This window comes from Pseudomonas sp. 25 R 14 (assembly GCF_900004755.1).
Taxonomy (GTDB): Bacteria; Pseudomonadota; Gammaproteobacteria; order Pseudomonadales; family Pseudomonadaceae; genus Aquipseudomonas; species Aquipseudomonas brenneri.
This window is the reverse complement of record NZ_CVTS01000024.1, coordinates 1-57,671: the sequence shown is the minus strand read 5'-3', so window position 1 is coordinate 57,671 and position 57,671 is coordinate 1. Positions and strand designations below refer to the sequence as shown.

The 57,671-nt window shown below is 62.1% G+C and carries 45 protein-coding genes (1 of these 45 running past the window's edge); 17 read left to right on the top strand and 28 right to left on the bottom strand.

The window, feature by feature from the left end:
- Nucleotides 1–242: the final stretch of a chemotaxis protein CheV gene (locus BFQ03_RS04610; RefSeq protein WP_065942574.1), read on the top strand. Its footprint begins 694 nt before the window's first position; the window shows 242 of its 936 coding nt (coding positions 695–936); its start codon lies off the left edge, out of view; its stop codon occupies nt 240–242.
- Nucleotides 243–698: 456 nt separating this feature from the next.
- Nucleotides 699–1,505 carry an MOSC domain-containing protein gene (locus BFQ03_RS04605; RefSeq protein WP_032862772.1) on the top strand — a complete coding sequence of 269 codons (807 nt, stop codon included), beginning with the start codon at nt 699–701 and terminating at the stop codon, nt 1,503–1,505.
- A 63-nt stretch (nt 1,506–1,568) separates the two neighbouring features.
- Here BFQ03_RS04605 and BFQ03_RS04600 read toward each other — a convergent pair whose 3' ends face one another.
- From BFQ03_RS04600 to BFQ03_RS04565, 8 genes are all read right to left on the bottom strand, one after another.
- A complete protein-coding gene (locus BFQ03_RS04600; RefSeq protein ID WP_032862771.1) occupies nt 1,569–1,853 on the bottom strand; it encodes a pyrimidine/purine nucleoside phosphorylase in 285 nt (94 codons plus the stop codon).
- Between the two features lie 48 nt (nt 1,854–1,901).
- Nucleotides 1,902–2,444, bottom strand: coding sequence for a 3'-5' exonuclease (locus BFQ03_RS04595; RefSeq protein WP_032862770.1), 543 nt, complete (start codon nt 2,442–2,444; stop codon nt 1,902–1,904).
- A 70-nt stretch (nt 2,445–2,514) separates the two neighbouring features.
- Nucleotides 2,515–4,449: an acetyl/propionyl/methylcrotonyl-CoA carboxylase subunit alpha gene (locus tag BFQ03_RS04590; protein WP_065942573.1), complete on the bottom strand. Its 1,935-nt coding sequence runs from the start codon at nt 4,447–4,449 to the stop codon at nt 2,515–2,517.
- 65 nt (nt 4,450–4,514) lie between these two features.
- The gene (locus BFQ03_RS04585) at nt 4,515–5,276 is read right to left on the bottom strand and encodes an enoyl-CoA hydratase/isomerase family protein (RefSeq protein WP_032862790.1); all 762 of its coding nucleotides are present in this window, start codon (nt 5,274–5,276) and stop codon (nt 4,515–4,517) included.
- 17 nt (nt 5,277–5,293) lie between these two features.
- Nucleotides 5,294–6,451, bottom strand: coding sequence for a citronellyl-CoA dehydrogenase (atuD, locus tag BFQ03_RS04580; RefSeq protein ID WP_032862768.1), 1,158 nt, complete (start codon nt 6,449–6,451; stop codon nt 5,294–5,296).
- A 20-nt stretch (nt 6,452–6,471) separates the two neighbouring features.
- Nucleotides 6,472–8,088, bottom strand: a complete 1,617-nt coding sequence (gene atuC / locus BFQ03_RS04575) for a geranyl-CoA carboxylase subunit beta (RefSeq protein WP_065942572.1) — start codon at nt 8,086–8,088, stop codon at nt 6,472–6,474.
- A gap of 3 nt (nt 8,089–8,091) precedes the next feature.
- Nucleotides 8,092–8,964: an SDR family oxidoreductase gene (locus tag BFQ03_RS04570; RefSeq protein ID WP_065942571.1), complete on the bottom strand. Its 873-nt coding sequence runs from the start codon at nt 8,962–8,964 to the stop codon at nt 8,092–8,094.
- 12 nt (nt 8,965–8,976) lie between these two features.
- Nucleotides 8,977–10,755 (bottom strand): acyclic terpene utilization AtuA family protein, encoded by a 1,779-nt coding sequence (locus tag BFQ03_RS04565; RefSeq protein WP_065942570.1) that lies wholly within the window; start codon nt 10,753–10,755, stop codon nt 8,977–8,979.
- Nucleotides 10,756–10,912: 157 nt separating this feature from the next.
- On the opposite strand from BFQ03_RS04565, the gene BFQ03_RS04560 reads away from it, so the two are divergent.
- From BFQ03_RS04560 to BFQ03_RS04550, 3 genes are all read left to right on the top strand, one after another.
- Nucleotides 10,913–11,536: a TetR/AcrR family transcriptional regulator gene (locus BFQ03_RS04560; RefSeq protein WP_032862762.1), complete on the top strand. Its 624-nt coding sequence runs from the start codon at nt 10,913–10,915 to the stop codon at nt 11,534–11,536.
- Between the two features lie 97 nt (nt 11,537–11,633).
- Complete coding sequence (locus BFQ03_RS04555) at nt 11,634–12,431, top strand: substrate-binding periplasmic protein (RefSeq protein WP_032862760.1); 798 nt, start codon at nt 11,634–11,636, stop codon at nt 12,429–12,431.
- An 80-nt stretch (nt 12,432–12,511) separates the two neighbouring features.
- Nucleotides 12,512–13,525 carry a GNAT family N-acetyltransferase gene (locus tag BFQ03_RS04550; protein ID WP_032862759.1) on the top strand — a complete coding sequence of 338 codons (1,014 nt, stop codon included), beginning with the start codon at nt 12,512–12,514 and terminating at the stop codon, nt 13,523–13,525.
- A gap of 128 nt (nt 13,526–13,653) precedes the next feature.
- On the opposite strand, the gene BFQ03_RS04545 is transcribed toward BFQ03_RS04550, so the two are convergent.
- Nucleotides 13,654–14,205, bottom strand: a complete 552-nt coding sequence (locus tag BFQ03_RS04545) for an RNA polymerase factor sigma-70 (protein WP_029298131.1) — start codon at nt 14,203–14,205, stop codon at nt 13,654–13,656.
- A gap of 446 nt (nt 14,206–14,651) precedes the next feature.
- On the opposite strand from BFQ03_RS04545, the gene BFQ03_RS04540 reads away from it, so the two are divergent.
- The gene (locus tag BFQ03_RS04540) at nt 14,652–27,596 is read left to right on the top strand and encodes a non-ribosomal peptide synthetase (RefSeq protein WP_065942569.1); all 12,945 of its coding nucleotides are present in this window, start codon (nt 14,652–14,654) and stop codon (nt 27,594–27,596) included.
- Nucleotides 27,597–27,783: 187 nt separating this feature from the next.
- Nucleotides 27,784–30,501, top strand: a complete 2,718-nt coding sequence (locus BFQ03_RS30190) for a hypothetical protein (protein WP_083204796.1) — start codon at nt 27,784–27,786, stop codon at nt 30,499–30,501.
- A 116-nt stretch (nt 30,502–30,617) separates the two neighbouring features.
- On the opposite strand, the gene dsbG is transcribed toward BFQ03_RS30190, so the two are convergent.
- From dsbG to dsbD, 3 genes are read right to left on the bottom strand one after another with little or no spacing between them, the layout of a single operon-like run.
- Nucleotides 30,618–31,379: a thiol:disulfide interchange protein DsbG gene (gene dsbG / locus BFQ03_RS04530; protein ID WP_032862757.1), complete on the bottom strand. Its 762-nt coding sequence runs from the start codon at nt 31,377–31,379 to the stop codon at nt 30,618–30,620.
- A complete protein-coding gene (locus BFQ03_RS04525; RefSeq protein WP_032862756.1) occupies nt 31,355–32,224 on the bottom strand; it encodes a TlpA disulfide reductase family protein in 870 nt (289 codons plus the stop codon). The genes dsbG and BFQ03_RS04525 overlap by 25 nt, the downstream gene beginning before the upstream one ends.
- Nucleotides 32,224–33,954 (bottom strand): protein-disulfide reductase DsbD, encoded by a 1,731-nt coding sequence (gene dsbD, locus BFQ03_RS04520; protein WP_032862755.1) that lies wholly within the window; start codon nt 33,952–33,954, stop codon nt 32,224–32,226. The genes BFQ03_RS04525 and dsbD overlap by 1 nt, the downstream gene beginning before the upstream one ends.
- Nucleotides 33,955–34,125: 171 nt before the next feature.
- On the opposite strand from dsbD, the gene BFQ03_RS04515 reads away from it, so the two are divergent.
- The 5 genes from BFQ03_RS04515 to BFQ03_RS04495 all read left to right on the top strand — a co-directional run bounded on the left by BFQ03_RS04515 (nt 34,126) and on the right by BFQ03_RS04495 (nt 38,893).
- Entirely contained in the window at nt 34,126–34,806 is a 681-nt protein-coding gene (locus BFQ03_RS04515; RefSeq protein WP_032862754.1) for a response regulator, read from the top strand.
- Entirely contained in the window at nt 34,803–36,125 is a 1,323-nt protein-coding gene (locus BFQ03_RS04510) for an ATP-binding protein (RefSeq protein WP_032862753.1), read from the top strand. Before BFQ03_RS04515 ends, BFQ03_RS04510 begins: the two co-directional genes overlap by 4 nt.
- Before the next feature lie 122 nt (nt 36,126–36,247).
- Nucleotides 36,248–37,021: an N-acetylmuramoyl-L-alanine amidase gene (locus tag BFQ03_RS04505; protein WP_032862752.1), complete on the top strand. Its 774-nt coding sequence runs from the start codon at nt 36,248–36,250 to the stop codon at nt 37,019–37,021.
- Nucleotides 37,022–37,176: 155 nt separating this feature from the next.
- Nucleotides 37,177–38,589: an aspartate aminotransferase family protein gene (locus BFQ03_RS04500; RefSeq protein ID WP_032862751.1), complete on the top strand. Its 1,413-nt coding sequence runs from the start codon at nt 37,177–37,179 to the stop codon at nt 38,587–38,589.
- A 79-nt stretch (nt 38,590–38,668) separates the two neighbouring features.
- Nucleotides 38,669–38,893 carry an MbtH family protein gene (locus tag BFQ03_RS04495; protein ID WP_032862749.1) on the top strand — a complete coding sequence of 75 codons (225 nt, stop codon included), beginning with the start codon at nt 38,669–38,671 and terminating at the stop codon, nt 38,891–38,893.
- Between the two features lie 221 nt (nt 38,894–39,114).
- Here the strand turns inward: BFQ03_RS04495 and BFQ03_RS04490 are convergent, their stop codons facing one another.
- The 9 genes from BFQ03_RS04490 to BFQ03_RS04450 all read right to left on the bottom strand — a co-directional run bounded on the left by BFQ03_RS04490 (nt 39,115) and on the right by BFQ03_RS04450 (nt 46,053).
- The gene (locus BFQ03_RS04490) at nt 39,115–40,038 is read right to left on the bottom strand and encodes a metal ABC transporter solute-binding protein, Zn/Mn family (protein WP_065942568.1); all 924 of its coding nucleotides are present in this window, start codon (nt 40,036–40,038) and stop codon (nt 39,115–39,117) included.
- Nucleotides 40,038–40,937: a metal ABC transporter permease gene (locus tag BFQ03_RS04485; protein ID WP_029300631.1), complete on the bottom strand. Its 900-nt coding sequence runs from the start codon at nt 40,935–40,937 to the stop codon at nt 40,038–40,040. The genes BFQ03_RS04490 and BFQ03_RS04485 overlap by 1 nt, the downstream gene beginning before the upstream one ends.
- Nucleotides 40,934–41,680: a metal ABC transporter ATP-binding protein gene (locus tag BFQ03_RS04480; protein ID WP_032862745.1), complete on the bottom strand. Its 747-nt coding sequence runs from the start codon at nt 41,678–41,680 to the stop codon at nt 40,934–40,936. The genes BFQ03_RS04485 and BFQ03_RS04480 overlap by 4 nt, the downstream gene beginning before the upstream one ends.
- Complete coding sequence (locus BFQ03_RS04475) at nt 41,677–42,597, bottom strand: metal ABC transporter substrate-binding protein (RefSeq protein ID WP_065942567.1); 921 nt, start codon at nt 42,595–42,597, stop codon at nt 41,677–41,679. The genes BFQ03_RS04480 and BFQ03_RS04475 overlap by 4 nt, the downstream gene beginning before the upstream one ends.
- Before the next feature lie 34 nt (nt 42,598–42,631).
- On the bottom strand, nt 42,632–43,207 hold the full coding sequence (locus BFQ03_RS04470) for a DUF6162 family protein (RefSeq protein WP_032862742.1): 576 nt from the start codon (nt 43,205–43,207) through the stop codon (nt 42,632–42,634).
- Nucleotides 43,204–43,533 (bottom strand): hypothetical protein, encoded by a 330-nt coding sequence (locus BFQ03_RS04465; RefSeq protein WP_032862741.1) that lies wholly within the window; start codon nt 43,531–43,533, stop codon nt 43,204–43,206. The genes BFQ03_RS04470 and BFQ03_RS04465 overlap by 4 nt, the downstream gene beginning before the upstream one ends.
- Nucleotides 43,530–44,069, bottom strand: coding sequence for a hypothetical protein (locus BFQ03_RS04460; RefSeq protein WP_032862740.1), 540 nt, complete (start codon nt 44,067–44,069; stop codon nt 43,530–43,532). Before BFQ03_RS04460 ends, BFQ03_RS04465 begins: the two co-directional genes overlap by 4 nt.
- Nucleotides 44,066–45,277 carry a PepSY-associated TM helix domain-containing protein gene (locus tag BFQ03_RS04455; protein ID WP_065942566.1) on the bottom strand — a complete coding sequence of 404 codons (1,212 nt, stop codon included), beginning with the start codon at nt 45,275–45,277 and terminating at the stop codon, nt 44,066–44,068. The genes BFQ03_RS04460 and BFQ03_RS04455 overlap by 4 nt, the downstream gene beginning before the upstream one ends.
- A gap of 320 nt (nt 45,278–45,597) precedes the next feature.
- On the bottom strand, nt 45,598–46,053 hold the full coding sequence (locus tag BFQ03_RS04450; RefSeq protein WP_032862736.1) for a VOC family protein: 456 nt from the start codon (nt 46,051–46,053) through the stop codon (nt 45,598–45,600).
- A gap of 225 nt (nt 46,054–46,278) precedes the next feature.
- Here BFQ03_RS04450 and BFQ03_RS04445 point away from each other — a divergent pair, with 225 nt between their 5' ends.
- The gene (locus tag BFQ03_RS04445) at nt 46,279–46,644 is read left to right on the top strand and encodes an antibiotic biosynthesis monooxygenase (RefSeq protein WP_065942565.1); all 366 of its coding nucleotides are present in this window, start codon (nt 46,279–46,281) and stop codon (nt 46,642–46,644) included.
- On the opposite strand, the gene BFQ03_RS04440 is transcribed toward BFQ03_RS04445, so the two are convergent.
- From BFQ03_RS04440 to ssuD, 3 genes are all read right to left on the bottom strand, one after another.
- Nucleotides 46,633–47,736 carry a sigma-54 interaction domain-containing protein gene (locus tag BFQ03_RS04440; RefSeq protein WP_065942564.1) on the bottom strand — a complete coding sequence of 368 codons (1,104 nt, stop codon included), beginning with the start codon at nt 47,734–47,736 and terminating at the stop codon, nt 46,633–46,635. The two genes, BFQ03_RS04445 and BFQ03_RS04440, sit on opposite strands and share 12 nt — an antisense overlap.
- A gap of 9 nt (nt 47,737–47,745) precedes the next feature.
- A complete protein-coding gene (locus BFQ03_RS04435; RefSeq protein WP_032862733.1) occupies nt 47,746–48,933 on the bottom strand; it encodes an acyl-CoA dehydrogenase family protein in 1,188 nt (395 codons plus the stop codon).
- Nucleotides 48,934–49,010: 77 nt separating this feature from the next.
- Entirely contained in the window at nt 49,011–50,147 is a 1,137-nt protein-coding gene (ssuD, locus tag BFQ03_RS04430; RefSeq protein WP_065942563.1) for an FMNH2-dependent alkanesulfonate monooxygenase, read from the bottom strand.
- 254 nt (nt 50,148–50,401) lie between these two features.
- Here ssuD and BFQ03_RS04425 point away from each other — a divergent pair, with 254 nt between their 5' ends.
- From BFQ03_RS04425 to BFQ03_RS04415, 3 genes are all read left to right on the top strand, one after another.
- Nucleotides 50,402–50,671, top strand: coding sequence for a hypothetical protein (locus BFQ03_RS04425; protein WP_032862730.1), 270 nt, complete (start codon nt 50,402–50,404; stop codon nt 50,669–50,671).
- Between the two features lie 221 nt (nt 50,672–50,892).
- Nucleotides 50,893–52,053: a cysteine desulfurase family protein gene (locus BFQ03_RS04420; RefSeq protein WP_032862729.1), complete on the top strand. Its 1,161-nt coding sequence runs from the start codon at nt 50,893–50,895 to the stop codon at nt 52,051–52,053.
- Between the two features lie 37 nt (nt 52,054–52,090).
- Nucleotides 52,091–53,899 (top strand): aminopeptidase P family protein, encoded by a 1,809-nt coding sequence (locus BFQ03_RS04415; RefSeq protein ID WP_065942562.1) that lies wholly within the window; start codon nt 52,091–52,093, stop codon nt 53,897–53,899.
- A gap of 45 nt (nt 53,900–53,944) precedes the next feature.
- Here the strand turns inward: BFQ03_RS04415 and BFQ03_RS04410 are convergent, their stop codons facing one another.
- Both BFQ03_RS04410 and BFQ03_RS04405 read right to left on the bottom strand, forming a co-directional pair.
- Nucleotides 53,945–54,535, bottom strand: coding sequence for a 2-hydroxychromene-2-carboxylate isomerase (locus BFQ03_RS04410; protein WP_032862726.1), 591 nt, complete (start codon nt 54,533–54,535; stop codon nt 53,945–53,947).
- A 36-nt stretch (nt 54,536–54,571) separates the two neighbouring features.
- Nucleotides 54,572–55,303 carry an SDR family oxidoreductase gene (locus BFQ03_RS04405; RefSeq protein WP_065942561.1) on the bottom strand — a complete coding sequence of 244 codons (732 nt, stop codon included), beginning with the start codon at nt 55,301–55,303 and terminating at the stop codon, nt 54,572–54,574.
- Nucleotides 55,304–55,394: 91 nt separating this feature from the next.
- On the opposite strand from BFQ03_RS04405, the gene BFQ03_RS04400 reads away from it, so the two are divergent.
- Nucleotides 55,395–55,955, top strand: coding sequence for a TetR/AcrR family transcriptional regulator (locus BFQ03_RS04400; RefSeq protein WP_065942560.1), 561 nt, complete (start codon nt 55,395–55,397; stop codon nt 55,953–55,955).
- A 4-nt stretch (nt 55,956–55,959) separates the two neighbouring features.
- On the opposite strand, the gene BFQ03_RS04395 is transcribed toward BFQ03_RS04400, so the two are convergent.
- Both BFQ03_RS04395 and rhtA read right to left on the bottom strand, forming a co-directional pair.
- Nucleotides 55,960–56,241, bottom strand: coding sequence for a hypothetical protein (locus tag BFQ03_RS04395; RefSeq protein WP_032862722.1), 282 nt, complete (start codon nt 56,239–56,241; stop codon nt 55,960–55,962).
- A 169-nt stretch (nt 56,242–56,410) separates the two neighbouring features.
- Nucleotides 56,411–57,298 carry a threonine/homoserine exporter RhtA gene (gene rhtA, locus BFQ03_RS04390; protein WP_032862721.1) on the bottom strand — a complete coding sequence of 296 codons (888 nt, stop codon included), beginning with the start codon at nt 57,296–57,298 and terminating at the stop codon, nt 56,411–56,413.
- Nucleotides 57,299–57,671 lie beyond the last annotated feature (373 nt).

Below are 57,671 nucleotides of genomic sequence, written 5' to 3'. Positions count from 1 at the left end.
TGTTGATGATCTTCACCGATGCCGAAATGCCCGAGATGGACGGCTACCGCCTGACTACCGAGATCCGTAACGACCCGCGCCTGCGCGGTCTCTATGTGGTGCTGCACACCTCGTTGTCTGGCAGCTTCAACGACTCGATGGTGAAGAAGGTCGGTTGCGACAACTTCCTCTCCAAGTTCCAGCCCGACAAACTGGTGGATGTGGTGCGCCAGCGCCTGATGCTGGATGAAATCCCGGCCTGATCCCCAGCCCTGTGGGAGCTGGTTTGCCGGCGATGGCCATGAGTATCTACACAACTCTCTAACACTTCTGGGCTCTGGGTTTTGGGCTGGTGCAGGGGACATATCCATGGCCGTGTCGCGGCTACCCCGGCATCCTGCCGGGGTGCCCACTGCGCAATACCTGTCTGCGGCCATCGTGGTTTAACGGGGCGCCTAAGATCAAAATCACAAGCAAAGCGAGGCGGCCTGACAGCCGACCTGATCGTCGAATCGTGCGCGTACCCCTGTGGGAGCGGGCTTGCTCGCGATGGTCGTTAACGATGACGTTGGGTATCTGACACCCCGAGTTGTTCTTGCTGGCGTCATCGCCGGCAAGCCCGCTCCTACAGGTGATGGCGCCTTGAATGCCCGCGGATATTTTGATTCTGCCAGCGGCCTCGTATAGGGTGACGTTTTTGCTCACAGGAACCCAGGCTCATGCTTCGTCTCAGTGCGTTGTATCGGTACCCCTTGAAGTCAGGCAAGGCAGAAACCTTGGCGCATATCGGCCTGGATAAACTCGGGCTGGACGGGGATCGACGCTGGATGTTGGTGGATGAGGCCAGCGGGCGTTTCCTGACCCAGAGGGCGGTGGCGCAGATGAGCCAGCTGTCGGCACTCTGGAGTGCCAGCGGTGGCCTGACCTTGAGCGGTACCGGTCGGCCCACCCTGGAGGTGGCGTTGCCCGGCGCTGACGCCGAGTTGCGTGGCGTCACCATTTGGCGCGACACCTTGCGAGTTCCCGATGCCGGCGATGAAGCTGCACGCTGGGTCAGCGACTTTATCGGCAAACCGACCCGGCTGGTACAGGTGCCCCTGGAGCGTGCGCGCACCACGGCGGCCGGTTATGGCAAGGATGATGATCAGGTCGCGTTCGCCGACGGTTTCCCGTTGTTGCTGATTGGCCAGGCGTCCCTCGACGATCTGTCGCAGCGCATCGGTCGGCCCATGGAAATGCTGCGCTTTCGCCCCAACCTGGTGATTGAAGGCAGCGAGGCCTTTGCCGAGGATGGCTGGAAGCGTATCCGCATTGGCGATGTGGAGTTGCGGGTGGTCAAGTCCTGTTCCCGTTGCATCCTCACCACCATCGACCCGGCAACCGGTGAGCGCAGTGCTGACCGTCAGCCGCTGGCAACCTTGGAAACCTACCGTAAAGAGCCCGATGGCGTGATGTTCGGCCAGAACCTGGTCAATGACGGGGTTGGCCGCCTGGAAATCGGCATGCCGGTGACGATCCTCGAATAACCCAGGCCCCATGAAAAATGCCCGTCTCATCGAGACGGGCATTTTTTTGCGCGAGGGAAAGGCTTAGCCGCGGTATTCGCACAGATAAGCAGTGTCCACGGCCACTTTGAGCTGGAACTTGCTGTCGGCAGGTACGTTGAACTGGCTGCCGGCGGCGAAGGTTTCCCAGGCGTCGCTGCCTGGCAACTTGACGGTCAACGCGCCCGAGACCACGTGCATGATTTCCCGCTGGGCCGTGCCGAATTCGTATTCACCCGGTGCCATGACGCCGATGGTCGCCGGGCCTTCCGGGGTACCGAAAGCGATCGACTTGACGGTGCCGTCGAAGTACTCATTGACTTTGAACATGGGTGGATCCTCGAAAAAAGGGGCAAGAAAGGCCGGCCAGTATGCCTTCTACACGGGCAAAATCAACGGCAGCAAGCGTGCCGTGTTACGCGCATCTTCCAGTGCCCGGTGTTGCTGGCCGTTGAACTGCATGCCCGCCAGTTGCAACGCGCCATTGAGCCCCAGCGGCTTGTCCAGGCGCCGGGCCTTGGCGAAGCGTTGTTTGAGGTTCACATGGCGTGTCTGGCCAAGCACACTGGCCAAGCCATGGCGCTGCCACTCCAACTCCAGTTGCTGGCGATCGTAGTCGCCCCAACTGGCCCAGCCTTCCAGGCGCGAATGATGCTGGCCCAGCCAGCGTTCGAACAGCGGCCAGACCTCGGTCAGCGGCGCAGCGCTGTCGATATTGGCCTGGCTGATGTGCGTCAACTGGCGGCAGAACGGCGTCAACAGTGGGCGGCGCAACGGCCGCACGAAACGCTGGAAGTGATCCAGCTCGCGGCCTTGACGGTTGACCAGGCTCACGCCGATTTCGATGATTTCCATCTCCGACACGGGCCAGCCGCCTTCATCCGTTGTGGCTTCAAGATCAATAATCAGCCAATGAGGCATCGCAGGTTCCCGTACTCATCCCTTTCTGATGGGGATAGAGCGTAGCCAAGCCTGGTAGTTCCGCCCAGGGCTACTCGATCTGCAGCAATACCTGGCGATTGCGCACCTGATCGCCGGCGCTGACGTGAATGGCCTTGACCACACCGTCGATGCCCGCCTTGAGCGGGTGTTCCATTTTCATGGCTTCGAGTACCAGCAACAGCTGGCCTTTGCTCACCCTATCGCCTTCGCGCACCTGCGCCAGAATGATGGCCCCGTCCATCGGCGCCTTGACCGTACCGTTGCTGGTTGGCGCTTCACGACTGGCCACGGTTTGCGTCTGATTGCTCACGCACAGGCTGTTGCCGGCGTGCAACAGCCAGAGCTGGGTGCCTTGCAAGTGATAGGCAACCCGTCGCCGAACGCCATTGATGTCCAGGCTGGCCCAGCGCCCGTCGCTGTGGCGGATGTGTATATCGATGTTGGCGACTTGCACATGATCGTCCGCCAATAGCCGCACGCTGACCTCGTGACGGTGTTCATCGAAGCACAGGCGGTAGGTCCAGGGCACGTTGGCGTTGTTGCGCCAGCCCGCCAGGGCCGGGCGATGCACTGCCGCGCTGTGCCGATAGAACAGGGCGGCGGCCAGTGCCAGCGCTTCTTCGCTGATGGCGGGGCGGGCAATATCGCTGAAATGTTCGGCGATAAACCCGGTGCTGAAATCTGCCGCGACAAACTGTGGATGCTGGAGCAGGTCCGCCAGTAACCGCTGATTGCTGGGAACCCCCAGCAACACGCAGTCCTGCACCGCGCGCAGCAGCTTGCGCCGCGCCTCTTCGCGAGTGGCGCCATGGGCGATGATCTTGCCCAGCATTGGGTCATAGAACGGGCTGATGCGCTGCGGGGCCTGCAAGCCATGGTCGACCCTGACGCCGGCCGCCGGCTCCCAGCGCAGTACCTCGCCGGTTTGTGGCAAGAAACCCTGGGCCGGGTCCTCGGCGTACAGTCGCACCTCCATGGCATGGCCGGTCAGCGTCACCTGCTCCTGGCGCAACGGCAGGGGTAGGCCGGCGGCGATTTGCAGTTGCCAATCCACCAGGTCCAGGCCGGTGATCAGTTCGGTGACCGGGTGCTCCACCTGCAGGCGGGTGTTCATTTCCAGGAAATAGAACTGCCCGTTCTGGTCCAGCAGGAACTCCACGGTGCCAGCACCGACATACTCCACCGCGCGCCCGGCTTTGAGCGCCGCCTCGCCCATGGCCTGGCGCAGCTCGGCGGTCATGACCGGGCAGGGCGCTTCTTCGATGACCTTCTGATGGCGGCGCTGCACCGAGCAATCGCGCTCGCCCAGGTAGATCAGGTTGCCGTGGGCGTCGCCGAACAGCTGGATTTCCACATGGCGTGGCGCAATCAACGCCTGCTCCAGAATCAGTTCGTCGCTGCCAAACGCGTTCAGGGCTTCGGACCGTGCGGTGTGCAACTGTTCTAGTAGTTGCGCAGGTGTATGCACCAGGCGCATGCCGCGTCCGCCGCCGCCGGCACTGGCCTTGATCATCAGCGGGTAGCCGATGCGTTCGGCCTCGTTTTGCAGGGTGGCGTCGTCTTGTGCGCTGCCCTGATAGCCGGCAATGCACGGCACACCCGCGGCGAGCATGGCGATTTTCGACAGGCGCTTGCTGCCCATCAATTCGATGGCGTGGGCGCTGGGGCCGATGAATACCAGGCCGGCGGCGATGCAGGCCTTGGCGAACTCGGGGTTTTCCGAGAGAAAGCCATAACCGGGGTGGACCGCATCGGCGCCGGTGAGGCGCGCGGCGTCGAGGATCGCCTGAATGTTCAGGTAGGACTGCTGCACCGGGGCTGGGCCGATGTTGACGGCTTCGTCGGCCATGCGGACGTGCAGGGCGTTGGCGTCGGCCTCGCTATAGACTGCCACGGTGCGGTAGCCCAGGGCCTGGGCGGTGCGCTGGATCCGGCAGGCGATTTCGCCGCGGTTGGCGATCAGTATTTTATTGAAACTGGGCATGTTCGGTCCCTGTGTGATTGGTTGCGCAGGTGCGGGCTCCCACAGGTGATGTGGCGTTTTCAAGATCAACTCACCCACCTGGCCTTGCGCTTCTCGACAAACGCCCGCGTTCCCTCAATTCCTTCTTCCCCGGTCACCGCCTCGGCAAACCAATCGGCAGCCTGGTCCAGCAGCAGTTCCAACGGCTGATCCAGACTCTGGAGCAACAACGCCTTGGTCCGGGCATTGGCACGCGGCGCACAACGCAACACCTGGCCCAACACCTCATCCAGGCGCTGCGCCAACCCCTGGGGATCATGCTCGACAAAATGCACCACCCCCAGGCGCTGCGCCTCGACCCCGTCAAACCGCGCCGCCGTCAACGCCAGGCGCCGGGCCTGTGTCAGGCCGATACGCTGCACCACAAAGGGTGCGATCTGTGCCGGCAGCACGCCGAGGCTGGTTTCCGGCAAGCCGAACTGCGCCTGGTGATCGGCAATCGCAATGTCACTAACGCACGCCAGGCCAAAACCACCGCCCAACACCGCACCCTGCAACACCACGATCACCACCTGCGGCAATGCCTGGACCTCTTGCAGCAGCGCACCAAACACCCGGTTCAGATCTCGCAAGCCCTCGCGGCTGCTCGCACGGCTCATGTCCTTTACATCACCGCCGGCACAGAAGTGCCCACCGGCGCCACTGATCACCAGCGCCCGCACGTGCTCGTCACCCGCAACATCCGCCAGCACCGCGCGCAGTTCGCTGACCATCTGCAAACTCATGGCATTGCGGCTCTGCGGGCGATTGAGGGTGATGTGCAGCACGCCGTTGTGCGGCTCCAGCATCAGCGTCTCGCAGGTATTCACGACTTTTTACCCGGCAGCGTGCCCATCAGTTTGCAGATGATCCCCAGCATGATTTCGTCGGCACCGCCGCCAATCGACACCAGGCGCACATCGCGATAGGCGCGGGCCACCGGGTTGTCCCACATAAAACCCATGCCGCCCCAGTATTGCAGGCAACTGTCGCTGACTTCACGGCCCAGGCGCCCGGCCTTGAGCTTGGCCATCGAGGCCAGCCGCGTCACGTCCTGGCCCTTGATGTATTGCTCGGTCGCCTGGTAGACCAGCGCACGCAGGCATTCGATCTCGGTGGACAGCTCGGCCAGGCGAAAGTGGATCACCTGGTTGTCGATCAAGGCCTTGCCGAAGGTCTGGCGCTCCTTGCAGTAGGCGATGGTGCTGTCGATGCACGATTCCAGGCCCTTGATCATATTGGCTGCGCCAAACAGCCGTTCCTCCTGGAATTGCAGCATCTGCATCATGAACCCCGCGCCTTCATGGCCGATGCGGTTGCGCTGGGGGATGCGCACATCATCGAAAAACACCTGGGCAGTTTCCGAGCTGTGCATGCCGAGCTTTTCCAGGGGCGGGCTGACGCTGATACCGGGGGTGTTCATCGGCACCATGATCAGTGACTTGTTGATATGCGGCTTGCCGTCCGAGGTGTTGGCCAGCAGGCAGATAAAATCGGCACTGGGGGAGTTGGTGATCCACATCTTGCTGCCGTTGATCACGTAGTCGTCGCCATCCTTGCGCGCGTGGGTTTTCAAGCCCGCCACGTCGGAGCCGGCGCCGGTTTCCGAGACGCCGATGCAGCCCACTTGTTCGCCGCTGATGGCCGGGCGCAGGAATTCCTCGCGCAACTCATCGGAGCCAAAACGTGCGAGGGCCGGGGTACACATATCGGTCTGCACGCCGATGGACATCGGGATACCGCCGCAATGGATGGTGCCGAACTCTTCGGCGGCGACAATCGAGTAGCTGTAATCCAGGCCCATGCCGCCGAACTTCTCGGGCTTGGAGATGCCCAGCAGGCCGAGGTCGCCGGCCTTGCGGAAAATCTCGTGGATCGGGAAGCGCCCGGCTTTTTCCCATGCGTCGACATGGGGGTTGATCTCGCGGTCGACAAAAGCCCGTATGGTACGACGCAGCTCTTCGTGTTCCTGGGTGAAGATCATTTTTATTGTTCTCCTGATCGTTAAAAGCGCGCGGCGCCGAAGCTGTTGGGTTGCAATTGGCGCACCTGGGCCTCTTGGCAGATATCCAGCAGGTAACCCAGCAAGGTGCGGGTGTCCCGTGGGTCAATCAGCCCGTCGTCCCACAGGTTGGCGCTGCCATACAGGGCCGTGGACTGGCTATCGAGTTTCTGTGCGGTGACCTGTTCGAGCATGTCGAGCATCTTGGGATCGGGCACCAGGCCGTCTTTCAATTGCTTGGCCTCGGTGACAATGCGCAGCACTTTGCCGGCCTGGGCGCCGCCCATCACGGCGGTGCGGCTGTTGGGCCAGGCAAAGATAAAGCGCGGGTCCAGGCCGCGGCCGCACATCGCATAGTTGCCGGCGCCGTAGGATCCGCCGACCACCACAGTCAGCTTGGGCACGCGGGCATTGGCCACCGCCTGGATCATCTTCGCGCCGTGCTTGATCACCCCTTGTTGTTCGGATTCGGTGCCGACCATAAAACCGGTGGTGTTGTGGAAGAACAGCAGCGGGGTCTGGCTCTGGTCGCACAGCTGGATAAACTGCGCGGCCTTGCTCGCGCCCTTGGGGGTGATTGGGCCGTTGTTGCCGATAAACCCGCAGGCGCGGCCCTGGATCTGCAAGTGGCCGCAGACGGTGTGGGGATCGTACTCGCCCTTGAATTCGAGGAAGTTGGAGCCGTCGGCGATGCGCGCGATGATTTCCCGTACGTCGTAGGGCTTTTTCGGGTCGTCGGGGATCAGGCCCAGCAACTCTTCAATCGGATACAGCGGCTCGGCGTAGGCCCGCACCGGCTGGGGCGGCAGCCGATCGTCCCACGGCAATAGGCTGACAATCTCGCGCACGATGCGCACGCCATCGGCATCATTTTGCGCCAGGTATTCGGCGGTGCCGGCGGTTTGCGCATGCATCTGGGCGCCGCCCAGCTCTTCATCCGTCGCCACTTCACCAGTGGCCGCCTTGAGCAACGGTGGGCCGGCCAGAAACAGCTTGGCTTTGCCGCGCACTACCACCACGTAATCCGAAAGTCCTGGCTGATAGGCACCGCCAGCGGTGGCCGAACCGTGGACTACGGTGATCTGCGGCAGGCCCATGGCCGACATCCGTGCCTGGTTGGCAAAGCTGCGCGCACCTTCGACGAAAATCTCGGCGGCGTAGTTGAGGTTGGCGCCGCCGCTTTCGGCCAGCGTCACCACCGGCAGTTTGTTTTCCATGGCGATCTGTTGCAGGCGCAGGGATTTTTTCAGGCCCGATGGCGAGATCGTCCCACCCTTGATCGCACTGTTATTGGCCACCACCAGCATGCGCACGCCGCTGACATAGCCAATACCGGCAATCAAGCCGCCACCGGCGGCGCTGCCGTCCTTGTCATCGTGCAATTTGTAGCCGGCCAGGCTCGCCAGTTCGAGGAAGGGCGCGCCGGGGTCGAGCAACAGGTTCAGGCGTTCGCGGGGCAGCAGTTGGCCGCGTTTGTCGAACTTGCCCTTGGCTTCGGCGGCCTTGTCCAACAGGTTCTGTTCCAGTTGGCGCAGGTGGTTGATGGCCGTGAGCATGGCCTCGCGGTTCTGTGCGAACTGCGGGTGGTGGGCGTCGAGTAGCGAGTCGATGACCGGCATGGTTTATTGGCCCTCCTTGAGCACATCCGGCAGGTAGGCACGGTGAAAACCATTGAAGGACGGGCTCGGCGGCTGGGCCTTGTGCAGCGGCCAGGCGCGGCTGCCCAGGCTGGCGGCGCCATCGATGCGCAAGGTGCTGCCGCTGACGAACGCGGCGGCGGGGCTGAGCAGGAACACAATCGCTGCGCTGACTTCCGATTCGGTGCCAATGCGCTTGAGCGGTACATGCTCGCGCAGGGTCGGGATCACGGCCTTGAACGCACCTTCGTAGGTGTCCATGCCGCTGGAGGCGATCCAGCCTGGTGCCACGGCGTTGACCCGCACCCCGGCGTAGCCCCACTCGAACGCGGCGGTCTTGGTGAAGTTGTCCATCCCCGAGCGCGCCGCGCCGGAGTGGCCCATGCCAGGCATGCCGCCCCACATATCGGCCAGCATGTTGACGATGGCGCCGCCGTGCTTGCTCATCGATTGATTGAACACTTCCCGCGCCATCAGGAAACCGCCCACCAGGTTGGTGCGCAGCACCGTTTCAAAGCCTTTTTGATTGATCGACGCCAGGGGCGAGGGGTATTGGCCACCGGCGTTGTTCACCAGGCCGTGGATTGGCCCGTGTGCTTCGATGATCTGGCTGACCAGCGCCTTGACCGCTTCTTCATCGCGAATATCGCAGGCCTGCCAACTGGCGCGGCCACCGTCATCGCTGATCTCCTGGGCGACACCTTGGAGTTTTTCCGGCTTGCGCCCCACCAGCACCACATGGGCGCCGAGGGCTGCCAGTTCATGGGCGGTGCAGCGGCCGATGCCACTGCCGCCACCGGTGACGATAATGGTCTGCCCCAGGAACAGGTCGGCTTTGAAGATCGAGTCGAAGGCCACGGCGAGAGTCCCTTAGTTGAGTTGATCGGCGAGGTGGCGGGGCACGGCAATCGGTATTTCCAGCAGTTGCTGGGCGAAGGCCTTGCCCTGTGGGTCGATGCGCAGGCTGGCGATACCGCCGCCGCCCAGGGCATTTTCGAGGAGGAAATTGAGGCTGTGGCTGCCGGGCAGGTACCAGCGTTCCACGCGCCCATGCAGTGGGTCGAGGACGTGGCTCATCCAGTCGACGATCACCTCGGGCGTCAACGCCTCAGCGATCCATGGCAAGTATTCGGGGCGGCGTGCGATTACCCCGATATTGCTGTGATTGCCCTTGTCACCGGAGCGCGCCACGGCCAGTTTGACCAAGGGCACGCTGGCATCGGCGCGGCCTTCGGGCTTGGGCGGGTCGAGCGGTGTGTGGGGCGTGCCCAGGGCCGCTGTGGCAGGCAGTTCGCAGGGGTGGGACTGGCCCTGGAAGTCGACGCTCAAGGTGCAGGCGCGCTTATCGATCAGGAACGAAAACAGGCGGATCAGCGGATACACGGTGGGTCTGCCGCCAACGATGCCGGTCAGGCCCGGCGCCATGCCGGTGGCGGCCTGGGCAATTTCCCGGGCGAACAGCACCAGTGCTTGTTTGCTCGGGTGACGCACCGCCAGTTTGAGCACCACCTCGCGGCAATCCTGGCGCCGGGCGTGGGCGCCGTAGGTGGCTTCGCTGCCGAGCAATTCAATATTGACCTCGGTGTAGGGCGCCCAGCCGCGCTGGCTGAACAGTTGCGAGGTTTTGTTGATGATCGCCTGGCTGACCCGCTCGGCCTTGGCCACCGCATCCATGCCGGCCAGCAGGCAACTGGCGGTGCAGCGAAAACCGTCGGGGTAGGTGGCGCTGACTTTGTACTGATCGGTCGGCGCCAGGCCTTTAGCGCCGTGCAGGCGCACGCGGTTTTCGCCTTGTTGCTCCAGTGTGACCTGGCTGAAGTCGCAGATCACATCCGGCAGCAAATAGGCGCGGGGGTCGCCAATTTCATACAGCAGTTGTTCGGCGACGCTCAGTTCGCTGATCAACCCGCCTGTGCCCGGTGCCTTGCTGACGGTGAACTGGCCGTCGGCGCTGACGTCGACAATCGGGAAGCCGATGTGCTCGTAGTCCGGCACCTCGCGCCAATCGGTGAAGTTACCGCCGGTGCACTGCGCGCCGCATTCGATGATATGCCCGGCCAGCGCGGCCTGGGCCAGTCGGTCGTAGTCCTGCCACGACCAGTTGAACTCATGCACCAGGGCCGCGCTGACCACCGCGCTGTCCACTACGCGCCCGGTGATGACGATATCGGCGCCCAGTTGCAGGGCCTGGACGATGCCCGGCGCGCCGAGGTAGGCATTGGTCGACACACACATCGCCGGCAACGGCGCGCCGCTGAACATATCGCTGATGCCCTGCAGTTGCTTGAACTGCGGTTGCAGGTCGTCGCCCAGCACCACGGCGATTTTCAGCGGCACCCGTGCCTGGTCGCAGACAGCCTGCAATGCCGCGGCGCAGGCCTGGGGGTGGATGCCGCCGGCGTTACTGATCACGCGGATGCCCTGGCGCTGGATATCGGCGAGCAATGGCGCAAGCACTTCGACAAAGTCCGTCGCGTAGCCGGCCTGGGGATCCTTCATCCGCGCCCCGGCGAGGATCGACAGGGTGACCTCCGCCAGGTAGTCGAACACCAGGTAATCCAGGGCGCCGCCGTGCACCAACTGCGCGGCGGCGGTGCAGGTGTCGCCCCAGAATGCACTGGCGCAGCCGATACGAACGGTCTTGTCCATGGGACGTCCTTCTCTGGAAAATCGCTGGGTCGAGACTACCAAGCAAGCGCTTGGTTTGTAAACTCTGCTCATAACTTTTGCCCAAGCGCTTGCTTGGGTGGCTGTCACGGCCTAAATTGCCGGCCATGACGCAATCAAAGTAGTTGAGGAGAGCAGCATGGATGAGCAAAAAGCCCTGGAGGTGATGCGCACCATGGTGGACGGCGGGCAACTGACCGACCCCGACAGTGCCCGGGGCAAGCTGCTGCAGACCGCGGCTCACCTGTTTCGCAACAAGGGCTTTGAACGCACCACCGTGCGTGACCTGGCCAGTGCCGTGGGGATCCAGTCCGGCAGCATCTTTCATCACTTCAAGAGCAAGGATGAAATCCTGCGGGCGGTGATGGAAGAAACCATCCACTACAACACCGCGCTGATGCACGCCTCCCTGGCCGAAGCGAGCAACGTGCGCGAGCGGGTGCTGGCGCTGATTCGCTGTGAGTTGCAGTCGATCATGGGCGGCAGCGGCGAAGCCATGGCCGTGCTGGTGTATGAATGGCGTTCGCTGTCGGCAGAAGGGCAGGCCCAGGTGCTGGCGTTGCGTGATGTCTACGAAGATATCTGGCTGCAGGTGCTGGGCGAGGCCAAGCAGGCGGGTTATATCAAGGGCGATGTGTTTATCACCCGGCGTTTTCTGACCGGGGCGTTGTCCTGGACCACGACCTGGTTTCGCGCCCAGGGCAGCATGACCCTCGAACAATTGGCTGATGAGGCGTTGCTGATGGTTCTCAAGGCTGATTAGGCCTGGAGCGCAAGCCATTTATTGTCGGGTCGAAAGTTGTCTCTCCAGACAAAAACGCCTAGCTTAGCGAGATTCAGATTTGAACGGTGCGTGCCTGATGTTTTCGCCATTGCGGCTGGCTGCGGGACTTACAGTATTGGCAATGGGCACCCTGTGGCAGGCGCAAGTTTCAGCGGCCCAGTTGGTGCGGATCGGTGCCGCGCATTTTCCGCCGTACACCGTGCGCCCGGAGCAGGGCGCCGACACCGGATTGCTGCCGCAACTGCTGGAGGCGCTGAATCGTGCGCAGACCGAGTACCAGTTCGTACTGGTGCCGACGTCCATCCCCCGGCGTTTTCGTGATTTCGAACAAGGCCGGGTCGACATGGCTATCTTCGAGAACCCGCAGTGGGGGTGGCAGGATATTCCCCATACCAGCGTCGACATGGGCCTGGAGGACGCCGAAATTTTTGTTGCCCAGCGCCAGTCCGGTCGCGACCAGGGGTATTTCGCTGAACTCAAGGGCAAGCGCCTGGCAGTGTTCAGCGGCTACCACTACGCCTTTGCCAGCTTCAACCCCGACCCCAAGGCCATGGCCGCACAGTTCAATGCCACGTTGACCTATTCCCATGACAGCAACTTGCTGATGGTGACCCGTGGCCGTGCGGATATTGCCCTGGTGACGCGCTCCTACCTCAGCGACTTCATGGTGCGCAATGCCGACACTGCCGGGCAGTTCCTGGTGTCCGAACGCATTGACCAGGTCTACCACCACTACGCATTGCTACGGCCCAAGGCCGCGATCAGTGGCCCGGCGTTTGCCGAGTTGCTCAAGGGCCTGCGCGACAGTGGCGAGTTGCTGAAGATCTTCGAACCGTACCGCATTGATGTGCTGCCGGTAGCGGATGCGCCCTGATCCCGGTAACGGCGCTTAAATTTTTGCTGTTGGCTCACGTCACTTCGTCTAACTGTCGACGATTACCGTGAGCCCCTTCCATGCCTAATCCCAATGATTTGTCAGTCCTGCCACTTCCGGCAGGGCCCACCCTGAACGCAGACGAAAGCGATAGCCGCCTGACCCTGACCCTTGCAGGCCAGCCGTTGGTGCGCCTGCGCCTGGAGCGCGGCGATGCACTGGACGTGTATCTGCAAAACCCCGCTGAGGTTCCTTCGGTGCAAGCCTTGTGGGCGGCGTGTTACTGGCTGTTTGCCCGGGAACCCGAGCGCCAGCAACTGACCTGGCACCTGGAGCACACCCCTGACGAGGCCCTGCGCAGCGGCCTGCTGCTGGCCACCGACGTGGTGGGGCAGTTGCGTTGCGAGCGCACCCTGTTCTGGCAATTGCCGCAGCCGTGGTTGGGCCAGCCGTTGAATGATGCCTATCCGCAACAGATGATTATCAGCAACGGCAAGCGCCATCCGGTGCGTGCGCCCAAGCCGCGCGGTGAAGTCTATCGACGTTTCGATGCACGCCTGGGTGCGTGGATCTCACTGCGCACGCTGGAGATCGATGTCGACCTGGCTCGCTTCAATCGCTGGCAGAACAGCGCGCGTGTCGCCAACTTCTGGCAGGAAAGCGGCAGCCTGGAGCAGCATCGCGACTACTTGACGAAGCTGGACGCCGACCCGCATACCCTGACGCTGATCGGCTGTCTCGACGATGAGCCCTTTGCCTATTTTGAGGCGTATTGGGCCAAGGAAGACCGCATCGCGCCGTTCTATGATGCGGACGATTACGACCGGGGTATCCATATGCTGGTGGGGGAGGAGCATCATCGTGGGCCGCACAAGGTTGCCAGCTGGCTGTCGGCGCTGGTGCACTACCTGTTCCTCGACGACCCGCGCACCCAGCGCGTGGTGGCGGAACCGCGAGCCGACAATGCGAAGATGATCGGGCATATGCAGAACCAGTGTTTCCACTGCGAGAAGGAATTCGATTTCCCCCACAAGCGTGCGGCGCTGATGATCCTGGGGCGGGAGCGGTTTTTTGAGCGGTGTGGGTTGGTCTGAGCGCTACAGGGCAACGAATATCAAATGTTGTGGGAGCGGGCTTGCTCGCGAAGGCGGTTTGTCAGTCAATTGATTCGTTGGCTGATACACCGCCTTCGCGAGCAAGCCCGCTCCCACACGCGTGGTGCTCAGACGCGTCGGGCAAAGGTATCGCTATGCGTCCCCGAAACCTTACGGCAGTGCACCAACGCATCGCGGATCATGAAGTTGACCAGGGTCGGCGACACGCCCAGTTCCTTGGCAATGTCCTTCTGCGGCACGCCATGCAGGCGGTACATCTCGAACGCGTAGCGCGTGCGCTGGGGCAACTCGGTCAGGGCGTCGGCGATGTTTTCCAGGGTGGAAAAATTGATATGCGAGGTTTCGGGTGAAGCGCCATGAATAACCACATTCAAGCCTTCCTCTTCCGTCCCGGAGTATTTCAGTTCCAGGGCCTGTTTACGGTAGTGGTCGATAGCCAGGTTGCGCACGATCTGGAACAGATAGCTCAGTTGCGCCTTGAACGATGAGGTGATCTGCGGTGCCGATTGCAGTCTGAAGTAGGCGTCCTGCACCACGTCTTCGGCGCGGGAACGGCAGCCGGTAATGCGCGCCGCGATCTTGACCAGGATCAGTCGATTATCGACAAACGCCTGGAGTAACGGTGAATCGCACCTGCTTGTGGATACTTGTTCCGTCATGGAAATCACCTTGCTGCAATAAGGTTTTAGTGGAGGGCATCCCTGCTGAGGCCTCCTACATATCGGGCAACAAATTATTCTTAATGATAATGATTGTCAAATGAGAAGTAGGATTAATCTTATTCCGAAATATAAATTGTGAGGTGCTTCTCTTTGTGTGTGGGCCTGGGCCTGCTGACTAATTATTTTGTCGGGCCATCCGTTCTCATTGGTGACAGGCCAGCCAGCACGCCGGCCAAGGATTTGCACCCGGAGGAGGACGACATGCGTTTGTATCGCGAGAACCCAGCGTTCCAGGCAAGGGTGGTCTGAGATGAGCACATCGACCCGCTGGCACCATGGTGCTGCGCGACGAGCGGCCCTGGCGACCGGCTGAACACGTCGCCACGCGCCCACGCCCTCTATCCCCGATTTCCCCGTAAGCCGATTTCAGGCAGGAACCCCTCATGATGGACGCCTTCGAACTTCCCCGCACTCTGGTCCAGTCCCTCCAGCGCCGTGCCGCGCAGACCCCGGACCAAGTGGCCCTGCGCTTTCTGGCCGAGTCTGCCGACGACACCGTAGTGCTCAGCTACCGTGACCTGGACCTGCGCGCCCGCACCATCGCCGCCGCCCTGCAGGCCTCGGCCGGGCTGGGCGAGCGTGCGGTGCTGCTGTTCCCCAGCGGCCCGGATTATGTCGCGGCGTTTTTTGGCTGCCTGTACGCCGGGGTCATCGCGGTACCGGCCTATCCGCCGGAGTCGACCCGTCGCCATCACCAGGAGCGGTTGCTGTCGATCATTGCCGATGCCGAGCCAAGGCTGTTGCTGACCAGTAGCGGTTTGCGCGACTCGCTGGGGCAGATCCAGGAGGCGCCACCCTTGCTCTGCGTGGATGAGTTGCACAGTGACATTGCCGCAGGCTGGGTCGCACCAAACCTGCAAGATGACGACATCGCCTTCCTGCAATACACCTCCGGTTCCACCGCCTTACCAAAGGGCGTGCAAGTCACCCACGGCAACCTGGTGGCCAACGAACTGCTGATCCGCCGTGGCTTTGGCATCGACCTCAACCCCGATGACGTGATTGTCAGCTGGCTGCCGCTGTACCACGACATGGGCCTGATTGGCGGCCTGCTGCAACCGATCTTCAGTGGCGTGCCGTGCGTGCTGATGTCGCCGGGGTACTTCCTCGGCCGGCCCTTGCGCTGGCTGGAAGCGATCAGCCAATACCGCGGGACCATCAGCGGTGGCCCGGACTTCGCCTACCGCCTGTGCAGTGAGCGGGTCAGCGACTCGGCCCTTGCGCGCCTCGACCTGAGTCATTGGCGCGTGGCTTATTCCGGCTCCGAGCCGATCCGCCTGGACACCCTGGAGCGTTTCGCCGAGAAATTCGCCGGCTGTGGCTTTACCCCGAACAACTTCTTTGCCTCCTACGGGCTGGCCGAGGCGACTTTGTTTGTCGCCGGCGGCACCCGTGGCCAGGGCATACCGGTCTTGCGTGTGGACGAACAGGCGCTGGCCGCCAACCGGGCGGAGCCGGGGCAGGGCAGTGCGATCATGAGCTGCGGCACCCGCCAGCCCGAGCATGGGGTGCTGATCGTCGAGCCCCATACCCTGGCTGAACTGGCCGACAACTGCGTCGGCGAAATCTGGGCCACCGGCCCGAGCATTGCCCACGGCTACTGGCGCAACCCCGAAGCCACGGCCAAGACCTTCGTGCAGCATGCCGGTCGCACCTGGCTGCGCACTGGAGACCTGGGCTTTATGCGCGACGGCGAGGTGTTTATCACCGGGCGCCTCAAGGACCTGCTGATCGTGCGTGGCCATAACCTGTACCCGCAGGACATCGAGCAAACCGTCGAGCGCGAAGTGGAAGTGGTGCGCAAGGGCCGTGTCGCGGCGTTTGCGGTGAATGACCAGGGCCTGGAAGGGATTGGCATTGCCGCAGAGATCAGCCGCAGCGTGCAGAAGATCCTGCCGCCCGAAGCCCTGATCAAGGCCATCCGCCAGGCGGTGGCCGAGGCCTATCAAGAGGCGCCGTGCGTGGTGGTGCTGCTTAACCCCGGCGCGCTGCCGAAAACCTCCAGTGGCAAGGTCCAGCGTTCGGCCTGCCGCACTCGCCTGGCCGATGGCAGCCTCGACAGCTACGCGCAGTTCCCCGACCTGCAGGTGCAGGCGGGTGATGAGGCCTTGGTGTCAGGGCTGCAACAGCAGATCGCCGCGATCTGGTGTGAGCAGTTGCAGGTGGAACAGGTGGCTGGTGATGATCACTTCTTCTTGCTCGGCGGCAACTCCATCAGTGCCACCCAGGTGGTTGCCCGCCTGCGCGAGGTCCTGGGTCTGGAGCTCAATCTGCGCCTGTTGTTCGAGGCCCCGGTGCTGGCTGATTTTGCCGCCAGCGTCGGGCAATTGCAGCAGGACGGTGGTGTGGCCCAGGGCGCAATCAGCGCCTTGTCACGCCAGCAGGATATGCCGCAATCCCTGGCGCAGAACCGCCTGTGGATCACCTGGCAGTTGGACCGGCAGAGCAGCGCCTACACCATCCCCGGTGCATTACGCCTGCGCGGCGAGCTGGATGAAGACGCGCTGCATGCAAGCTTCGCGCAACTGATCCAGCGCCACGAAGCGCTGCGTACGCGTTTTTATGAGCGCGACGGCCAGGGCATGCAGTGTGTCGATGCCCAGCGCGAGTTTGCCGTGCAAGTCATCGACCTGCGCGACTTGCCCGTGGCCGAGCGCGAAGCCCGCGCCGCACAGGTCCGCGAGGACGAGGCACGCACCCAGTTCGACCTGGAGCAGGGCCCGCTGCTGTGGGTCACGCTAGTTCGCCTGGACGATGAGGATCACCAGTTGCTGGTGACGATGCACCACATCATCGCTGACGGCTGGTCGCTGAATGTATTGATCGATGAATTCTCGCGCCTCTACGCCGCCGCGTCCCAAGGCCAGGCCATCGAGTTACCAGCCCTGGCCGTGCAGTACGCCGACTACGGCAGTTGGCAGCGCCAATGGCTGGCCGAAGGCGAAGGCCAGCGCCAATTGGCCTACTGGCAGCAGCAACTGGGTGACGAACATCCCACCCTGAGCCTGGCCACCGATCACCCGCGTTCGACCCAGCAACGGCACAGCGCTTCGCGCTACAGCGTGCGTCTGGATGCGGATCTCGGCGCAGCCATCCGCCAGACTGCCCAGGCCCACCAGGCCACGCCATTCGTACTGTTACTGGCGGCATTCCAGAGCCTGTTGCACCGCTACAGCGGCCAGCGCGATATCCGCATCGGCGTGCCCAACGCCAACCGTGGGCGTCACGAAACCCAGGGCCTGATCGGCTTCTTTATCAACACCTTGGTGCTGCGCGCCGAGGTGGATGCGCGCCTGCCGTTCAGCGAGCTGCTGGCGGCGACCCGCCTGACGGCCACCGAGGCCCAGGCCCATCAGGACTTGCCGTTCGAGCAACTGCTGGAAGCTTTCCCGCAGGCGCGCGAACAGGGCCTGTTCCAGGTCATGTTCAACCACCAGCAGCGCGACCTTAGCGCCTTGCGCCGCCTGCCGGGCCTGCTCGCTGAGGAGTTGCCATGGCATAGCCGCGAAGCCAAGTTCGACCTGCAACTGCACAGCGAAGAAGACCGCAATGGGCGCCTGAACTTGTCATTCGACTACGCCGACGAACTGTTCGACGCCAGTACTATCCAGCGTCTGGCCGCGCATTTGGTCAGCCTGTTGCAGGCCGTCTGCGCGCAACCACAGCAGGCTCTGGGCGATATCCCGCTGTTGAGCGCCAACGAGCATGCCCAGCAACGCACCTGGAGCGAGGCACCGTGCGCACCGGCGCAGCGCCTGGTGCCGGAGCAGCTCAACCAGCATAACGACGAGCGCACCGCCCTGGTCTGGCAGGACGCCAGCCTGACCTTTGCCCAACTGCACACCCAGGCCAACCGCCTGGCCCATTACCTGCGTGACAAAGGTGTCGGCCCGGACGTGTGCGTGGCGATTGCTGCCGAGCGTTCGCCACAACTGCTGGTCGGCTTGCTGGCAATTCTCAAGGCCGGTGGCGCCTACGTGCCGCTGGACCCGGACTACCCGGCCGACCGCCTGGCCTACATGCTGGCCGACAGCGGCGTGCAATTGCTGCTGACCCAGACCTCTCTGTTGGCGCAGTTGCCAGCGCCTGAGGGCGTGTCGGTAATCGCCATGGACAGCCTCAAGCTCGACAGCTGGCCGACCCAGGCGCCGGGCCTGCACCTCAATGGCGACAACCTCGCCTATGTGATCTACACCTCGGGTTCCACCGGCCAGCCCAAGGGCGTGGGCAACACCCATGGCGCCCTGGCGGAGCGTTTGCAATGGATGCAGGCCACCTACTCGTTGGATGAAAGCGATGTGCTGATGCAAAAGGCACCGATCAGTTTCGACGTGTCGGTGTGGGAATGCTTCTGGCCGCTGATCACCGGTTGCCGCCTGGTACTGGCCGGCCCCGGCGAGCATCGTGACCCTCATCGCATTGCGCAGTTGGTGCAGGAACATGGGGTCACCACCCTGCATTTTGTGCCGCCACTGTTGCAGCTGTTTGTCGATGAGCCGCTGGCGGCCGAGTGCAGCAGCCTGCGCCGGGTGTTCTCCGGTGGCGAAGCGTTGCCCGCCGAGTTGCGCAATAGGGTCCTGGCGCAACTGCCAGCGGTGCAATTGCACAACCGTTATGGCCCGACCGAAACCGCGATCAACGTCACTCATTGGCACTGTCAGCGCGCAGATGGAGAGCGCTCACCGATTGGCCGGCCGCTGGGCAACGTGATTTGCCGGGTGCTGGACGAGCAACTCAACCTGTTGCCGACAGGTGTGCCGGGCGAGCTGTGTATCGGCGGGATTGGCCTGGCCCGCGGTTATCTGGGGCGTGCAGGGCTGACGGCCGAGCGTTTTGTCGCCGACCCACTGGGCGCGGCGGGCGCACGCCTGTACCGCACCGGCGACCGCGTGCGCTGGGCTGCCGATGGCGTGCTGGAGTACCTCGGGCGCCTGGACCAGCAGGTCAAGTTGCGCGGCTTTCGCGTCGAGCCGGAAGAAATCGAGGCGCGGCTGTTGGCCCAAGACGGCATCGCCCAGGCGGTGGTGCTGATCCGCGACACCGCTGGCGGTGCGCAGTTGATCGGTTACTACACCGCCAGCGGCGAGCAGGCTGAGCAGGACGTGAAAGCCGCCCTGGCCGCCGAGTTGCCGGAGTACATGGTGCCGGCGCAACTGATACAACTCGATGTCATGCCGCTGAGCCCCAGCGGCAAGGTGGATCGTCGTGCCTTGCCGGAACCGGTGTGGCAGGTGCGTGAGCATGTGGAGCCGCACACCGCGCTGGAACAGCAAATCGCTGGGATCTGGCGCACGGTGTTGGGTGTGCCGCGTATCGGTCTGCGCGACGATTTCTTCGCCCTTGGCGGCCACTCGTTGCTGGCCACGCAAATCATCTCCCGCACACGCCAGGCCTGTGATGTGGAGCTACCGCTGCGCACCTTGTTCGAAGCCAGCGTGTTGGAGGATTTTGCCGAGCAGGTCCGCGAGATCCAGGCCAGCGGCCGGCGTAACCAGCAGACCGCGATTGGCAAGGTCGATCGCCGCCAGCCGGTGCCACTGTCCTATTCCCAGCAGCGCATGTGGTTCCTCTGGCAAATGGAGCCGGACAGCCCGGCCTATAACGTCGGCGGCATGGCACGCTTGCGCGGGGTGTTGGATGTGGGGCGTTTCGAGGCGGCGTTGCAAGCCTTGATCATGCGTCATGAAACCTTGCGTACCACGTTCCCGAGTATCGATGGCGTGGCCCAGCAGAAAGTCGCCGCGCAAAGCAGCGTGCGCATGAGCTGGCAGGATTTTTCGGCCCTGAACGAGGTCGAGCGCCAACTGCGCTTGCAGCAACTGGCCGACCAGGAAGCCCACAGCCCGTTCAACCTGGAAACCGGGCCGTTGCTGCGCACCTGCCTGGTCAAGGCTGGTGACCAGGAGCATTACCTGGTGCTGACCCTGCACCATATCGTCACCGAAGGCTGGGCCATGGACATCTTTGCCCGTGAACTCAGCGCGCTGTATGAAGCCTTTATCGATGAGCGTGAGTCGCCGCTCGAACCCCTGCCGGTGCAGTACCTGGACTACAGCGTGTGGCAACGCCAATGGCTGGAGGCCGGCGAGCGCCAGCGCCAGCTCGACTACTGGACCGCGCAACTGGGCAATGAGCATCCACTGCTGGAATTGCCCAGCGATCGGCCACGCCCGGCGGTGCAAAGTCACCAGGGCGAGCTGTACCGTTTTGACCTCAGTGACGACCTTGCCGCGAGGGTTCGCGCGTTCAATGCCGAGCATGGCCTGACCCTGTTCATGACCATGACCGCGACCCTGGCGACGCTGCTCTACCGCTACAGCGGCCAGACCGACCTGCGTATCGGCGCGCCAGTGGCCAACCGTATTCGCCCGGAAAGCGAAGGGTTGATCGGTGCCTTCCTCAACACCCAGGTATTGCGTTGCCAGCTCGATGGGCAGATGCGTGTCGGCGAGCTGTTTGAGCACGTGCGCCACACCGTGATCGAGGGCCAGTCCCATCAGGACCTGCCGTTCGATCATCTGGTGGAAGCCCTGCAACCACCGCGCAGTGCCGCGTATAACCCGCTGTTCCAGGTGATGTGCAACGTGCAGCGCTGGGAGTTCCAGCAAAGCCGGCAACTGGCCGCAATGACCGTCGAATACCTGGCCAACGACGCGCGTGCCACCAAGTTCGACCTCAACCTGGAAGTCACCGACCTCGACCATCGCCTGGGTTGCTGCCTGACCTACAGCACCGACCTGTTCGACGAACCGCGCATTGCACGCATGGCGGCCCATTGGTGCAACCTGCTGGAGGCGCTGATCGCCGATCCGCAGCAGCGCTTGAGCGAGCTGGCGCTGCTGCAAATCGATGAGCAGCGTGCTCTGCAAGACAGCCTCGGTATCGAGGCCGGTGAGCACCGTCTCGACCAGTGCATCCATCATCTGTTCAGCCAGCAGGTCCAGGCCCGTGGCGATGCCCCGGCGCTGACCTTTGCCGGCCAGACCCTGAGCTACCGCGAGCTGGACAGCCGCGCCAATCGCCTGGCCTGGATGCTGCGTGAGCGTGGGGTTGGCCCGCAGGTGCGGGTCGGCCTGGCGCTGCCGCGCTCCCTGGAAATGGTCATCGGCCTGCTGGCGATTCTCAAGGCCGGTGGCGCCTATGTGCCGCTGGACCCGGAATATCCGCTGGACCGCCTGCACTACATGATTGAAGACAGTGGTATCGGCCTGTTGCTCAGCGATGCGGCGATGTTCGATGCCTTGGGCGAACTGCCTGCCAGCGTCAGTGGCTGGTGCCTGGAAGATGACCTGCCGGTGCTCGCCAATTACCCGGCCAGCGACCTGCCGGCGATCAGCCTGGCGCAACATCAGGCGTACCTGATCTACACCTCAGGTTCCACCGGCAAGCCCAAGGGCGTGGTGGTGTCCCACGGTGAGATCGCCATGCATTGCCAGGCGGTGATCGGGCGGTTTGGCATGCGCCCTGACGATTGCGAACTGCATTTCTACTCGATCAACTTCGACGCCGCCACCGAGCGCCTGCTGGTGCCGCTGCTCAGCGGCGCGCAGGTGGTGTTGCGCGCCCAGGGCCAATGGGATGCCGAAGAAATCTGCGGGCTGATCCGTGAGCACCGGATCACTATCCTCGGCTTTACCCCAAGCTATGGCAGCCAGTTGGCGCAATGGCTCGCCACCCAAAACCAAACCTTGCCGGTGCGCATGTGCATCACCGGCGGCGAAGCCCTGACCGGCGAGCATTTGGCGCGGATTCGCGCAGCATTCCAGCCGGCGCTGTTTTTCAACGCCTACGGGCCGACCGAAACCGTGGTCATGCCCCTGGCCAGCCTGGCCCCCGAAGTGCTGGAGGAGGGCGCTGGCAGCGTGCCGATCGGCAGCATCATCGGTGCGCGGGTTGCCTATATTCTGGATGCCGACCTGGCACTGGTACCCCAAGGTGCCACTGGCGAGTTGTACGTCGGCGGTGCGGGCCTGGCCCAGGGTTATCACCAGCGTCCGGGCATGACCGCCGAACGTTTTGTGGCTGACCCGTATGCCGATGGCGGGCGGCTCTATCGCACGGGCGATCTGGTGCGCCAGCGTGCCGATGGCTTGGTGGAGTACTTGGGGCGGATCGACCATCAGGTGAAAATCCGGGGTTTCCGCATCGAACTGGGCGAGATCGAAACCCGCCTGCTTGAGCATGAGGCGGTCCGTGAGGCGGTGGTCCTGGCCCTGGACGCGCCGAGTGGCAAGCAACTGGCGGCGTATCTGGTCAGCGATGCCAGCGATCACACAGCCTTGCGCGAGGCGCTCAAGACGCACCTGAAGGCGCAATTGCCAGACTACATGGTGCCCGCGCACCTGATGGTGCTGGACAGTATGCCGCTGACCGCCAACGGCAAGCTCGACCGCCGCGCCTTGCCAGAGCCGGACCCAGAGGCCAACCGCCAGCAGTACGTGGCGCCGAGCAATGAGCTGGAACTGAGCCTCGCCGCGATCTGGTGTGCGGTGCTCAACGTGCAGCAGGTCGGGCTGCACGATAACTTTTTCGAGCTGGGTGGCGATTCGATCCTGTCGATCCAGGTGGTCAGCCGGGCACGGCAGGCGGGGATTCACTTCAGCCCGCGTGACCTGTTCCAGCACCAGACCGTGCAGGCCCTGGCAGCGGTGGCCACGCGCAGTGAGCTGATCACTGCCGAGCAGGGTGTATTGACGGGGCCCTCGGGGATGACGCCGATCCAGCACTGGTTCTTCGACAGCGAGATCCCGGCGCGCCAGCACTGGAACCAGGCCTTGTTGCTGGCACCGGTGCAGGCTCTGGACCCGCATCGCCTTGAACAGGCGCTGTTGGCCGTGCTGGAGCACCACGACGCCTTGCGCCTGAGCTTCACCCAGCGCGCCGCGCAATGGCATGCCGAGCATCGGGCGGTGCCGGAAGGCGGGGTGTTGTGGCTGGCCCAGGTGACGGATATGCAGCAGTGCGAGGCGCTGTTCGCCGATGCCCAGCGCAGCCTTGACCTGGAACACGGCCCGCTGCTGCGCGCCTTGCTGGTGGACGGGCCGATGGGCCAGCAACGCTTGCTGATCGCGATCCATCACCTGGTGGTGGACGGCGTGTCCTGGCGTGTATTGCTTGAAGATCTGCAAAACGTCTATCGCCAATTGAGCGACGGCCAGGCCGTCAGCCTGCCGGCCAAGACCAGTGCGTTACGCGACTGGGCCGCGCGTTTGCAGGCCTATGCCAGCAGCGAATCCCTGCGTGAAGAACTGAGCCTATGGCAGCAACAGTTGGCCGGCCCGGCGGTTGAACTGCCGGTGGACCGCGCGCACGGTAGCCTGCGCAATCGCGACGCGCAGACCGTCAGCGTGCGCCTGGATGCCGAGCACACCCGCCAATTGCTGCAGCAGGCGCCGAGTGCCTACCGCACCCAGGTCAACGACCTGTTGCTGACCGCACTGGCCCGCGTGCTGTGCCGCTGGAGCGGGCACGAGTCGACGCTGATCCAATTGGAAGGCCACGGCCGCGAAACCCTGTTCGATGAAATCGACCTGACCCGCAGTGTCGGTTGGTTCACCAGCGTGTACCCGCTGCGCCTGACCCCGCTGCAGATCGAAGACGCCAGTGGCCAGGGCGCGTCGATCAAGGCGATCAAGGAGCAACTGCGGGCGGTGCCCCACAAGGGCCTGGGTTATGGCGTGCTGCGCTACCTGGCTGACAGCACCTGTCGCCAGGCCATGGCCGCGTTGCCGAGCGCTTCGATTACCTTCAATTACCTGGGGCAGTTCGACCAGAGTTTTGATAGCCAGGCGCTGTTCCATCCATTGGAAGCGTCTGCCGGGCCGGCCCATGATCCGGATGCGCCGCTGCCCAACGCCTTGAGTGTGGACAGCCAGGTGTACGGCGGCGAGTTGGTACTGCGCTGGACCTTCAGCCGTGAGCGCCATGACCACCAGACCATCAGCGAACTGGCCGAGGCCTATCTGGGCGAGTTGCAGAGCCTGATCGCCCACTGCCTGAGCGATGATGCCGGCGGCCTGACGCCGTCCGATTTCCCGCTGGCGCACCTGACCCAGACGCAGTTGGACGCGTTGCCAGTGCCGGCCAGCGCCATCGAAGACGTGTACCCGCTGACGCCGATGCAGGAGGGTTTGCTGTTGCATACCCTGCTGGAGCCGGGCACCGGTCTGTACTACATGCAGGACCGCTACCGCATCAACAGCGAGCTCAACCCCGAGCGCTTTGCCCTGGCCTGGAAAGCCGTGATCGCCCGGCATGAAGCCTTGCGGGCGTCGTTCTGCTGGAACGTGGGCGAAGACATGTTGCAGGTGATCCATAAGCCCGGCAGCACGCCCATCGAGTATCTGGACTGGAGTACTGTCCCTGAAACCGAGCAGGAGCCACGCCTGCAAGCGTTGCTGAAAAATGAGCGCGAAGCCGGTTTTGATCTGCTCAACCAGGCGCCGTTCCACCTGCGCCTGATCCGCGTCGGCGAAGCCCGCTACTGGTTCATGATGAGCAACCACCACATTCTGATCGATGCCTGGTGCCGTTCGTTATTGATGAATGACTTCTTCGATATCTACATGGCATTGGGTGAAGGCCGCGAGGCGCAGTTGGCAGCGCCGCCACGTTATCGCGACTACATTGCCTGGCTGCAACGCCAGAACCTGGCCGAGGCGCGGCAGTGGTGGCAGCAGAACCTGCAAGGCTTTGAGCGCACCACGCCCATTCCGAGCGACCGGCCATTGATGCGCGAACACGCCGGCCATAGTGGCGGCATGGTGGTGGGTGATTGCTACACCCGTCTGGATGTACGCGACGGCGCGCAATTGCGCGAGCTGGCCCAGGCTCATCAGTTGACCGTGAATACCTTCGCCCAGGCGGCATGGGCCTTGGTGCTGCGGCGCTTGAGCGGCGAGCGTGACGTGCTGTTCGGCGTTACCGTGGCAGGGCGCCCGGTGGACATGCCGCAGATGCAGCGCACGGTCGGCCTGTTTATCAACAGCATCGCCCTGCGGGTCAAGTTGCCTGAGGACGATCAGCCGTGCAGCGTGCGCCAGTGGCTGAGCGCGTTGCTCGACAGCAATATGCAACTGCGCGAATACGAGTACCTGCCGCTGGTGACGATCCAGGAACACAGCGAACTGCCCAAGGGCCAGCCGCTGTTCGACAGCCTGTTTGTATTTGAAAACGCCCCGGTGGAAGTCTCGGTGCTGGACCGTGCGCAAAGCCTGAATGCCACCTCGGACTCGGGCCGCACCCACACCAACTTCCCGCTGACAGCCGTGTGCTACCCGGGCGATGACCTGGGGCTGCACCTGTCCTACGACCAGCGTTATTTCGATGAAACCACCGTGCAAGGCATGCTCGCTGAGTTCAAGCGCTTGCTACTGGCGCTGGTGCAGGGCTTCCATGGCGATATGGCCGACCTGCCGCTGATTGGCGAGCAGGAGCGTGAATTCCTGGTGGACGGCTGTAACCAGAGCGCCCATGACTACCCGCTGGAGCGCAGCTACGTCGCACTGTTCGAGGAGCAAGTGGCACAGCATCCGCAGCGCATTGCCGCCAGTTGCCTGGACCAGCAATGGACTTATGCCGAGCTGAACCAGCACAGCAATCGCCTGGGCCATGCGCTGGTCGCGGCGGGTGTCGGCCTGGATCAGCCGGTGGCGCTGCTGGCCGAGCGTGGCCTGGATCTGCTGGGCATGATCATCGGCAGCTTCAAGGCTGGTGCCGGTTACCTGCCACTCGACCCGGGTCTGCCGACCCAGCGCCTGAGCCGTATCATCGACTTGAGCCGCACACCGTTGCTGGTGTGTACCGAGGCCTGCCGTGAACAGGCGCAGGCATTGCTCGAAGACTTTGCCTGCGGCGCGCGGCCGAAGTTGCTGGTGTGGGAAGAGCTGGCAGGTGAGCACACCAACCTGGGGATCTACAGTGCCCCGGACAACCTCGCCTATGTGATCTACACCTCCGGCTCCACCGGGCTACCCAAGGGCGTGATGGTCGAACAGCGCGGCATGCTCAACAACCAACTGAGCAAGGTGCCGTACCTGCAACTGAGCGAGCAGGATGTGATTGCCCAGACCGCGTCCCAGAGTTTCGATATTTCCGTGTGGCAGTTCCTCGCCGCACCGCTGTTCGGCGCGCGGGTGGACATCGTGCCCAATACCATCGCCCATGACCCGCAGGGTTTGCTGGCCCATGTCCAGGCCCAGGGCATCACGGTGCTGGAAAGCGTGCCGTCGCTGATCCAGGGCATGCTCGCCCAGGACCGTATCAGCCTGGATGGCCTGCGCTGGATGCTGCCGACCGGCGAGGCAATGCCGCCGGAGTTGGCACACCAGTGGTTGTTACGTTACCCGGATATCGGCCTGGTCAATGCCTACGGCCCGGCGGAATGCTCGGATGACGTGGCGTTCTTCCGTGTCGACCTGGCCTCGACCCGTGGCACCTACTTGCCGATTGGTACCCCGACGGATAACAACCGCTTGTACCTGCTCGATGGTGCGCTGGAGCTGGTGCCGCAAGGTGCGGTCGGTGAGCTGTGCGTGGCCGGCACCGGAGTGGGGCGCGGTTATGTCAGCGATCCGCTGCGTACCGCCCAGGTGTTTGTGCCGGATCCGTTTGGTGCACCGGGGGAGCGCTTGTATCGCACCGGCGACCTGGCGCGTCGGCGCAGTGACGGCGTGCTGGAGTATGTCGGGCGCATCGATCATCAGGTGAAGATTCGCGGCTACCGCATCGAACTGGGTGAAATCGAGGCCCGCCTGCATGAACAGCCCGAGGTGCGTGATGCTGCCGTCGGCGTGCAGGAAGGTGTCAACGGTAAGCACTTGGTCGGCTATCTGGTTGCCAGTGATGCCAGCCTCAACCCTGGCGAACGCCTGGACCGCATCAAGCAACGCCTGCGTGCCGAACTGCCGGAATATATGGTGCCACTGCACTGGCTGTGGCTCGACCGCCTGCCGTTGAACGCCAACGGCAAACTCGACCGCAAGGCCCTACCGGCCTTGGAGATCGGCCAGTTGCACAGCCAGGACTACCTGGCACCGCGTAACGAACTGGAGCAGACCCTGGCCACGATCTGGGCCGAGGTGCTGAAGGTTGACAAGGTTGGGGTGCTGGACAACTTCTTCGAACTGGGTGGGCATTCGTTGCTGGCCACGCAAATCGCCTCACGGGTGCAGAAAACCCTGCAGCGCGATGTGCCGCTGCGGGCGATGTTCGAATGCAGCACGGTAGAGGAATTGGCGGCGTACATCGACGGGTTGGCGGCCAATGAAATCAGCGCGGGGACAGTGGATCGGCTGAGTGATCTGATGGCGGAACTGGAGGGGCTTTAGGCCGGGGAAAGGGCTGCCGGTGGCTGATGCGGGCGGCACGCCGTTGGTCAGTTGTGCGTTTTTGCAGTGCCTGAACTGTCAATTCTGACAGTAGGCAAACTTCCCGTTTCAGGGGCTAGATACCAGCAGATTCAGGGCCTGTCACTCAGGCCCGCTGGTTATCTTTCCCTGGACAGGAGGTCTTCTCATGGTTAAAAAAACTACCGCCAATAGTTCGCAATCGGTGACTACCCAGCCACTTGCCGAAATCGCTGTCGAGTTACCCTATCCGCAGATCCAGTACGCCACCAATAACAGCATTCTGTACCCTATCGATGCCATTGACGGCACTGTCGCGACCATCGCTTTCCCGGGCATGGGCACGACACCCATCACCCTGTATTGGGCCATCAAGGACCAGGACAAGCCTGTGTTTAAGCCCATTGTGCAGCCGGGCAGTACTAGCGGCAGTATCGACATCCACATTCCGTGGCAGTGGGTCAGTACCTGTATTGGGCATACCGTTTTGATCTGGTATACCGCGATGGTGGGGGGGCAGCTCAAGCAGTCGCTGGTGCTGGAGCTGGAGATCCAGGACATCCGCGAAACGGACCTTCGGGAGTCGCTGCCGGTATTTGCTCATGCGCGGCTGGAATGGAACACCCTGTGGCTGAACATGTACGAGTTTGAGGGTGATGAGATCATCCGCATCAAGGCCTGGCCGATGATCCAGGCTGGGCAGCGGTTGTTTGTGACCGTGGCCGGTGACCAGCATCAGGTGCCATATGCGTTCACCTGGGTGGCGTTTGACCATGTTGTGCAGGCCGAAGAGGCCAATCCGGAACATGTGTTCGAGTTCAGGCTCGCCCGCGGCTGGCTGGCGCGCCGCCAGGATTACTCGGCCCTGACCACCCACATGGGCGTGATTTGGGACGGTTCAGCACCGGTACTGCCAAACCCGGATGACCTGGTGCATGAAAACCCTTTGCCACTCAACGCCCAGGACTTTCACCTGCGGACCACCACGTTGTTGCGGGTGGATCCAGCACTGGAACTGCCGCCGCCCCATCTCAAGGAGTCGGTGGAGTGCGGCACAGATGGCTGGCTGGTCAACCCGGTGAATACGGTGAACGGGGCGCATATTGTGATTGCGTACGAGGGCATGCGCGCCGGGGATACTGTGTGTCCCACCGTCACCGGTACGGCCGGCGCAGGATCACCGGCACTGGAATGCCGCACTGTGCAGGAAGGTGAAAGCAGTCTTGAGTTCCTGGTACCACCTTCGGCTATCAGTGCCAACTTTAAGTCACCGATTACCCTGGAATATCAGGTGTACTACAACGGCACCGGGCCCTGGCAGTCGCCGTCACGGGTGGTGAAGGTACTTGATCTCAGCGGCCTGCCCACACCTGCCGTTGAACAGGCCACGGGCAGCACGCTGGACCTCAATACCTTTACCGGTGATGCCACCGCGACGGTGAGTGCGTGGCCTTATATTGCTTTGGGTCAAGCCTGCTGGCTGTGGGTGACGGGAGTCTTGGAGGATGGCAGTCCCTATAGCTTTGAAATGCTGGAAGGTGAGCCGGTAATCGAGGAGTGGCTGGCCAATGGCGTCAACACGCCACTACCGCGTGATGAGTTGCAGAAACTGGCTGATTGCCGTGACGTTGAAGTGCATTTCGCGGTGAATTTCAACGGCCAGTCCGATAAAGCCAGTGCCAAGGCGTTTCCACCATTGGTACTGCATGTCGTGCAGGAGGATCTGGACCTTGATGCCCCGACAGTGCGTGAAGCTGTGGGCGAGCAACTGACGATCTGGAACGGCCGGGATGGTGTGACTGTACGGGTCGAGTACGAGCGCATCAGCCCCGATCACACGATCAGTGTGCAGTGGCTCCGCCAGGATGGCACGAGCCTGCCGCTGGAGCCCAAGACGGGTAACAGCGATCCAGGCTATGTCGATTTCGCCATACCTCGTGAAGCAGTGATTTATGGCGCGGGCAAAACGGTGCTGATTCATTACACCGTTACCAGCGCTTGCAAGCTGGCGTCTTCCAGGACCTTGCCTTTGCAAATCAGTGTGCCGGTACGTTTGCCAACGCCTGTGGTGCCACAGGCTACCAACAATATTCTGGATTTGAGCACCTTTGCAGGGAACGCGAGTATCACCGTAGAGCCTTGGTGGTTCATCTTGCCAGGTCAGAAGGTATGGTTGCGGGGTGTCGGGACAGGGGCAAATGGAGGCCCACGTATCCTCAGTGTCTATGTAGGGAAAGCGGTGGTGGCAGGGGAGGTGAGTGTAGGGTTGAAGGGCACCTTGCAGCGAGCTGAACTCGATATGTTGATGGACGGAAGTACTTTGACCTTTACCTGCAAGGTGACGACGGATGGCAGTGATCAGGAGAGGGACGCCGTTGTGTTACCGACTTTGGCTCTGGTGGTTCGTCTGTCGACAATAAATGATTCGGATAACTTTGACTCTTATCCTAATCAGGAGTTTTTACCACCAGGAAGCCGCGTTGATACACGGCTAGTCGTGCTTGACTTGCCAAGTACCTCGACCTCGACGATCAGTATTCATGATGTTAGAACTGCTGGGGAGAATGTGCCAGGTATGGTCGGCGGTAGATCATTGGCTGTATTTTGTGGCGGTGGAAGTGGTCCGCAACTGGCTTATATGCGTTTTAAATGGAAGTGCACAAGAGTCAGGTTTGGTTATTCAAATATCGGCACGCATAGCGTTACATTTATTGCCTATGATCAGCAGAATAAGCCGTTGGGGCAGCGTGTTGTGCATTCAGGAACATGGGTTGAGTTTGAAGCACCCGTTGGAGGAACTATCACTCATGTTAGCGTGTTGAGCACCCAGCGTGGCTCTATTGATTCATTAACTATATGGCATAGGGGGGAACGTGTTAATACGTAGTCTCAAGCAAATAAGTTGGCGTATGCGCAAATAAAATTTTAAAGGTTTGCGTAAGTAATAAAGTGCGCCGGCTGCGGCGGGCGCACTTGCTGTCTGTATCAGTGATGTGCTGATTTTTATTTGGGACCGAGGATTTTCCCCAACTTATCCGGCGATGGCGCCCCTTGCTGTTGCTGCAATTGCCCCTTGTCATCCAGATAGAAAATCGCCGGCGTGGCCGACAACTCCAACTCTTCCATCAACTTCATATTGGCATCGAGCTTGGCCTGGATCTCGGCAGGGATCTTGGCCAGCGCCTTGAGCTTGCTGGCTTTACCCGCCGATTCATGTTCTTGCAGGGCCTTGGCTGTGTCTTGGCTTGCCAGCAGCGCCGCCGATTTGCCCGGGCTGTCCTCGCGAATGATCCCGACCATGATGTGCCGCAACTGCACCTTGCCCGCTTTTACCCAAGGCCGCGCCTGTTCCCAGAACATGTTGCAGTACGGGCAATTGGGGTCGCTGAACAGGTACACGGTACGTGGCGCATTTTTATCGCCATCCTGGATCCAACTGCTCTGTTCCATCTTGGCCCAGATTTCCTTGGCCATCGGCGCGTAGACCAGTTTTTCCAGGGGCGCGGTGCTCAGGTCATTGCCTTTGGCGTCGTACAGATTGCCGGCGAGCACGTGCTGGCCGTCGGCGGTCAGGTACAGGGCCATGCCACGGTTCTGGTACTGCGCGGCATAGCCCTTGAGCCCACCCGGTGCGTCGAAGCTGCCGATGATCTTGGCGCCCTTGGCTTCGATCTGTTTGATCGGCGCCGGCCATTCTTCGGCATGGGCGAGGGTCGCTGCCAGGGTCAGGGGCAGCAGGGTTAGCAGGTGGCGGAGGCGGGGCATAGGGTTTTCCTTGTTGTGGCCGGCTGGGCGGCGGTCGAGTCCGTGGGGTCGAAAGATTCCATGGCGCGGGCCAGGCTGGCCTGGGACAGTTCGCCGAGGTGGCTGTTGATCAGGCGACCGTCGGCTTGGTAGAACAGCGTGGTGGGCAAGGCCATGGAGCCCACGGCCTGGCCGAGGCGGCCGCTGGCGTCGAACAGGACGTTGTCCAGGTTCAGGCCCTGGGTCGCCAGGTAGGTGCTGACGCTTTGCATGCTTTCGGCCTGGTTGACGAACAGGAAGGTCACATCAGGCCGTTGTTTCTGGGCGTTTTCCAGCACCGGCATTTCTCGTCGGCACGGCGGGCACCAGGTGGCCCACAGGTTGATCACCAACGGGCCGCCTTGGTAGTCGGCCAGTTGCACGGTTTCGCCATCGGCATTGCGCAAGGCGATGTCTGGCAGGCGCGTGCCTCGCTCGAAGATGTTCAGGGACAAACTGGCCAGTGCCCAGAAAGCCAGGCCGGTGATCACGCCTGCACTCAACGGCTTGCGCAGGGCCGGGCGACGCCAGCCCCACAGGACGGCGCCAAGCAGCAGGGCAATGACGCCAGGCCAGGCGAGAAAACCGCCGTCGCGCAGGTCGACGATTTGCAGTGGATCGTCACGGTAATAGGCCCAATACATCAACACAAAGCTGATCCGCGCACTGAGCATGCCCAGCAGGAACAGGCTGAACAGCACTGACTCCGGGTTCTCGCCGCCGCGCTTGGCCACGCGCCAACCCACCAGTGTGGCGAGGATCAGCGCACTGATCAGCAGCAGGTGGTTCAAGGCGATGGCGAAGGTGCCGATGGTCAAGGTCAGCATCAGAGTGCATCCCGGGTCTGGGTCCAGCGTTGCAGGAAGGCTTGCGCATTCACTTCGCCGGTGATGCGTTGGGCGCGGCGCTCTTCACCGTCGGGGCCAATCCATACGAAGCTCGGTGGGCCGGGGACTTTGTAGCGGCCCAGCAGTTCACGGCTGGCGGCGTTGTCGGCAGTGACGTCCAGGCGCAACAGGCGCACGTTCTTCAGTGCATCCATCACTTCGGGTTTGCCGAATACCTGTTTTTCCATGATCTTGCACGACACACACCAGTCGGCGTAGTAGTCCAGCAGCACCCATTGGCCCTGGGCCTTGGCGCTGTCGAGCTGGGCTTGCAGGGCCAACGGGTCGTTGATTGTGGTGAAGGCATCATGGGCCGTCGGTGCGCTGGCGACTTGCGAGCCGCCGAAGACCTTGAGCGGCTGCCACAGATCATCGCTGCCACCGGCGGCACCGATGACCAGAATGGCACCCCACAGCCCCAGGACCAGGGAACCTGCGCCCAGTACCTTGGCGACCAGCCCGTATTCGCGGGCCAGGCTCCAGCCGCAGTAAGCCATGACCAGGGCCAGTACGCCCCACAGGCCTAGCCACAGGCTTTCGTCGAGCACCGGGCGAATCATCAACACGGCGGTCGCAAGGAACAGGAAGCCGAAGACGCCCTTGAGCACATTCATCCAGTTGCCAGGCTTGGGCAGGAAGCGATTGCCCACGGTCACCAACAGCAGCAATGGGACACCGATACCGATGCCCATGGCGAACAGGATCAGGCCGCCGTGCAGGGCATTACCGCTTTGCGCGATGTACAGCAGGGCGCCGGCCAGGGGCGCGGTCATGCACGGGCCCACCAACAGGCCGGACAAGGCCCCGAGCACACCGGCGCCGAGCAGGCTGCCACCGCTTTGCTGGCGAGTGGCGTTGTCTAGGCGGTCGCGCAGGAAGGCCGGCAATTGCAGCTCGAAGAAACCGAACATCGGCAGGGCCAGGATCACAAACAGCGCGGCGAAGCTGCCGAGGATCCACGGCGTTTGCAGCAGTGCAGCCAGGTTGCTGCCCGCCAGCGCGGCCAGCACGCCGAGCGCGGCATACACCAGCGCCATGCACACCACATAGCTGGTGGCCATGGCAAAACCACGGCGTGGGCTGGCACCGCTGCCTACCACCAGGCCGGCGAGGATCGGCAGCATCGGCAGCGAACAAGGGGCAAATGCCAGCAACAGGCCGAGGCCGAAAAACACCAGCAGGCTCCAGCCCAGGCTGCGTTGTTGCAGGCCGCTGGCCAGGCTCTCATCCTGGGCCTCGGCGGTGGCGGCAACCGCCGGGTTGCCGCCCAGGTCAACGGTGAGCGATTGCGGTGGGTAGCACAGGCCGGCATCGGCGCAGCCCTGCCAGCCCAGCTTGACCTGGCCGGTGGCGCCGGCTGGCAGCTTCACTTCCAGGCCCTGGCGGTACACTTGTTGCTCGCCAAAGAACTCGTCGCTATGGGCTTCGCCCTGCGGCAGCACCGGCTGCTGGGCCAGGCCGTCGAACTTCATGCGTTGCTGGTACAGGTAATAACCATCGGCAATCTGCCAATACAGTTGGGTTTCACCCGAAGCCAGGCGCTCAGAGGTAAAGGTGAAGGCTTTGCCCACCGGAAGGAATTGGGCTTTGGTCTCGAAAGGATTGCTGCCAGGCGTGGCCTGGGCCAATCCGGTGAACACTATCAGCAGGAAGATAAACAGATGCCGCATGGTCAAGCCTTAGTTCGATGCAAGTGGGGCACACAATGTGTGGTGCTGATTAACCGATGATTAACCGGGCTATTCTAGAGTGTAGGGATTATCGGGGCGCGCATCTTTTCACGGCATAATGCGTACTTAATCCGTCCTCCTTTAAATCAACCTTTTTGCACAGGGTTCACCATGCACGTACTGGTCTGTGAAGACGATGACCTGATTGCCAGTGGCATTGTTGCCGGCCTCGGCGCCCAGGGCTTTACGGTCGAGCGCGTGGGCACGGCCGCAGCCGCCCGGGCGATGCTCAAGGCGGCGCAGTTCGACATCATGGTGCTGGACCTCGGCCTGCCGGATGAAGACGGCCTCAAACTGCTGCAGCAGCAGCGCAGTGCGGGCCTGGAAATCCCGGTGTTGATCCTCACTGCCCGGGATTCGGTGACCAACCGGGTCGACGGCCTGCAAGCCGGCGCCGACGATTACTTGCTCAAGCCCTTTGACCTGCGCGAGTTGGCCGCCCGCCTGCAAACCCTGTTGCGCCGGGTGGCCGGACGCAGCGTCGACCTGATCGAGCATGGCCGCTTGACCTACAGCCCCAGCAGCCGCGAAACCTTGTTGGGCGGCAAACCGGTAGACCTGTCCCGTCGCGAGCAAGCCCTGTTGCAGGCACTGCTGCACAACCGTGGCCGGGTGCTGTCCAGTGAGCAACTCAAGGACAGCGTCTATGGTTTCAACGATGAGCTGGAAAGCAATGCCCTGAACGTGCACATCCACCACCTGCGTCGCAAGTTGGGCAATGGCATCGTCGAAACGGTGCGCGGCCTGGGTTACCGCCTGGGCCCGGCGGACGCCGGAGAGGACGCCTCGTGACGAGCCTGCGCCTGCGCCTGACCTTCAAGCTGGGCGCCGCTTTTGTGCTGATCTGGGTGCTGGCGGCGGCCTGGATGCTCAACGACCTGCGTAACCAGATGATGTTTTCCCTGGACCAGCGGCTGGTGGCGTCGGCGCGCATGGTGGCCGGGCTGATGGAACAGATGCCGGGCCTGGCGAGCGTGGGCGAGGGCAAGCGCTTTGGCGCCGAACAACTGAATGTACCGGGCGGCATGGCGTGCCAGGTCAGTTCGTTGCGCGGTGAAATCCTCGCCCGCAGTCACACCACCCCGGACCAGGGGCTGGAGTCCCGGCAAAGCGGCTTTCGCGACCAGATCATTGACGGTGCTGCCTGGCGCAGTTTTACCCTGGCGCGGGGCGATTTGTTCATCACCACGGCAGACCGCCAGGTGGAGCGCGAGGCGCTGAACATGTCGATCCTGCTGGCGGCTTCGGTGCCGGTGGGCGTGGCCCTGCTGGGCTGCCTGTGCCTGTTGTGGCTGGGGATCGGCCAGAGCCTGGTGCCGCTCAATCGCATGCGCGATGCCTTGATGCGCCGCAGTGCTGATTCCCTTGAACCGTTGCAGATTCATCCGTTGCCCAGCGAACTCAAACCGCTGCTCGACACCCAGAACCAGCTGCTGCAACGCATCGCCAAGACCATCGAGCGTGAGCGTCGCCTGACCGGTGATGCGGCCCACGAATTGCGTAGCCCGCTCACGGCGATCAAGACCCATCTGCAAGTGGCGCGCATGACCGACGGTGCTGCCCGCGACCAATCCCTGGCCCATGCCGAGGAGGGCGCCGACCGCCTGCATCGCACCCTTGAGCAACTGCTGCTGCTGGCGCGGGTCGAGGGCAGCTTGTCGTTTGATGACGGCTTGCAGTCCAGTGCCGAACAAGTGGCACGCCTGGCGATCCAGGACGCCAACGCCGGGGATAATCGGCGGATCGACCTGATCCTGCCGGACAACCTGCCCCAGGACCCGGTGGAAATGCCCGTGGGCCTGGCGGTTGCCGCCTTGCGCAATCTGCTGGATAACGCCCTGCGCCACACCCCGCACGATACGCGGGTGGAATTGAGCGTGTTCACCCTGGGCAATCAAGTGGTGTTCCGCGTGCGTGACCACGGTGCGCCGATCTCCAGTGAAGACCTGCAACACCTGACCCAGCGTTTCTGGCGCAATGGCAACAGCGGCGGGTGTGGCCTGGGCCTGGCCATCGTGCAGGCGATTGTCCAGCGTTGTTCCTGTTCTTTGACTTTCGACAGCCAGGCTGATGGCCTGCGGGTCGACCTGGGCATGCCGTTACGGCGTTGATCCTTCCTGCATACACATAACTACCGCCATCCTCAGGCCCGACGCTTCAGGATGGCGTTAATTTTTGTGTTTGCAGGTTTGCCGGCTGAATGACTCAGCCTGTATTGAAAAGGACAGCACCTATGTTGGTCATCGACTCCACTTACCCCGCCAAGGATTTTAATCAGCGCAATGGCGAAGCCGTGCGCCAGTTGGTGGTGCATTACACCGCCGCGCCCTTTGCCTCCTCCCTGCGCACCCTGACCCAGCAGGGTGTCAGTGCCCATTACCTGTTGCCCGACCCCCGTGAGGCGGGTTATCGAGACGCCGGCTACGACGAGTTGAGGGTGTTCCAGTTGGTGGATGAACGCCAGCGTGCCTGGCATGCGGGAGCCAGTCATTGGGCGGGGCGCGATAACGTCAACAGCCATTCCATCGGCATCGAGATCGTCAACCTGGCCCGTGACGATGCTGGTGTCTTTACCTTCCCGCCCTATGATCCGGAGCAAGTCGAGGTGTTGATCGCGCTGCTTCACGACATTTGCACCCGTCATCCGCAGATAGGCGCTACTGATATCGTCGGCCATTCGGATGTTGCGTTCTGGCGCAAAAGTGACCCTGGGCCACAGTTGCCCTGGCCCGCCTTGTTCGCGGCGGGTCTCGGCGCCTGGTTCGATGAGGCCGCCAAGAATGCCTTTGTGCGGCGTTTTCGCATGGGCTTGCCGCAGGAGGTGGAGGTCGAGCGGGCCTTCCAGCGCTACGGTTACGCTCCGGCGAAAAACCGCCAGGCGTTCCAGCAGCGGGTGCGTGCCTTCCAGATGCACTTTCGGCCCACCGATTATCGTGGGCAACTGGATATCGAGACCTGCGCGATTCTTTATGCGCTGAATGAAAAGTACACCAGTGCCGGCGAGTGACCGGTCATTTGCCGGTTTTTCATCGAGCCGGGTGTAAATCCTCGCGCCGCTGAAGCGTTTCCAGAACAGGAAATCCGTGCGCACGCCCTTTGGGGGCCAGACGTCAACGGGTTGGCAGTTTGGTCACCATCATCAGCGTATTGAGGGATCTTGAGATGTCAGTCGCTACCAGTCGCATTGAGGATTCGCTGGCGTCGGCCAGCCCGACTCCAGCAGAAATGCTTTACCAGTTCGATGAATCACCGCTGCTGGCCCGCCAGCGCCAGCAGGAATCCAATGCGCGCAGCTACCCCCGGCGCATCCCCCTGGCGCTCAAGCGGGCCAAGGGTATTTATGTCGAGGACGTTGAGGGTCGCAGCTTTATCGACTGCCTGGCCGGGGCCGGTACATTGGCGCTGGGGCATAACCACCCGGTGGTGATCGAGGCGATCCAGCAGGTGCTGCTGGACGAGTTGCCCCTGCATACCCTGGACTTGACCACGCCGGTCAAGGATCAGTTTGTGCAAGACCTGTTCGGCCTGTTGCCGACGGAGCTGGCCCGGGAAGCGAAGATCCAGTTTTGCGGCCCCACCGGCACCGATGCGGTGGAAGCCGCGCTGAAACTGGTGCGTACCGCTACAGGGCGTAGCACGGTGTTATCGTTCCAGGGCGGCTATCACGGCATGAGCCAGGGCGCGTTGAGCCTGATGGGCAGCCTGGGGCCGAAAAAGCCGTTGGGCGCCTTGCTGGCCAATGGCGTGCAATTTTTGCCATTCCCCTATGACTACCGCTGCCCGTTCGGCCTGGGGGGGGCAGAAGGGGTCAAGGTCAACCTGCATTACCTGGAAAACCTGCTCAATGACCCGGAGGCGGGCGTGTTGCTGCCGGCGGCGGTGATCGTCGAAGTGGTGCAGGGCGAGGGCGGCGTGATTCCGGCCGACCTCGACTGGCTGCGCGGCCTGCGGCGGATTACCGAGCAGGCGGGCGTGGCGCTGATTGTCGATGAGATCCAGAGCGGTTTCGGTCGCACCGGCAAGATGTTTGCCTTTGAACATGCCGGCATTGTTCCGGATGTGGTGGTGTTGTCCAAAGCCATTGGCGGCAGTTTACCGCTGGCAGTAGTGGTGTACCGCGAGTGGCTCGACACCTGGTTGCCGGGCGCCCATGCCGGCACCTTCCGTGGCAATCAGATGGCCATGGCGGCGGGTTCGGCAGTGATGCGCTATCTCAAGGAACACAAGGTTGCCGATCACGCGGCGGCCATGGGGGAGCGCCTGGCCGAACACCTGCGCATTCTGCAACGGGACTTCCCGCACCTGGGGGATATTCGCGGACGCGGTCTGATGCTCGGGGTGGAGTTGGTCAACCCGAGCGGCACGCCCGACGTCCAGGGCCACCCGCCGGTCCATCGGCAATTGGCGCCGCTGGTACAGCGCGAATGCCTCAAGCGCGGGTTGATCCTGGAATTGGGCGGGCGTCATGGCAGTGTGGTGCGTTTCCTGCCCCCTTTGGTCATCACCGCCGCAGAAATCGACCGGGTAGCAGAGATCTTCGGGCGGGCGTTGGCGGCGGCAGTGGCCAGCCTCTAATTTTCCTGCACCGCTATACGTTCCTACATACATCAGCCACGCGCAGTGCGTGGCAGCCTCTAAGTGACGGAGAACCGCAATGACCTCAGTATTTGACCGCGAAGACATCCTGTTCCAGGTAGTGGTCAACCATGAAGAACAGTATTCCATCTGGCCCGACTACAAGGCTGTACCAGAAGGCTGGCGCACCGTGGGTAAAAGCGGGATGAAGAAAGAGTGCCTGGCCTACATCGAAGAAGTGTGGACTGATATGCGCCCGCTGAGTCTGCGCCAGAAGATGGATGCGCAGGTAGTTGCTGGCTGAACGCAAACAAATGTGGGAGCGGGCAAGCCATAATGCCAGTCAGTTAAGCGGTCATCGCCTTCTGTAGGAGCGAGCTTGCTCGCGAAAAACTTACAGACGCCGCATTCATTCAGTAAGCACGCGTTATCGTTGACGTTTTTCGCGAGCAAGCTCGCTCCTACAAAAAAGCCTTAACTGACTGGCATTAGGGCAAGCCCGCTTACATAGGTATTGCGTTGCTTTCAGGGCGCCAATGCCTTGATCACCTGATCCACATTCCCTTCCAACTCCGCCACCGGGTCTGCGCCGTCGGTGCTCAGCACCAGCAGCGTCGATCCCCCCGCGCTGATGGCGGCTTTCACCGCCTCAGCCGGTTGACGATGGTGCAGCACCAGTGCCACGTCGTTGTCCTTCAGGCTGACCGTCAGTGTTTGCAACGCCTCGGCGGACCATTCGGTATCCGGCCGTGGGTCGGTGCTGAGCAACTCCAGGTTCAAGCCACTCACCAGATAAGCAAAATGATCGCTCAGGCTGACCACGCTCAGGTTATCGGCCTGGGCCAGGCGTGCCTCGCTGTCGGCAGTGAGCTTGAGCAGGCGTTGCTTGAGGCTGGCCAGGTTGCTGTCGATTTGTGCCTTGGCGCTAGGCGCCAGGCGGCTCAGGTCGGCAGCCATCACATCGGCCATGCGCCCCAGGTTGTTGCTCGATTGCCACGGCTGGCTGTTGAGACCATCGACGGTGCCCGGTTGCAGGGCCACGCCCGGCAAACCGCCGTCTACCGGGCGCGCGGCGTCCACTTCGACAATACGGATATTGCTGCGTCGGGCTACCGGGTACAGCGGGTCATCCGGCCACAGCGAGCGCAGGCCGATCGCGGCATCGGCGTCCAGCGCCAGGGTGTGCAAGGCCGGTGCGCCACGCCCAGTAAAGTACGAAGTCTGGCGCGAACCCGGCAGGTTGGCCGGTGCCGCGCGTTCAAGCGTGACTTGGGTACCTTTGAGCAGGGTTTCGGCCAGGCCGTAGGTGACGGGCAATGCCGCCAGGACCTTGACCGGTTTGGCCGATTGGGCGGCGGCCGGCAGTGGTTTGGCAGGGGCGGCTGCCAGCAGCGCAGGGCTGATCAGGCAAGCGATGGCCAGGGCCAGGGGGCGTAGAACAGGGCGCATTATCCGAGATTCCCTTTCAGGCTGGGGACCGTGCCGCGCGCAATGGCGGCCAGGGCGAAGGCGATGCCGGCGACCAGGATGATCGCGGCACCGGACGGGATGGGCAGGTCGAAGATGATCGGCAGCAGAATCCCGCACAGGGTGCTGACCGTGGCAATCACCACCGAGATCCAGAAGAAACCTTTGAGCGACTGGCTCAACAGGCGCGCCGCAGCGGCGGGAATCACCAGCAGGGCACCCACCAGGATCGCCCCGATGACCTTGACTGCCGCCACGGTGATCAGGGTCACGAGGATCACGAACAGGTAGTCCAGGGTCTTCACGGCCACACCACGCACGGCGGCCAGTTGTGGGTTGAAGCTGGCGAGCATGATGCGGTTGTACAGCGGCAGCGCCAGGGCCATCACCAGTGAGCCGACAATCGCCAGCACCAGCAGGTCATTGCCGTTGACGGTCAGCACCGAACCAAACAGCACGTTTTCCAGAATGTGCACGTTGATCTTGCCCGCGAGGATCAGCAGCAGGCTCGCGCCCAGCGCCAGGGACACCGAGAGGAACACGCCGATCAGCGTATCGGGGGCCAGGCCGGTGCGGTTGCGCAGGTAGTTGAGCAGGATGCCGAACAACAGGCAGTAACCGAACAGGCTGCCATAAGGCCCGGTGTAGGGTTCCCCCAGCAGAATGCCCACGGCCACGCCGGTGAGTGCGGCGTGGCCGACGGCTTCGGAGAAGAACGCAAAGCGCTTGACCACCACCAGCGTGCCCAGGCCACCCAGCACCGGGCCGATCAGCAGGCCGGCGAGCAGGGCGTTGACCACAAACCCATAGGCCAGGGCTTCCGGCAGATAGCCGGATGAAGCCCAGCCCTGGACCATCAAGCGAAAGGCTTCGTAGCTCATTGGGCTGTGCTCCGTGGATGGGTGGAAAACAGCGTCAGCAGGCGCTCCGGGGTCAGTGCTTGCTTGGGCGTGGCGTCGAACAGCACGCGGCGGTTCAGGCCGGTGACGCGGTCGGCCAGGCGACCGACGGCCTCCAGGTCGTGTTCGATCCACAGCACGGTGATCCCGGCCTGGCGCCAGTCGCTCAGCAGGCGTTCGAATACCTGGATCCCGGCTTCGTCGAGGGCCGACATCGGTTCATCGAGGACCAGCAGTTGCGGCGCCGGGATCAAGCCCTGGGCCAGCAACACACGCTGGCGCTCGCCGCCGGACAGCGCTCCCATGCGGCGTTTGCGCTTGTCTTGCATGCCCACGCGCTCCAGTGCCTCGCCAATCGCGCCGGCGTAATGCCGGGACAGCCCAAGAAATGCCGGGCGTCGCTGGCACATGGCAGCCATGAAGTCGTCGACGGTCATCGGCAAGCCGCGGTCGAACTCCAGGGCCTGGGGTACGTAGCCGATGGTGCCTGTGGCGCCGGGCCAGTGCAGGCTCAGTTGGCCCTGGTGCGGGGTCTGCCCCAGCAGGGTCTTGATCAACGAACTCTTACCGCCACCATTGGGGCCGACCAGGGCGTGGATACTGCCCGGTTGCACCTGGAAACTCACGTTGTCGAGGATCGCGGTACGGCCTAGGGTCAGCGAGACGTTGTCGAATTCGATCGTCGGGCCGATGCTGGCCACATTCAGGTGTTCAGCCGCCGTCATGCCCCCGACTCCTGGATGGCCCGGACCACGGTATTAAGGTTGCCGGTCATTTCCACTTCGTACTTCTCGGCGCTGTATTCACCGTAGGAAATATGCGACAGAGGGTACAGCTTGACCCCCGACTCACGCTGGATGGTGTCAACGTAAGAGGACGGGAAGTCCATCTCCGAGAAGATCACCTTCACGTCCAGTTCGCGCAGTTGGTCGATGGTCTTCTTCAGTTGGCTCGGGCTTGGCTCGATGCCATGGGCCGGTTCCACCACGGCGGTCACTTCCAGGCCGAACTCGCGCAGCAGGTAGTCGTAGGCGGCGTGCACCGTGGCCACGCGCAGGTCGGCGTTGGGCGCGCTGGTGAGCTTGGCCAGGGCATCGGCGCGCATCTGGCGCAGGCGCTTGCCATAGGCACGGGCGTTCTGGGTGTAGGTCTTGGCGTTGTCCGGGTCGAGCTTACCCAGCTCCCGGGCGATGTTGTTGACCTGGGCAATGGATGCGCTGATGGACAGGAAGGTGTGCGGGTTGACCACTTTGCCAGCGCCACGGGCCGCATTGCCGGTGGCGGCCAGCAGCGGCACGTTGGCGTTGGCCTCGATCACCGAGATGTCCGGGCGCTCGCTGGTGGCGATCATGCGGTCGGCGAAGTCATCATGGCCGACGCCATTGAGCACAATCACGTCCAGGCTGCCGATGCGCTTGATATCTTCGGCGCGCGGCTCGTAGGCGTGGGGGTTGAAGCCGGCCGGAATCAGCGGCACCACCTCGGCCTTGTCGCCGACGATATTGGCTACATAGCTGTAGTAGGGGTGCAGGGTGATACCGATACGCAGGCGCTTGGCCGCCTCGGCATTGGCCAGGGGTGTCAGCAAGACGCTGAACAGGCCCACCAGCAGCAGGCGGAGCAAGGGAGATGACATAGACATGGGCAATCGATCTTCTCTCGGAAACAGCGTGAATTCAGTGGCGATGCTGGCGGGTGACACCAGCGTCGAATTGCGCAACGACCTGCTGCCAGCCAGCGGCGATCAGCCCCTGGTCGCTAAGGTCGGTCGGGGCGGCCAGGTTGGCGCTGCGGTTGAGCCAGATATCCGGCTCGGCACCGCTCACGCGCATCAGCAGCGAACCGCTGGTTTTGTTGGCCTGGCTCAAGCCCAGGTACGCCGAAGGCGCCAGCAACTGCCAGCGGTGGTCGCCACGGCTGACCGAACTGGCGTCCTGGGCGAACGGCGCGAAGCCTTCTTCGGCCAGTTGCGCGGGCGTTGGCAGGGCGCTCTGCTCCTGCTGGAGCAACTGGATTTCATCCAGGGTCACCCGCAGGTCGGCATAGATGCCTTGCTCGGCGGCGCTCAAGTCGCGACGGGCGTCCAACTGGTGGCTGGACACCGCCTCGACTGCCTGGGTTTCACCGTGCAGGGACACCACCGTGCCGGCGACGGCCAGGATGATCAGGCACAGCAGCAGGACATAGAGGGTTTCGTGGCCGGCGCCGGCAGGCCGGACGACCTGGGTGGTGCCTGGGGTTACGCTGCTCATTGGGCCTGGATATCCGCTTGGTCGATCTCGACAACGTGACCGGGACCTGCGTCAAACAGCACATAGAACTCGGCGGAAGGTTTCTTGAAGGTCAACGTAGAGTCTGCGCCCAGCTTGCCGGGGACCAGGATGGTCTCGTCGTAGCCGATCACATCCAGGGTCACGCCGGGCGCGCCGCTGCCGTCGGAGAAACCGCCGGTGCACTGGATCTGCTCGCCGGGGATTTCCTTGCATTCGCACATCGGGTTGTGGGCCAGGGCTTGGGTGCTTGCGCCGGCGCAGAGGATCAGCACGGCGCAGGCGCGTGTCAGGCGAATCAAAGTCATGGTTTAACTCCTTGCTGGGTCAACCAGGCGACGGTGGCAGGCGAAGCCTGGCTCAAGGGAATGGAGGCCTGTTGCATGCTGCCGTCCCAGCCTTCCATGGTGATCCACAGTTCGGCGTCGGGCGATGTGCGTTCAGGAACCGGCAGGGCGGCGCCCATGCGGTATGGGGTGCCGAAGAAAATCACCCCGGCGGCGCGCAGGCTACGGGGTTTGCCGATACGCAAGTAAGTGGCCTTGACCTGCTTGACGCACTCTTTGCACAGCGCGGCATTGAAGGATTTCATCGGGCCTGCCGGGTCCGGGCGCGGGGCTTCGTTGCGCAGTTCGGCCAGTGTCAGGCTCCACGGGCCGACCTGCACCTCGCCCACTTCACGTTCGCCCAGGCCGCTGTCGCCGCGAAACAGTGCGGCATCGGCAAAGTACTTGGGCATGAAGCCCAGAGGCACCAGCAACAGCAGGACATTGATATGAAAACGCCATTTGTGCCAAAAGGCCCGCAGCGGCGAGGGTGGTTGCACGGTAGTGGCCTTGTTCATCGCATGCCCTCCGGGGTTTCAGTCTGCAGGGCTGGCGTGGCTTGAGAGTGCTCGGCCTGGCGTTGTGCCTTGTTGTTGCGCTTGAAAGCATGCAGCGTCGCCAGCGCGGTGCGTTTGCTCCAGATCAACAGCCCGCTGAGGACCATCATGCTCAGCAACAGGCCGAAAAACGCCCAGATCAGCTTGATCCACAGGCCGCCAAAGTCGCCGGTGTGCAGTGGGCGCATGGACTCGGTGACGAACTCCAGGGCCGAGCGGTCGGACAGCAGGTGCGAGGAGGCGATTTCACCGTTGTAGGGGTTGATCTCGGCGGTCTGGAACATCAGCGGGTACCAGCCACGTCCACCAATGCTCAGGTGGCTGTAGGCGGTACTTGGCAGGGTGATGAAGGTGGTTTCCAGCCCGGGAATACGCTCGGTGGCAATACGAATCGCTTCGTCGATGGGCATCATGGGGGCCGGTACGCCAGGGTCAGACATCGGCACCTTGTCCCGGCTGATCACCGGCACAATTGGCGCTGTGGAAATAGTGATCTGGTTATCCGACAGTGTCGCTTCGATCAGGAACCAGGTGCCGGTAATGGAGATGACGGCGATAAACCAGATCGACCAGATCCCGCTCAGGCGATGAAAGTCGCCCCAGAAGATCCGCGCGCCATGCTTGAAACGCAGGGTGGGTTTGAAAAAGCCTTTCCAGAACCGTTTGTAGACCACCAGGCCCGTGACCAGCGACGCCAGCATCGGCAAGCCGAGAAACGACACCAGATACCAGCCCCAGCTGTAGCCATTAGTGAAGGGCACCAGCCACCACCCATGCAAGGCGCGGGTGAACTGCTCGAAGTTGAACGATGGGCTGATGCCCTGGATCACTCCGGTGTAGGGGTTGACGTAGACCGTCACGGCGCGCCCGTCGGGGTAGGTGACCCGGGCCATCAGTGCAAAGTGGGACTCGTCGTGACGGATCAGGTCGGTGACGATCAGGTCCGGTTCGGCGCGGTTCATCGCCTTGATGATCTGGTCATAGCTCAATAGCTCGGTGTCATCAGCGGGCTTGTCGGCACGGATATCCGGGTTGGCCAGCCAGACGATTTCCTGGCTGACCACCGCCAGGGTCCCAGTGACGCAGACGATCAGCACAAAGAACCAGATGGGCAATGCCAGCCAGCTGTGGACGAGAAACCAGAGTTTGGAGCGTGACTTCTTCGACATGTCTATGGGGGTCTTGATCGGGAGGGGGCAGAGAAGGCCCGGGAAAGGCCCAGTCGTAGCTTTTGCTTACGCGACGGGCTGTATCTAAGTTAAGACGGATGAGAATCGCAAAACCCTAAGGCGAAAATGAAAGTAAATGTTTCAGATGTGCATTTGCCGGTAGTTCTGCCTGACGTGCACCAAACTGTAGGCGCTGGCTTGCCAGCGATAATCGTCAACGATAACGGGGGCATGCCTGATGCCCCGCGTTGTTCTCGGGTTTTTCGCCGGCAAGCCGGCTCCTCCATGTGATCGGGTTCTCATGTTGCAACGTATAGCGGCTATGGGAACAGATCCTTGGCGCGCTGGCGAATCTGTTCCTCGGTCAATTCTTCTATATGGGTGGCGAGGAACCACACATGCCCGAACGGATCCTTCAACGTCCCGGAGCGGTCGCCGTAGAACTGATCCTTGGGTTCGGAAATTACCGTGGCGCCGGCTGCGATGGCTTGTTTGTACTGCGCGTCCACGTCTGTCACATAAAGGTGCAGGCCAACGCTGGTGGGATGGCTGCCAGGACTGCCGAAGGCCATTTCATCGCAGGGTGAGGCCAGCATGATTGGCGAATCACCAATGCGCAGCTCGGCATGGCCAACCTTACCGTCCGGCATGTCCAGGCGCATGATTTGAATGGCACCGAAGGCTTTTTTATAAAACTCGATCGCTTCAGCCGCCTTATCGATACCCAGGTAGGGCGTGATGCTGTGATAGCCCTCGGGAATGGGTTTGACGCTCATTTCGTTCTCCTTGAGGTTGTACAGGGGGCCGGTTTTTCCGGTCTGTTCACTATAGGCCAGGTCTTTCGTGGCCTCTGGGCACCCGACGACTGTCATGTTTGGCTTGGCGTGAGCGCTGCCCCCTGAATATTTGCACAACAGAGGCTTGACCTTGACTTAACTAGAGGTTTTACCCTGCGTGGCATCGGATCGCACGATTGCACCTACAGAGAGAGGGGATTGGTCATGCAGGTATCAGCGAAAAGTCATGGTTTTACCCAAATGATCGAGTTTCAGATCGAGCCCCGGCAGCAGTCCGCGCTGGTGTTGGCGCTGTCTGAGCAGACCGAGCGCCTGGCCCAAGGCCATGAGGGGTTTCTGAGCGCCAGTGTGCAGGTCAGCGAAGATGGGCGGCGGGTGCTCAACTACCTGCAGTGGCAGACCCGCGAAGATGGCGATACGGCGTTCAAGTGCCTGGAGCGTGAGGGCGAGGATTTTTGGACATTGATTCGTGCCCATCAGGCCACGGCCGTGACCTTTGGCTCATTCCAGGTGCTGCGCAGTATCGAGCGCAGCCCGGACAACGCCTTGGCGTGCAACCTATATAGATAGATGCAGCATGCGTTCACCTTGCAGGTTTCCCCCAGGGCGGCGCTTGTTCACCGCCAGTTCACCGATCTTGATCAGGCGCGTACGCGTGACATTGCGGCTCAGGCCCAGCAGGTTGGCGGTATGTACCTGGTTGTAGTGGCTGAAGCGGTAGGCGGCGCGCAGCAGCGCGTCCTCGACTTTTTCATGCAAGGCGCCGGCCTGTTCGTCGAACAGCTTCTGGAAGGCGCGCTCCAACAAGGCTTCTGCGCTGTTGTCGATGCAGTGCTGGCTGTCGTCCTGGCGCTCGATGCGCATGTTCGACAGGCGCAGGTCATCGCGCTCGATTACGCCATTGCGGCAAATCAGCAGGGTGTGGTGAATGACGTTTTCCAGTTCACGAATATTGCCCGGCCAACTGTAACCCTTGAGCCTTTGCTCGGCCTCGGGGCTGATGGTGATGGGGCCGTAGCCCAGGCGCTGGCTGTAGGCGTCGATAAAGTGCCGGGTCAGGGGCAGGATATCGCCGGGGCGTTCGCGCAAGGGGCTCAGTTCCAGGCTGACCACGTCCAGGCGATAATACAGGTCTTCACGGAAATGCCCGGCGTTGATGGCTTTTTCCAGTTGTACATTGGTCGCCGCCAGTACCCGCACGTCAATGGGAATGCTCTTGCGTGACCCCAGGCGCACCACTTCGCGCTCTTGCAGGACGCGCAGCAGCTTGACCTGGATGGCCATGGGCAGATCACCGATCTCATCGAGGAACAAGGTGCCGCCGTCGGCCTCTTCGAACCATCCGGCCTTGGCGCTGAGGGCGCCGGTGAACGCGCCTTTTTCATGACCGAACAACTCTGCCTCCACCAGCGATTCGGAAAACGCCCCGCAGTTCACCGCCACGAAGGGCCGGTTGCGCCGGGCGCTGAGGTTGTGGATGTGGCGGGCCACCAGCTCTTTACCAGTGCCGGTTTCGCCGATGATCAGCACGCTGGCTTCGCTGGGCGCCACTTGCTGGATATGCGCGAGCAGGGCCTGGGATTTCGGGTCCTCGAAGACTTGCGCGGTGGCGCGAATCGACGTGGCGAGGGCGGGCGAGGGCGGTAGGGTCAAAAGCTGCATGGGCACCTCTTAGGAATAGAACGTTGGCGTCGGCAGGGACTGGTTCAAGGCCCAGTCACCCAGTTCGTGGAGTTTGTAGTCCACCGGATCGTGCAGGCTTTGGGTGCGCAGGTTGCGCCAGTGGCGGTCCAGGCGCAGCGAGGCGTGGGTGGAGCGGGCGCCGGTGACTTCAAACAGGCGGCTGCACAGCTCCAGGCCGTTGCGGGTGGCGGCGACCTTGGCCGTGGCGATGGCAATCGCCAGTTGCCCGCGCTCGTCTTCACTCAAGGCAGGGCCCTTGGCCCAGGCCTGGTCCAGCAACTCGGCGGCCCGTTGTACCAGCAGGCGCACGCCTTCCAGCGCGACCCAGAACTCGCCGTAGTGGTTGAGCACATAAGGGTCCTGACGCACATCCTGGACGCTGGATTTATGCCAGGGCCGGGTTTCGGCGAGGGTGTAGTTGCGCGCCTCCTCAAACGCGCCTTCGGCAATGCCGAGGAACATATGGGTGAATGTCAGTTGGGCAATCAATGGACGCAGGCAGGCGAACGGCGTACTAAGGGGGCCGGGGTCGAGCAACAGCTCTGACTCTTCGACCCGGACGCGTTCAAAGCTGGCGCTGCCACTGTCGGTCTGGCGCTGGCCGATACTGTTCCAATCGTTATGCACGGTAATGCCACTGCGCCCGCTGGGAATGGCGGCGATCAGCAGCTTGCCGCCGGCGCTTTCATCGACTGCCGAGGCGATCAGCATCTGCGAGTCGCTGGCGCCGGAGCAGAAGCTCTTTTTACCGGAAAACTCACGCCAGCCGCCGAAATCCTTGACCACCGTGCGCGTGTCCAGCGGGTTCAGGGCATTGCCCCAGAACCAGTGCTTGCGGGCGGTCTGTTCGAACCAGGGCTGCCATTGCTCCGGGCGGGAAAACAGGCGCACGGTGGCCAACATCAGATGATGGAAGCCGAAGACGTGGGCGATGGAACTGTCGACTTTGGCGAACTCGCGCACGATTTCCAGGGTTTCGCTCCAGCGTGCGCCAAGGCCGCCGTACTGGGTGGGAATGCTCAGGGCCAGCAGGCCACTGTGGCGCAGGGCGTCGCGCTCAGCCTTGGGCGTACCGCCGCGCTCGTCACGCTCCACGGCGCTGAGGGCGAATTCGGCGGCCAGCAGCTTGGCGGTCTGCAAGGGGGTTGGCAGGACGCTATGGGGTTTGGCTGTCACGCGGTGCTCCTCAAAAAACCTAATGCCTGACGCAATCACTGTGGGAGCGGCAAGCCAGCTCCCACATAAAGTTGATATCAGCGTTTTGGCAGTACATCGTTGGCAATCATTTCGCCGAACGGCCCGGTGAGGTTGGTGATGCCACGTCCGGCAAGGCTGGCGTAGGGTTCCGGCAGCAACGGGAACACCAGTTCGGCAAAGCGATAGGCTTCTTCCAGGTGCGGGTAGCCGGAAAAAATGAAGCTCTCGATACCGAGGTCGGCGTACTCCTTGATCCGCTCGGCCACTTGCTGCGGGTTGCCCACCAATGCAGTGCCAGCACCTCCGCGCACCAGGCCGACGCCGGCCCACAGGTTGGGGGCGATTTCCAGGTTGTCGCGCCGCCCATCGTGCAGGGCAGCCATGCGGCGCTGGCCTTCGGAGTCAAAGCGCGAGAAGGATTTTTGCGCGGCGGCGATGGTGTCGTCGCTGATGTGCTCGATCAACCTGGCGGCTGCTTTCCAGGCCTCGTCTTCGGTTTCGCGCACGATCACATGCAGGCGGATCCCGAACTTGACGGTACGGCCATGGCGGGCTGCGCGCTCGCGCACATCGGCGAGTTTTTCCGCGACAGCTGCCGGTGGTTCGCCCCAGGTCAGGTACACGTCCACCTGCTCGGCGGCGAGGTCATGGGCGGCATCGGATGACCCACCGAAGTACAGCGGCGGGTAGGGCTTCTGGACCGGCGGATAGAGGGCCTTGGCGTTTTGCACCTTCAGGTGTTTGCCTTCAAAGTCGACAGATTCGCCCTGCAATACCCGGCGCCAGATCTTGAGGAACTCATCGGTCACCTCATAACGTTCGCTGTGGTCGAGGAAGCTGCCGTCACCGCGGTTTTCATCGGGGTCGCCGCCGGTCACCACGTTGATCAGCAGGCGGCCGTTGGACAGGCGGTCGAGGGTGGCGGCCATGCGCGCGGACACGGTGGGCGAGATGATCCCCGGGCGGATTGCCACTAGGTAGCGCAGGCGCTCGGTCAAGGGCACCAGCGCCGAGGCAATGACCCAGGAGTCTTCGCAGGAGCGGCCTGTGGGAATCAGTACGCCGTGGTAGCCGAGGTTGTCGGCGGCCTGGGCCACTTGTTTCAGGTAGTTGAGGGTGACTGGGCGTGCGCCTTGGGTGGTACCGAGGAAATGGCCGTCGCCATGGGTCGGAAGAAACCAGAAAACATCCATGACAAGTCCTTGAGCGGTGTTCAACAGGGAGTGTTGCCGGATCAACAGTTGTATGGGCAACAGTTGCGGCGTTGGGGGACTGTTATAGAGCGTCTCTGTTATTCCGTAAACGAACTGATTTCTATATTTATATATCTTTAATGAATATGTGGGATTGGCTGATAGCGACTATCACAGAGGATGATTTTTCCCTGCGAAGGGCTGGGAGTAGCCTGTGTTCATTGCCTTGACAGCCCATTCGCAGGACCTTCGCCATGAACCATTCACTCTCTGTTGCCTTGTTGCTGATTGCCTCTTTCCTCGCCGGTTGTGCCGCTCAGCCTGGACCCGAACTGCGCCCGTATACCGCTGAGGAAACCAGGCAGTTGGCGATGGAGGGGCTTAACCGCCGTGGTTTGTCGTTTGACGAATACCAACACAAGAAAGCCGAACTGGCTGCCCAGCCACAGAAGCCTTTTGGCTTTGATCGCCAAGGTGAAATGAATGCCGAGCGCAGCGTAACGCTGCATGGCCGTCCCAGTTGAAACGATTGGCGGTGTCCCAGGGCCCGAGGTTCCGCGCAGGTACTTCGGGCTTTTTGTTTTCCATCCTTTTCATCGAGCCTGTTAAGCTCAATTTCAGGAGCGTTCCTACGCACTTTTAAATTCTTTAACGGCATCCGATCGGGTTAACCTGACAATCTCTGTACTGGTCGCTGCCCCTGGGACGCTGATCTCGGGAACATGCTCTGCGGGTCTTTAACGTCATGAATAAACGTCCTTTGTATTTCGACTACGCCGCCACCACACCGGTGGATGAGCGGGTCATCCAGGTCATGGTCGAGTGTCTGGGTTTCAACGCCAATTTCGGTAACCCTGCGTCCAGCTCCCACGCGTTTGGCCAACAGGCCCGGCACACGGTCGAGCAGGCGCGTCGGCAGGTAGCGGAGTTGGTCGGCGCCCAGCCCGAGCAGATCGTCTGGACTTCCGGCGCCACCGAGTCCAACAACCTTGCGCTCAAGGGCGTAGCCCAGGCGCGCGGCGTGGCCGGTGGTCATATGATCACCAGCCAGATCGAGCACAAGGCGACGCTGGACACCGCGCGCCAATTGCAGGACGCCGGGATTGCCGTGACCTACCTGGTGCCGGACGCCGACGGCCTGATCACCGTCGAGGCCGTCAGCCAGGCACTGCGTGAAGACACGTTCCTGGTGTCGTTGATGCTGGTCAACAATGAGCTGGGTACGCTCAATGACATCCCGGCCATCGGCGTGCGGGTGCGTGAGCATGGCGCGCTGTTGCATGTGGATGCGGCGCAAGGGGCGGGCAAGGTCGAGATTGACCTGGCGCGTTGGCCGGTCGACCTGATGTCGTTTTCTGCGCACAAGCTGTATGGCCCCAAAGGCATCGGCGCGTTGTATGTCGGGCCGCGAGCACAGCAGAACGTCACGGCGCAGATCCACGGTGGCGGTCATGAAGGCGGGCTGCGTTCCGGCACCCTGGCGACCCACCAGATCGCGGGCATGGGCAGCGCCTTTGCGTTGGCTGCGCACTCCTTTGCCGAAGAGTCGGCGGGCATTGTCGCCCTGCGCGAGCGTCTGCTTGAGCAAGTGCTGAGCATCCCCGGCGTGCGCCTGAACGGCAGCGCCACCCAGCGCATTCCCCACACCTTGAGCCTGACCTTCAGTGAAGGCGAGTTCAATTCGGCAGCCTTGAGCGCCGGCATTGCCTTTTCGGCAACCTCCGCCTGCAATTCGGCCAGCAATGCACCCTCCCATGTGCTGCTTGCCCTGGGGCATGATGCGCGCAGTGCCGGCCGCACCATTCGCCTGAGCCTGGGGCGGTTTACCACCGAGCAGGATATCGATCAGGCAGTGCAATTGATCAAGGCCGCGTTGGCCAGCGCACCGGCCTTCTGGGCAGTTTGAAACACATAACAATTATTAGTGGTTAGCAGGAGACAAGATGAGTACGCAGCCTTTGACCCATGGAACGGTTCCCCAGCGCCTGGCGCATACCCGCGAGTTGATGAAACGGGAGGGCATCGATGCCCTGCTGGTTCCATCCGCCGACCCGCACCTGTCCGAATACTTGCCGGGCTACTGGCAGGGGCGGCAGTGGTTGTCGGGGTTTCATGGGTCGGTAGGCACGTTGATCGTCACGCCTGATTTCGCCGGCGTCTGGGCTGACAGCCGTTACTGGGAGCAGGCGGCCAAGGAGCTCAGCGGTAGCGGCATTGAGTTGGTGAAACTGCAACCGGGGCAGTCCGGCCCGCTGGAATGGCTGGGCGAACACACCCCGGAAGGCGGGGTAGTGGCGGTGGATGGCGCGGTGATGGCCGTTGCGTCGGCCCGCACCCTGGGCGGCAAGTTGGCGGAGCGTGGTGCTCGCCTGCGTACTGACATCGATTTGTTGAGTGAAGTCTGGACCGACCGTCCGGCGCTGCCAAACCAGCCGATCTACCAGCACCTGCCGCCCCAGGCCACTGTCAGCCGAGGCGAAAAACTCGCTGCACTGCGCGCCAGCCTGAAGGACAAGGGCGCGGATTGGCATTTCATCGCCACCCTGGATGACATCGCCTGGCTGTTCAACCTGCGTGGTGCAGATGTTTCGTTCAACCCGGTGTTTGTGTCATTCGCCCTGATCAACCAGCAGCAGGCAACCCTGTTTGTTGCCCTCGGCAAGGTCGATGCCCCGTTGCGTGAAGTGCTGGAACAGGATGGCGTGACGCTGCGTGACTACAGTGAAGTGGCGGCGGCCCTGGGCGAAGTGCCGGACGGTGCCAGCCTGCAGGTCGATCCGGCGCGCGTGACCGCAGGGTTGCTGGATAACCTGGGCAGTGGCGTCAAGCTTGTGGAAGGTCTCAACCCGACCACACTGGCCAAGTCCCGCAAAAGCCTGGCGGATGCCGAGCATATTCGCCGGGCGATGGAGCAGGATGGCGCGGCCCTGTGCGAGTTTTTCGCCTGGCTGGACTCGGCCCTGGGGCGCGAGCGCATCACCGAGCTGACGATTGACGAGCACTTGACGGCTGCGCGTACCCGGCGCCCGGATTATGTGTCGCTGAGCTTCAATACCATCGCCGCCTTCAATGGCAATGGCGCGATGCCGCATTACCATGCGACCGAAGAAGAGCATGCGGTGATCGAAGGTGATGGCCTGTTGTTGATTGATTCTGGCGGCCAATACCTGGGCGGCACCACCGATATCACGCGGATGGTGCCAATCGGCACGCCGAGCGAGGAACAAAAACGCGATTGCACCCGTGTGCTCAAGGGGGTGATTGCGCTGTCGCGTGCGCATTTCCCCAAGGGCATTCTCTCGCCCTTGCTGGACGCCATCGCCCGTGCGCCGATCTGGGCCGAGGGTGTGGATTACGGTCATGGCACCGGTCACGGGGTTGGCTACTTCCTCAATGTTCATGAAGGTCCGCAGGTGATTGCCTACCAGGCTGCGGCCGCACCGCAAACCGCGATGCAGCCGGGAATGATCACCTCCATTGAGCCGGGTACCTACCGCCCGGGTCGTTGGGGGGTGCGTATCGAGAACCTGGTGTTGAACCGCGAGGCGGGCAAGACCGAGTTCGGCGAATTCCTCAAGTTCGAAACCCTGACCCTGTGCCCGATCGATACCCGTTGCCTGGTGCCGTCATTGCTGACGACCGAGGAGCGCCAGTGGTTCAACGACTATCACGTTGAGGTGCGTCATCGCTTGAGCCCGTTGCTCAGTGGCGCTGCGTTGGAGTGGTTGCAGGTGCGTACGGCTGCCATCTAAGGGGCGGCCGCTCGCAGGCGCAGGCTTGCGAGCGGCTTGCAGGTCTTAGCTCAAGGCTTCGCGGACAAAATCCAGGCGATCCTGGCCGAAGAACAGCTGTTGACCGACAAACAGGCTAGGTGCACCAAACACGCCCCGGGCAATCGCCTCTTCGGTCTTGTGCTTGAGGGTGTCCTTTACTTCCTCATCCTGGGTCAATTCCAGTACCTGGGCAGGGTCGAAGCCGTGTTCGGCCAAGACCGCTGCTACCACTGCCAGATCCCCCAGGTTGCGTCCATCCACCCATAGCGCCCTGAACAGGCAGTCGATGAAGTCGATAAAACGTTCCGGCTGACGGAGTTGAATGCCGGTGACGGCGCGCATCAGTGTCAGGGTGTTGATGGGGAAGTGCGGGTTGAACTTGAGGGGTACGTCGTAACGCTTGGCGTAGCGTGCCAGGTCTTGCAGCATGTAGCGGCCTTTGGCCGCAATTGTGATGGGAGAGGCGTTGCCGGTGGCTTTGAAAATGCCGCCCAGGAGTATGGGTTGATACACCAATTGGCTGCCGGTTTCGGCACAGATTCCGGGCAGTTGGGTATAGGCCAGGTAGGTGGTGGGGCTGCCGAGGTCGAAGAAAAATTCCAGGGTTTTGCTCATGTCGGATGCTCGCTGCTTATTGTTATGTAGGCGTGCTTACCAGGTTTCGTTCCAGGGGCGCAGATCCAGCTCGAAGGTCCAGGCATCCCGTGGCTGGCTGTGCAGGTACCAATAGTTGTCGGCAATATGCGCTGGATCAAGGATGCCATCCTGGTCCTTGAGCGCGTACTTGGTTGGGAAGTTGTCGCGGATGAAGTCCGTGTCGATGGCGCCATCCACCACCACATGAGCCACATGGATGTTCATCGGGCCAAGCTCGCGCGCCATGCTTTGAGCGAGGGCGCGAATCCCATGTTTGGCCCCGGCGAAGGCAGCGAAGCCAGCGGCGCCGCGCAACCCGGCGGTGGCACCGGTAAACAGGATCGTCCCGCGTCGGCGGGTTGCCATGCGCTTTGCTACTTCCCGGGCATTCAGGAAGCCGGAGAAGCAGGCCATCTCCCATATCTTGAAATACTTGCGTGCGGTTTCTTCCAGAATGCTGCAAGGCACGTTGGCGCCGATGTTGAACACGAAAGCCTCAATCGGACCCAGCTCGCTCTCGATCTGCTCAATCAGCGCGATGACCTCGTCCTCCTTGCGCGCATCGCAGGCAAAACCGTGGGCCTCACCGCCTGCAGCCTGAATGCTGTCCACCAAGGGTTGTAGTTTGTCGGCACTGCGGCGAGTGACGCAGGCTACATAACCCTCACGGGCAAAGCGCTTGGCGATTGCGCCGCCTGTAGCATCACCTGCGCCGACGACCAGTACGATTTTCTTATTCTCAGTCATGGGGAAGTCCTTTGCTAAACGATCGTTAACTAAACGTACGTTATGCTACGATCTGGCAGGCGTCAAGGCACTGTATTCAGGGGGAGAGGCGATGCGCTATTCAGTCAGTCACAAGCAGCAAACCAGAGACAAACTCCTGCAAAGCAGTGCGGCCCTGGCTAAAAAAGAAGGGTTTGCCAGTGTTGGCGTGGACGGCTTGATGAAGGCTATTGGCTTGAGCGGGGGGGCGTTCTATAGCCACTTTTCGTCCAAGGATGCGCTGTTCAGTTCAATCGTCGAGCGCGAGTTGAGCCAAAGCCTTGAGCGTCTGGGGGCGGGAGACGTGCAGAGTCGCGAGCGCCTGGGGCGGTGCCTGAAGATTTATTTGAGCATGGCCCACGTGGAGCAGGTGCAAGACGGCTGTGCTTTGCCAAGCATGGGGGCGGATATTGCTCGCGCTGATATAGCTGTACGCCAGCAGGCACAGGAGTGGATTTGTCGATTGCAGGCCAACTGGGCGCGGACTCTGGAGAGTGACAGCCTGGCCTGGGCCATTTTGTCCCAGTGCGTGGGCGCATTGGTGGTGGCCAGAATGATGGTCGACCCGCACGTTCAGGAGCAGGTGCTTTCATCGAGCTATAAAGAGCTCAGCCAGAGAATCGCCCAGCAATGACCACTTACTTGCAGAGCACGATCATGCTTCGGCTGGTATAGCCGGCAGGGTTGAGGCCAAAGGGGTAGTCACCCGGCTCTTCACTATTGTCGCCGGACTTGGCGATGACTCTGTAGCCCTTCTTGCCGCACGAGTTGGCTGCGCTGATATAGCACTGGTCCCAGGAGGAGGACAGGCCGGAGCAGTTGATATGCAGCCCTTTCTTTCCGCGTTTGACTTCTGTCTTGGTGGTTGCTGCACACCCTGCAAGGGCGATGACGACAAGCACTATCAAAATTCGCTTCATTACCATCCTTAATAGCCGCGCCGTTGGAATGCCCGATGCTGGCTTTGCTCGCTCTCAAGTGTAGCGTTCGTGGATGTCCCTATTTGAAAAATTCCATGACTGACACCGAGTTACAGCCTAAACATGGCCTAATTGAGCGGCAAATGCCAGAGCTTCGTTAAATCCTGTCTCAATCTGCCGCGACGATTGGCGTTGACTGGCTGCGCATAGTCAGCGTCGCGCCCACGGAGGCCAGGATAATGCAGGCGATAGCCAGCCATTGCGCCAGGGACAGGTATTCCTGGAGGAAAAACAACCCGCAAAGCGCGCCGAATGCGGGCTCGATACTCATCAGGGTGCCGAAGGTACGTGCGGGCAGTCGGGTCAGGGCGACCATCTCCAGGGTGTAGGGGAGGGCGGTGGAAAGAATCGCCACGCCGATGGCGATTGGAATCAGTGCGGGTGTCAGCAGGGCGCTACCGGCATGGACGATACCGATAGGCGCGACAAACAGTGCAGCAATCATCACACCGAGGGCGGCTGTCTGGACACCGTTGTCTGCGCCAGCCTTCTGCCCGAACAGAATATAGAGGGCCCAGCAAATACCCGCGCCCAATGCATAGGCGGCGCCGGTCAAGTCGATGCCTTGGCTGGCTTCGCCAACCGGTATCAATAGCAGCAGGCCGATGATGGCCAAGGCTATCCACAGGAAGTCGACGGCACGCCGCGAAGCATAGATGGCAACGGCCAGTGGGCCGGTGAACTCAAGGGCCACCGCAATCCCTAGGGGCACGGTACGCAATGACATATAGAAGAGGAAGTTCATGCCGCCAAGCGCCATCCCGTAGACGATGACGGTGCGCAGCGACTTGGCGGTGAGTTTTGCACGCCAGGGACGAAGCAATAGCAGCATGATGATGCTGGCGAAAACCAGGCGCAGCGTAGTGGTGCCTTGGGCGCCTACGACAGGGAACATGCTTTTGGCCAGCGAGGCGCCCGACTGGATCGAGGCCATGGCAATGAGCAGCAGGCCGACAGGGAAAAGCGCGGAGCCCAGGCTGCGGGATGAGGTGGTCATTGGGGGTGTTTGTCCAGGGTCATATAAAGGCAGAAGCCGCTATGATGATCAACTGGTTCAGAATGGGCAATATATTGCTCAGTTTTGTGCGTCTTCTCTATCGAACGGAGGGCTTTTGGGTATATCGATAGAAAAACTAAATTAACGGTTGACGGCGATTTATATCTGTCTATAATTCGCCCCACTTCCGGCGCAGTCGAAACGGAAAACTCCTTGGTAAACAATGAGTTACGCAGTTTTCGACAGCAGGTTGCTTCAGTTCATCGAAGCCAAAAGGAGGTTGAAAAAGAGGTGTTGACAGCAGCGTGTAACGCTGTAGAATTCGCCTCCCGCTGACGAGAGATCGAAAGCGCAAGTGGTTGAAGTTGTTAAG

What these genes read in the sequence shown, in the direction of transcription:
- dsbD (WP_032862755.1), bottom strand. Translation starts at nt 33,954, where the DNA reads ATGCGGCATCTGTTTATCTTCCTGCTGATAGTGTTCACCGGATTGGCC.
- BFQ03_RS04410 (WP_032862726.1), bottom strand. Translation starts at nt 54,535, where the DNA reads ATGAGCAAAACCCTGGAATTTTTCTTCGACCTCGGCAGCCCCACCACC.
- BFQ03_RS04495 (WP_032862749.1), top strand. Translation starts at nt 38,669, where the DNA reads ATGACCTCAGTATTTGACCGCGAAGACATCCTGTTCCAGGTAGTGGTC.
- BFQ03_RS04525 (WP_032862756.1), bottom strand. Translation starts at nt 32,224, where the DNA reads ATGCTGACCTTGACCATCGGCACCTTCGCCATCGCCTTGAACCACCTG.
- BFQ03_RS04480 (WP_032862745.1), bottom strand. Translation starts at nt 41,680, where the DNA reads ATGACGGCGGCTGAACACCTGAATGTGGCCAGCATCGGCCCGACGATC.
- BFQ03_RS04465 (WP_032862741.1), bottom strand. Translation starts at nt 43,533, where the DNA reads ATGACTTTGATTCGCCTGACACGCGCCTGCGCCGTGCTGATCCTCTGC.
- BFQ03_RS04415 (WP_065942562.1), top strand. Translation starts at nt 52,091, where the DNA reads ATGAGTACGCAGCCTTTGACCCATGGAACGGTTCCCCAGCGCCTGGCG.
- BFQ03_RS04540 (WP_065942569.1), top strand. Translation starts at nt 14,652, where the DNA reads ATGATGGACGCCTTCGAACTTCCCCGCACTCTGGTCCAGTCCCTCCAG.
- BFQ03_RS04555 (WP_032862760.1), top strand. Translation starts at nt 11,634, where the DNA reads ATGTTTTCGCCATTGCGGCTGGCTGCGGGACTTACAGTATTGGCAATG.
- BFQ03_RS04560 (WP_032862762.1), top strand. Translation starts at nt 10,913, where the DNA reads ATGGATGAGCAAAAAGCCCTGGAGGTGATGCGCACCATGGTGGACGGC.
- BFQ03_RS04400 (WP_065942560.1), top strand. Translation starts at nt 55,395, where the DNA reads ATGCGCTATTCAGTCAGTCACAAGCAGCAAACCAGAGACAAACTCCTG.
- BFQ03_RS04545 (WP_029298131.1), bottom strand. Translation starts at nt 14,205, where the DNA reads ATGACGGAACAAGTATCCACAAGCAGGTGCGATTCACCGTTACTCCAG.
- BFQ03_RS30190 (WP_083204796.1), top strand. Translation starts at nt 27,784, where the DNA reads ATGGTTAAAAAAACTACCGCCAATAGTTCGCAATCGGTGACTACCCAG.
- atuC (WP_065942572.1), bottom strand. Translation starts at nt 8,088, where the DNA reads ATGCCGGTCATCGACTCGCTACTCGACGCCCACCACCCGCAGTTCGCA.
- BFQ03_RS04505 (WP_032862752.1), top strand. Translation starts at nt 36,248, where the DNA reads ATGTTGGTCATCGACTCCACTTACCCCGCCAAGGATTTTAATCAGCGC.
- BFQ03_RS04475 (WP_065942567.1), bottom strand. Translation starts at nt 42,597, where the DNA reads ATGTCTATGTCATCTCCCTTGCTCCGCCTGCTGCTGGTGGGCCTGTTC.
- BFQ03_RS04590 (WP_065942573.1), bottom strand. Translation starts at nt 4,449, where the DNA reads ATGCCCAGTTTCAATAAAATACTGATCGCCAACCGCGGCGAAATCGCC.
- BFQ03_RS04500 (WP_032862751.1), top strand. Translation starts at nt 37,177, where the DNA reads ATGTCAGTCGCTACCAGTCGCATTGAGGATTCGCTGGCGTCGGCCAGC.
- BFQ03_RS04405 (WP_065942561.1), bottom strand. Translation starts at nt 55,303, where the DNA reads ATGACTGAGAATAAGAAAATCGTACTGGTCGTCGGCGCAGGTGATGCT.
- BFQ03_RS04600 (WP_032862771.1), bottom strand. Translation starts at nt 1,853, where the DNA reads ATGTTCAAAGTCAATGAGTACTTCGACGGCACCGTCAAGTCGATCGCT.
- BFQ03_RS04595 (WP_032862770.1), bottom strand. Translation starts at nt 2,444, where the DNA reads ATGCCTCATTGGCTGATTATTGATCTTGAAGCCACAACGGATGAAGGC.
- BFQ03_RS04585 (WP_032862790.1), bottom strand. Translation starts at nt 5,276, where the DNA reads ATGCTGGAGCCGCACAACGGCGTGCTGCACATCACCCTCAATCGCCCG.
- atuD (WP_032862768.1), bottom strand. Translation starts at nt 6,451, where the DNA reads ATGATCTTCACCCAGGAACACGAAGAGCTGCGTCGTACCATACGGGCT.
- BFQ03_RS04490 (WP_065942568.1), bottom strand. Translation starts at nt 40,038, where the DNA reads ATGCGCCCTGTTCTACGCCCCCTGGCCCTGGCCATCGCTTGCCTGATC.
- BFQ03_RS04450 (WP_032862736.1), bottom strand. Translation starts at nt 46,053, where the DNA reads ATGAGCGTCAAACCCATTCCCGAGGGCTATCACAGCATCACGCCCTAC.
- ssuD (WP_065942563.1), bottom strand. Translation starts at nt 50,147, where the DNA reads ATGGATGTTTTCTGGTTTCTTCCGACCCATGGCGACGGCCATTTCCTC.
- BFQ03_RS04485 (WP_029300631.1), bottom strand. Translation starts at nt 40,937, where the DNA reads ATGAGCTACGAAGCCTTTCGCTTGATGGTCCAGGGCTGGGCTTCATCC.
- BFQ03_RS04425 (WP_032862730.1), top strand. Translation starts at nt 50,402, where the DNA reads ATGAACCATTCACTCTCTGTTGCCTTGTTGCTGATTGCCTCTTTCCTC.
- BFQ03_RS04445 (WP_065942565.1), top strand. Translation starts at nt 46,279, where the DNA reads ATGCAGGTATCAGCGAAAAGTCATGGTTTTACCCAAATGATCGAGTTT.
- BFQ03_RS04395 (WP_032862722.1), bottom strand. Translation starts at nt 56,241, where the DNA reads ATGAAGCGAATTTTGATAGTGCTTGTCGTCATCGCCCTTGCAGGGTGT.
- BFQ03_RS04420 (WP_032862729.1), top strand. Translation starts at nt 50,893, where the DNA reads ATGAATAAACGTCCTTTGTATTTCGACTACGCCGCCACCACACCGGTG.
- BFQ03_RS04515 (WP_032862754.1), top strand. Translation starts at nt 34,126, where the DNA reads ATGCACGTACTGGTCTGTGAAGACGATGACCTGATTGCCAGTGGCATT.
- BFQ03_RS04440 (WP_065942564.1), bottom strand. Translation starts at nt 47,736, where the DNA reads ATGCAGCTTTTGACCCTACCGCCCTCGCCCGCCCTCGCCACGTCGATT.
- BFQ03_RS04460 (WP_032862740.1), bottom strand. Translation starts at nt 44,069, where the DNA reads ATGAACAAGGCCACTACCGTGCAACCACCCTCGCCGCTGCGGGCCTTT.
- dsbG (WP_032862757.1), bottom strand. Translation starts at nt 31,379, where the DNA reads ATGCCCCGCCTCCGCCACCTGCTAACCCTGCTGCCCCTGACCCTGGCA.
- BFQ03_RS04455 (WP_065942566.1), bottom strand. Translation starts at nt 45,277, where the DNA reads ATGTCGAAGAAGTCACGCTCCAAACTCTGGTTTCTCGTCCACAGCTGG.
- BFQ03_RS04470 (WP_032862742.1), bottom strand. Translation starts at nt 43,207, where the DNA reads ATGAGCAGCGTAACCCCAGGCACCACCCAGGTCGTCCGGCCTGCCGGC.
- rhtA (WP_032862721.1), bottom strand. Translation starts at nt 57,298, where the DNA reads ATGACCACCTCATCCCGCAGCCTGGGCTCCGCGCTTTTCCCTGTCGGC.
- BFQ03_RS04565 (WP_065942570.1), bottom strand. Translation starts at nt 10,755, where the DNA reads ATGGACAAGACCGTTCGTATCGGCTGCGCCAGTGCATTCTGGGGCGAC.
- BFQ03_RS04605 (WP_032862772.1), top strand. Translation starts at nt 699, where the DNA reads ATGCTTCGTCTCAGTGCGTTGTATCGGTACCCCTTGAAGTCAGGCAAG.
- BFQ03_RS04550 (WP_032862759.1), top strand. Translation starts at nt 12,512, where the DNA reads ATGCCTAATCCCAATGATTTGTCAGTCCTGCCACTTCCGGCAGGGCCC.